Below are 57671 nucleotides of genomic sequence, written 5' to 3' on the forward strand. Positions count from 1 at the left end.
AACTATTAGTTTCATTCAAAAAGGTAATGCAAATATTTATATTAACAATACTTCATCTGCTAAACAATATTTAAGAAGAAGTGCTTCGTCTTCAAATGTAAATAAAGGTATTGTTATCGCGATAAAGAATGCTCTTGCCTTTAAACTTAGAGATGCAAACAATGAGCTACAAAGATTAGTTAAAATTCAACCAAAACATTCAATACTTCAATATAATCTTGCATTAACTTATGCTCAAATGGGAGATATAAATAAAGCTAATAAGCACTTTATACTCTCTTTTCATTTAGACTCAAAAAATTACTTGTCTGGTATTTTTGCTATTATGACAAGCCAGCTTATAAATAAAAATGCAACAAATTTAACAGTTATTCTAAAAGATTCAATCCTATTAGAAAAAGATAGTGAGCAGATATATATGTACAAAACACTTTTAAATATCAGTGATAATAACATTTTATCAAGTGCTGATTGGCTCGATAAAGATTATAAGCAAAAACCGCTATATTTAGCACTAGACACCATAATAGCTTTGGAATTGGGAAATAATAAACTAGCAAAAAAAGCTTCTCATAAACTAACTCTATTACTGCCAAATGAAATCCTTTCACATATAATGTACATTGATGCACATTTTAGAGACTTCAAACCTAAAATTTATGCAAAAAAAGTATTAAACTATTTAAAATTACAAAAATTATCTTTTGATGATTTGTATTATGGACCATATATTACTAGATATTTATATATTCAACAAAATCTTATTATTGGTAGATTATACTTTTTGAGACAGCAACTTAAAGATGTACTTGAGAGTACAGATTCAAATACACACGAGATAGCAAGTTCTCTTGCATTAGCTTCTCTTTACGATAAAGCTTTTGAAGAATCATATACACTATATAATCACTTGATAGATAATTTAAAAGTAAGGGATGCGTACACAATTTTTTTAGGAGCAGTAGCATCTACTGCAGCTTTACATCATGCAAATGCTATAGTTCTTTTAAAATTAGCAAAAATGAAAGACAACAACTTTCTTGAAAGTAGATACGCTCTTGGTTTGCTCTACTTAGAAGTAAAAAATAATAAAGGAGCTGTTATACAGTTCGCTAGAGTTGGAGACAATGGTTTTAATTCTAGTTATTTTGATTTTCAAATAGACTTAGAGGAGTTACTATTTGAAAAAGAACAAAAAGAGAAAAGTAAAAACTAAAAGCCTATTTCTTTACAAGTGTTTTTGGCATCAGTATTACAGTTCTTGCAATTCCATACAAGATATATATAACTGCCAATAAAGTAAAACCTTCAATAGGGTACATAAAAACAAGTAGTAGAGCAGAAAGTATAAAAACAAAAGATTTCATAGCGTGTTTAGGCGATAAATCTATCTTTTTAAAGCTAGGATATCGAATATTACTAACCATTAAAATTGACACTAAAATTGATAATAACATAATAACAATTCCATAATCAACATTAAGGTCATATTTATGAAATAACAGAACAAGCAAAGAGACAAAAACAGCTGCAGTAGGTATAGGAACACCAATAAACACACTAGGTTCACTACTAACAGTCATCACATTAAACCTAGCAAGTCTTATAGCACCAAAAATGACAAATAGTGCAGATGCAACCACGCCAAATCTACCAAATTCATGACCAACAAATAAGTACATTAAAAGTGCTGGAGCAACACCAAAAGCTACCATGTCTGCCAAAGAATCAAACTCTACTCCAAACTTTGAACAAGTATTTGTGAGTCTTGCAACTCTTCCATCTATACCATCTAAGATTAATGAAAGCATTATTAACCAAGAAGCTTTGTCATACTCACCGTTAACTGCACTAATGATGCTAAATACACCCGAAAAAATTGAAGCTGCTGTGAAAATATTTGGCAGTATGTATATTAAATTAGCTTGTTTGGTCTTCATCTTTTACATCTTTTTTTACCATTTTGGCATCTTCTTTTAACTCTTCTTTTATCTCATTAACTGATTCAATAACCTTAGATTTTAGATTGTTCTCTTTTTCAAAATTGACTATAATTTCTCTTACTTCATCGCCTGTAATATTTTCTTTTTCATATAAAAGTTCAACCATATTTTCAATGGCACCTTTATACTCTTCTAATCGCTTTATTACGCTACCGTAATGTTCCTCTAATGATGATTTAATGAAGTTATCCATCTCCTCAGCCATTTTATCACTATATTCACGAGTAGCTTGTTGACCACCACCTATAAAAGATTGTCTACTTTTTTCTAAAACCATCAGACCAGCTACATCTGTCATTCCATATGTTTGTACCATTGATTTAATAATATCTGTAGAACGCTCCAAATCATTTCCAGCACCAGTAGAAATCTCACCTATAAAAACTTCTTCGGCAGCTCTACCACCAAGTAAAACATCTACTTCTGCCCACATTTCAAAGCGTTGCATCATAAATCTATCTTCTTCTGGTTTGTTTAGAGTATAACCTAAAGCAGCAAGACCACGAGGCACTATAGAAACTTTAGAAACTTTTTTTGCTCCATCTGTAGTTTCAGCTAACAGGGCATGTCCACTCTCGTGATAAGCAACAATTTTTTTCTCTTTTGGATTTATACGACGAGATTTTTTAGCAAGTCCTGCTATTGCTCTCTCAACTGATTCAAATAAATCACTCTGCTTAACAGTTTTTTGACTTTTTCTACCAGCAAGTAATGCTGCTTCATTTATTATATTTGCTAAGTCTGCACCTGCAAGTCCTGCTGTAAGTCGAGCTATTTCATCTATCTCTACATCATCATCCATTTTTACGCTTTTCATGTGTACTTTTAAGATTTTAACACGACCTTCAAAATCTGGCTTATCCACTAATACTTGTCTATCAAAACGCCCTGGTCTTAAAAGTGCTGCATCTAGCACCTCTGGTCTATTTGTAGCAGCTAATATAATTACCGGTGTATCAGTACCAAAACCATCCATCTCTGCTAATAGTTGGTTTAAAGTTTGTTCTCTTTCATCATTCCCACCCATCATGCCACCAGCAGCACGACTTTTACCAATTGCATCTATTTCATCTATAAAAATTATACTTGGTGCATCTTTTTTTGCTTGCTCAAATAGGTCACGAACACGAGCCGCACCAACACCAACAAACATTTCTATAAAACTAGAACCGTTTACCGAGAAAAATGGAACATCTGCTTCACCCGCAACAGCTTTAGCTAAAAGTGTCTTACCAGTACCTGGAGAACCAACAAGTAAAACACCCTTTGGAATTTTAGCACCAATTTCAACATAACGAGCAGGATACTTTAAAAAATCAACAATTTCTTGAACTTCTTCTTTTGCTTCTTCAACACCTGCAACATCATCAAATTTTGTATCCGGTTTTTCTGAGTTAATCATTTTTTTAGAATTACCCATACCTAGAATTCCGCCACCCATGCTTTTTTGCATGCGTCCAGCGAAGAACATCCAAATACCTATAATAAGTAAAAATGGAAATAACCAACCAAACATTTCTGTAAACCAATTTGTTTCACTAAAACCAGAGTAATCAATACCTTTGCTATCTAGTAATGAAACAAGATTTACATCACCTGGTATCAGTCTAGTTGTATAAATCATCCCATCTGCAGATTTTGCTTTTATGTAGCTTTGCCCTATTTCTACTTTTGATAAACTCTTAGACTCTATTAAGCCTTTAAATTCTGAGTAGCTAACTTGTTTTGATCTGCTCGTTGAAGTGCCATTATTCGCATTAAATGCTGAGCCATCACCGACTAGTCCCTTGAACAACATAATTATTACAATTGAAAAAATTGCAAAAGTTATTAGTGGGTTTTTATTAAAAAAATTATTATTTTTATCATCATTTGAATTTTGTTTTGACATTTTTATCTCTTTTTTTATTTTCTTTTTAAAATAAGTGTTATCCACTCATCTTCTATTATTTTTTCTATTATTTCACAATCTTTGTAAAAATTCAAGACTTTCTCTTCATACTTGTCTAAAATACCTGATATTATTAAAATGCCATCTTTTTTTAAAGCATTTTTTAAATCTTTGGCAATGAAAGTAAGGACATCTGCAACTATATTTGCGACAACGACATCATACTTTAAAGAACTTAATGAACATGAACCTTCCCAAATATTTGCAAATTCTAAATTATTTAACTTTGCATTTTTTATACTATTTTCTACAGATATAATATCAGTGTCACATGCATCTACGATAGCTTGAAGTTTCATTGCTCCTATACCAAGAATTCCACTTCCACAGCCAACATCTAAAAGTGATTGACCTACACTAACATACTTAGATATTGCTCTAAGCACACTAGCAGTCGTTGGATGATGTCCTGTCCCAAAAGCTAAAGCTGGATCTATCTCGATATTTATAAGTTCTGGATTTGATTCATTCCAAGTTGGATGAATATAAAATTTACCTATACATAGGGGCGTAATACTTTTTTGATAAAGCTCAACCCAATCACTATTTTTAAGCTTCTGGTGATGACACTCTAGCTCTATGCTTTTACCTAATGCTTTTCCAAGTGCCTCGCAAAATTGTTCTAATCCCCAAGCAATGGTTTCAAGTTCTTCTTCGCTTCTCACAATGAAACCTGACTGGATTTCTTCAAAACCTACAGGGATTGTATCGGCTAAAAAATCTGCGAACAACTCCTTGTGAGATGAAATTTCAACTACTAACTCGTAGTAGTACTCCTGCATTACTGGGCGATACCCATAACTGCACCAAGTTTTTCTTTTAATACTTGAGGCGTAAATGGTTTAACTATATAATTGTTTACCCCTGCTTTTAGTGCCGTAATTACTTCAGACTTACCACCTTCTGTTGTTACCATTATGATTGGTGTATCAAGAAACCTTTCATCAGCACGAACTTTTTTAACAAGTTCTAGTCCGTTCATCTCAGGCATGTTCCAATCAGTAATTAGCATATCTATATCAGGATTTGCATCCATTTTAGCCCAACCTTCAAGACCATCAGCGCCCTCTAGTATATCTTTGTAACCTAAACGAGCTAAAGTATTTTTTATAATACGTCGCATTGTAGAGCTATCATCAACAACAAGTAATTTCAATTGAAATCCTTTTTAAATTTATTTGTAAAATTTATACTCTAATAATAGCAAAATTTTTATTATTTTTCAATTAATTCAATAGTTTAAACATCTTTTGTAAATCTAATCTACCTTCATAATAGGCTTTGCCAATTATAACACCATCAACTTCATTCGTAGCTATCAAAGCCTCTATATCAGACTCATCTTTCACCCCACCACTTGCTATTGTACTTATTCCACTTACTCGTGCTATATCTAAAGTAAACTCTACATTTACACCAGCTAAAGTTCCATCTTTACTCACATCGGTACATATTATAGCTTCAACACCAGCAGAGGCATACTCTTTAGCTAGGTCTATTGCTTTCATAGTGCTCACATCTGCCCAACCTTCTACTGCTACAAAACCATCTATGGCATCTATTCCTACTGCGATAGGATATTTACTAGCCATCTCTTTTACAAATTCTGGATTTGTTACAGCGATAGAACCTAAAACAATTCTATCTATTCCTATCTCAAGCATTTTTTTAATAGTTTTTTCATCCCGAATTCCACCACCAAGTTCCAACTTAACATTACAGTTTTGTCTAATTTTTATTATCTCCTTTAGGTTTCTTGGCTCACCTGCAAACGCTCCATTTAAATCAACTAAATGAACCCATTCTGCACCCATTTGTTCAAATTTTTGCACTAAAGACCAAGGCTTATCTGAGTAAATTTTTGCACTATCCATTAAACCTTTTGTAAGGCGAACCGCTTTTCCATCTTTTAAATCTATTGCTGGGTAAAGTGTCATTTTTTATAATCCTATAAAGTTTTTTAATATCTGAAGTCCATTTTCATGGCTTTTTTCTGGGTGAGGTTGAATTCCAAATATATTGTCATGAGCAACGCACGATGTAAACTCATAACCATAATTTGTTCTGCCTACAATATCTTCTTTATTTATACAATTCACATGGTATGTATGCACAAAATAAAGATAATGTTCTTCATCTAAGTTTTCAAAGAGTGGATGATTTTCAGTAAACATTCTGTTCCAACCCATGTGAGGTACTTTTAGTTTTTCTTCAAATTTAGATGTATCAAAAGCTTTGACATCACCTCTTATAAGACCTAAACCATCATGTTTTCCGAACTCTTCACTTGAGTCAAACAGAAGTTGCATCCCAAGACAGATACCAAGCATATATTTTCCACTATTAGCATACTCTTTTATAGCATCAATCATATTCCTTTGTCTTAAATGCTCCATAGCATCGCCATATGCACCAACACCAGGGAGAATTAATTTATCATAATCTTTAAACTTACTTGGGTCATTTTCAACAACCGTTTTTTCACCTAACAAAGTAAATGCATTTTGTACACTTGCTAAATTTCCCATGTTATAATCAACTATTGCTATCAATACTGTTTCTCACCTTCGTAAATTTAATATATACCGCTAAACTGACTAATAGAAGAGCAACCCCACCAATAATGTATGTTGCATATATGAGTTTTTCTGGATCTGTAATAGCAAACTTAAACACTAACATCAAAGCTTCAATAGAAAGAGCAATGATTATGGAACCCAAAAACTTAACCATTGTTTTATGCGGTCCTGAAATATTTTGTTCTTTATGTCTTCCTAAAATCTCTTCTTCTATAAGTGTCTTTGCTAAATCAAAGATGGCAAGAGAGAGAGTTAAAAGAATAGTAGCTTTAAACATATCATCTATTATAAGATCACTTCCTGCAATTTCCTCTATAAAAAAACTTTTTATACCATGAAAAAAAAGAAAAATTGCAACCGCTACTAATGCAAAGGCAAACATAGCATAAGAAAATTTAAAAAACTGAGAAAATAAAATATCTGATTTATTTAAACGAGCAATTTTAAGCACTTCTGCTAGTGGCATGTCTAAACATGCAACATATTTAATATTACCTTTTTCATCAAAAATTGGTTGAGAAGCTGTTACTGTGAGCTCTTGAGTAATGAGAGATGGATATGGGTCTGTAATGCTACATCGACCCTCTCTAACTGCTCGATAATAATAGGCCCTATCCGCTCTGATTTTACCTGCATCATCATCAACTTGTCTATTTGCAGTGTAAGTTGGTGTTATCTGAACACCTTTATAATCAAGCAGATATACACCTTCACAGTTTTCTAAATCTGCTTTTATCTTTAGTATACGCGGCACTATCATCTCTAAAGAAAGAGATGGAAGTCTATTTGGAATATTTTTAGAAAAAAGATAACAAAAGTAAGCTCTCGCCTTTGTTCTTCCTTGTGAAAAATCTTGAATATCTGATGCAACCATTTATTTAGTTAAATCCTTCCTTATTTGTTTGTATATCTACGACTTCTGGACGGTGTGTTATACTCGGACCAAATATTTTTTTTATTATTGATTTAAAACCTTTTTCATTTTCTTCATATTCACGCTCTGCTTCTTGAAGTGATACTTCCCATGCTGAAGAAAATCCCGGCGCTTTTAACATCATTTTTCTTAATGCTCCATCATAAATATTTAAAAGTCTAAGCTCTGCACGACCTGGTTTTTGACCTAAGGTTTTTACTGAAATTCTTAAATTTTCATTTTCTTTTTTAAACTTTTCTAAATCTTTTTCTAAGTTTTTATTTCCCAAATCTGTTATTTTCATCTGTCTATTTAAATGTTCTTTATATTCTTGAAGTTCTTTTTTATGAGATCTAATTTCAAATCTGGATTTTATATAACTCATAAAATAACCAATAACAAAACTTGCAAGTATTAATAGTATCCCTAAAGTACTCAATTCCATAAAATTCTCCTTTTGATAAATACGATTATACCTCTTATAATCATATTATTTTATTTAATTTAGCTTATTTTATTGTTTTTTCTCTTTATTTGTCTTAAAATATAATTTAAAGTAAAAAAATAGGCTAAAAATATTCTGTATTTAGATTTTATAGTTTTAATTAGATAATTTTTGGTGTTTGTCTTAGCCTAAGTGGAGTTTAGTTCTTCTTGTAATGTAGTCTAAATTACTTTTAATCTACTTTTAATGTCACTCTGATTTGTTTTGGCATATAATATTTAAACTGCTTAGGACTTATAAAAAAATCTATTTCACCCTGTTTATCTTCTAATTCACTCCACTCCTGGATATCAAATTTTATTGCCACTATTGCTAAAGAAGGCATTTTGGCAATATGCTCGCCACTAAGCATAAAAACAAGTTCACTTAACTGTGGATTATGCCCAACTATAAACATCTCTGAATGTTCATCATCTTGAGCTATTATTATCTCTTTTATCAATTCGGGAGGAGATAAATACAACTCTTGTAAAAAATATTTTGGTCCTGAAAAATTTATTTTCTCAGCTAAAATATTACTTGTTTCTTGAGCTCGTAGTGCACAACTAGAAAGAATCACATCCGGATTAACACCTCTCAAGGTGAGGTAAGAACCCATAGTATTGATATGCTTAAGACCTTTTTTTGTAATGTCTCTCTCCATATCACTTTCACCAGGAACACTCCAGTCAGACTTTGCATGTTTTATTAAATATAAAGTTTTCATTCTATTCCTGATTTTTTAATATTTCTATATATTAGATAACTCTTCAGCCATACTTTTTGATGATTTATCAATAATCATTTTAGCTAAAGCGATATTTCCATCATCTCTAAAAATACAAAAAATATTTATTTTAGAATAATCATCTTTTCCATGTTCCCCTGCACTTTTCATTAAAAAAACATGCCCATCTTGTGTTTTTGCTTCAATAGAAGAAGCTTCACTAAAACCTACATCTAAAGATGATTCACTAATCATACGAAAAGAGTCATTGAAGATTGCAGAAGAGTAACCTATATCAGTCCCAGTACTATCATTTTCTATATATAGAGTTTCCCCTGAGTAATTTAAAACAGCTGAACCTAGGTAACCATGTACACTACGAAGCTTTTCCATTTTTTTTGCAAAGTCTATCATTCATATTTCCTTTTATTATTTATTTATTTCAATCATTAGATTATTAAAAGAGTCACAATCAGTCACTCCCTTTTCAGCTAAAAAAGTATTTAACATATTTTCTGATGATTCAACTCCATCACTCTGCTGAATCGCTAGAAGATCTGCATACAAAGAGCTTATTGTCTTTTTTGCGGAATCTGTAATACATTTACGAGTTGACAGGTAGTTTCTAAATGAACCATCAGGATTTTTTGCCACTCTTACTGTAGCAAGCACCCAATAAAAACTTCCATTTTTGCATAAATTTTTAACATATGCCACTACATCTCTACCCTCTTTTAGGTTGTCCCATAGGTATTTAAAAATAACTTTAGGCATGTCTGGATGGCGTAGCATTGAATGTGGCTCTTCTATTAATTTACCTTGTGAATAACCTGATATTTTTATAAATATAGGATTTACATAAGTTATATTTCCCTCAGCATCTGACTTAGAAACGATAAGATCAGCACTTCCGACGATATTCTCTACACTAGTTGGTTCTGGTTTTGACATTTTGTTCTCCTTTAATTTTAATAAATTATCTAACTTGATTTATACAAGGCTTCTCTTATATCTTCTTTTTTAAATGGTTTAGTTGCAAACGCATCAAAAAGTTTTGTATCTTCTTCATCTTTTAATATATCTCCAGAAATTGAAACTGCATATATTGGTTTTATTTGTTTTTCATTCTCATACTGACGAAATTTTTTTATAACCTCAAGTCCACTCATACTAGGCATTTGATTATCTAAGTATACTAAAGAAAACCCATTTTCGCTCTTTTGAGCATTAATTAACAAATTTAATGCCTCTTCGCCATCTCCTGTAACACTAGTCTTACAAAACTCACCATCAAGCAAAGTCTTAATTAATGAAACATTAATTTTATCATCATCAACAATAAGCACTTTTGGTGCTTCTTTTATATTTATAAACGCATAAAGTTCATTTACGCAAGAGGTATACTGCGACATGATTTCACAGCTATGATAAAAATCATCTTTAGTACTTGAAAATAGTGACTCCTCTACTATCAAGCACTTAATATTATTAGCTACTGCATCTGTAACAACAGAAGCATTTGTTTTATTTTGAAATATGATTAAGTGAGTTATATCATCTTTATAGTCAGAAGGAGATGCCACAGCCATTATTTGTTTTTTATCTAAACCAATTCTAGTAAGATGTCTTGCTATATTATTTGCACTAAGCTTATTCGATGTATCCATTAAAATAGCAATTTTTATATCTTTATTGCTTATCAATTTAAACGAGGCTGTATCATCAACACTCTCTACTGGTATATTAAAAGAAAAATCACTACCTTTATCTATCTCACTCTCTAACCTAAAAAATCCACCTAGATCTTTTACATAACTAGAAGATATGGCTAAACCAAGACCTGTTCCCCCCATAGTTTAAAACTGTTGTGTCTTCAGCTTGCTTAAACGCTTCAAATATCTCTTTTTGTTTCTTTTTAGCGATACCTATCCCTGTATCTTTAATAGAGATACTCAGTTGTTTCTCTTTTTTCTTGTACTTCACGCTAAATTCCACAGAGTTACCAGTAATAGTAAACTTATATGCATTGTTAATGAGGTTCATTATGACGCGTTTTAGTTTTATGGGTTCTGTAATTATTTCTTTTGGCATCTGAGGATCAATGAAAACATTATAATCAAGTTTTTTAGAGTACATATTTGATGAAAACATTTCAGCAACACCAGAAAAAAATATAATTGAATCAACCTCTTCTTTTATAGACTCTTTCCTTTCCTTATGAGATGAAATTCTATCAAGCATAGAGCTTGTCAAGTCATTTATAAAGCTTGTGCTCTCTTTTGCATTTAAAAGATATTGCTTAAGTCGTGGGTCCTCAATCTGTTCTTCTAAAAGATCTAAAAAACCAAAAAGAGTATTTGCAGGTGTTCTTATATCATGAATAGTGTTAGCCATAAAAGCCAAAGTCTCATCAAAATTCTCTACATCTTCTTCCGACCCTTGTATCTTTGCATTAGGATGCATTTTGCAAATGGTATTAATAATATATGGCGATATAGCTTTTAATAATTCTAAATTATCTTCAGTGAAAATTTTTATCTTTTTTACTGAAGTATAGGCAGTAACCATACCTATTAATTTATCATTATTTATCAGAGGAAATATGATTTTTGACTTTATTTTAATTTCATCAGGATTATCAATTGATGCTACATAATTTTTTTCACTTGTAAGATAGTTATATATTCCTGGTTCTTTTGTCATAAAACACTTATACAATACACCGTGTTTTTTATTTATATAAAGTTCTTTAACACCGGAGTCTCTTTCTCTTAATAGCTGTGCATTCTTTTCATCATAAAACCATATGGAAGAAAATTCAGAGTCCATTAATGTAACCACTAGATTTTCAATAATTGCATTTATTTCTACATTATTACTAGCTATATCTATCTTTTTCGTAGCTTCAGATAACTGATTTTCAAGAACACTCATAGTTGAATAGTCTCATTATTATGAGAAAATTTTTCTAGGATATCACTTATTATATGTATATTCATATTTTTAATTACTCCCCAGGATGTAGTTGTCAGTTTCTTTTTGAACTCTTTTTTTCATTTAATTTAAATATTTATTATATCATATAGAACAACATACTGCCTAACAATATGCTTTAGTTCTTGAGCTGGTTTATATATCTTAAATTTCATTATTTTACATGACGTGCTTTCTTGTTGTAATTATAGCGTTATTTATATTTTTATCTATTAGTTATAAAACTTATTTACCTTACCGTTTATATCCGCACTTAGCATAGATGTCAAACAAAATAGATTTAAAGTACATCAATCAATATAACTTAAACTTCAAAAAATTTATATATATGGTTTAAATTAGTTTGTCTTATTATGTTATAATTTATATAATGATTCACTTATACAACAACACTATATCATCACAACAAATCAAAAAAGTTACTAGCTCATTAAAAGATTGTAGGACAATTAATATAAATAAATGCATGGGAGTTGAAGATGACTCTGTATATTTTGTAGAAATTGAAAAAATTGAAAAAACTCTTTTACTCAACATCAAAGAACTTCTCAAACATAAAAAGAAAAGCTTAATCTACTTTTTTATCAAGGATACTAATAGCTTAATGCTTTTTCAGTTAGCATCTTTACTTGAAGTTAAAAATATATTTACACCAAAAAATATTGCTTCACAAATATTAGTTAGTATTCAAAAAGATATAAAAGCACATCAAAGTATACAGCAAGAACATGAAATTGTTCAAACTATTATGCATGATTGTAATTTTATGATTTTTAATAATAAAAAACTTATTTTTGCTTCTTCCAAAATATATAATGATTTTAACTGTGTAGACTTAAAAGATGTTAACTCAAAAATTTGTTCACAATTTGACTTAGAAGCTCTACTAAAAAAAGATATTACTATTCAAAATATTTTTACTTTTGGAGTTAATCAAAAGATGTATAATGTAAAAAGCAGTACTTCAACTTTAAGTAAAAAAATATTTATCTATATAGAAAGTGTAGCTCAAGATACTTCTAACAAAATGATAGATATTGACTTTATAAAAAATCGAATCTTCTTCATTGAAACTTTAAAAGAAAAAGTTTTAGAGGTTAGCATCTCAGGTGTTAAGCTTGGTATTATAACTATTCATGTTGAAAATATTTCAAACTTAAAAAAAGATTGGAGTGAGTATGAGATAGAGATGGCTGTTCGGGACCTTCTCCTTCAAGTAGAATTGGAAAAAGAACCTCATACTATTTTAGCTCAATACGATAACGGGATTTATGTAACTATATTTGAAAATTTAGATTTTGAAGCACTAAAACAAAAAGCCTCAAAAATACAATCACATATAACAGAGTACACATATAAACAAAATATAAAACCACTTATTTGCTTGTATGCTTTTGATATTGCTAACTTAGAATTAAACAAAATATTACAAATTATTTCTGATATCTCAAAAGAAGAACTTTCACATAAAGATATAAAGACACAAAATATTCATAGAGTAATAAGTATAGATGAAACTATGGATGATAAAAAAATAATTGATATGCTTTTACAAACTACTTTTACAAATAAAACTACCATTAAATTAATGAATATTTACAAAGGATTATGCATAAATACTTCTTCTGTGATTGTGAAAAAAGTTAATCAAGAAATTTATGTCAAATACGAGCACCTACAAGGTACAGTTATGCATCTTGAAAAAGAAACTATCCTGCAATCATCAAATTTTCCAAAAGAAATAATCGCAGATGTAAAATATGTAGATTCTAAAAAGAGTATAGCTCAACTCAAAAATTTTAAATTTGTTCAAGGAAGTGCGAACTCTAGAGAATACTCTCGTGTTACATGTGCACTTAGAACGCCCATATCTATTACTCACGATAATGGTACTTTAAACGGAGAGATTTTAGATATATCTCTGAACTCTATAGCTATCAAAACAAGATTCAAAAAAAATATACACTCTTTAAAGATTAGTAAAATTATTTTAAACTTTACTCTTCCTATTAAAAATACAGAATTTGGTTCTATGCAACTATCATTAAAAGCGAAAGTAGTTTTTATTCTCTGTGATGATGAATTTTGTAAAATTGTCGTAAACCTATACGAAGACCTATCAAGTGAAGCTTTTTTAATGGAATATGTCTATGCAAGACAAAAAGAGATAATATTTGAGTTGAAAAAACATACAGCTATGCTAAAATAGCAACAATGAAAAAGTATAAAAAAATAGCGATTGTTCGCTTATCTGCACTTGGTGACATAATAAACAGTGCTGTTGTTTTACAATTTATACATAAAAAATTCCCAGACTCATATATAGAGTGGGTGACAGAAGAAGCTTTTGCACCTCTACTTAAAGAGCATCATCTTATCTCAAAAACTCATACGATTAATCTAAAAAAGATAAAAAAAGATAAAAACTTTTCACTTTTGAAAAAAAACATATCTTATCTTCGCTCTTTAGGAGAGTTTGATATTGTTATAGATATGCAAGGACTTTTAAAATCTGCCATAGTTTCAAGATTCATTAGTAAAAATACTCATGGTTTTGATAAAGAGTCCTCAAGAGAAGGTCTTAGTTCTCTGTTTTACAAAACAACTTCTAAAATTGCATACGAAGAAAACATCATAAAAAGAAACTGTTTTTTAACCTCAGATGCCTTAGGCTTTAAGCTTGATGATGAGATGATTTTAAATAAAGAAGCAATATTTAAAGTAGCAAAATCAAATTTTATAGATGTACAAAAAACAAATATTGTTTTTATTATTGGTGCATCTTGGGAATCAAAAAAATATCCTAAAGAAAAAATCATTGAACTTTGTAATGAGTTAAAAGAAAGTGCTATCATAGTTTGGGGAAATGAAAACGAAAAAAAAGATGCTGAGTTTATATGTAATCATTCATCTTACGCAACATTGGCTCCAAAATTATCATTGATAGAACTTTTATCCTTGATATCAAGCGTTAATCTTGTCATAGGAAATGATACAGGTCCAACTCACATGGCATGGGCACAAAATATTGCATCCATTACTCTTTTTGGTCCCACAACTACTAGAATGATTTATGAAACACAAATAAATATTGGGATAAAATCAAATTCCAAAGTTGATATTTTAAAAATAAACAAAAATGATTTTTCTATTAAAAGCATAGAAGTTGAAAAAATTGTTAAACGAGCTAAGGAGTTACTAAACTATGGGATTTAAAATTTTTTTACTATTAGAGAAATTTTTAATGATTTTACCGAAGAATTGGAGAAAAGGTTTTTTTACTTTTCTAGGATTTGTAGCTTACAAAGCATCTGCTAGATATAGAAAGGTCGCATATCAAAATCTTGATTTTGCATTTGATAACAAAAAAAGTGAAAAAGAAAAAGATGAGATAACTAAATATGCTTTTAAAAATTTAATATATAACTTTCTTCATGCTATGGAACTTCGACACATGAGTAAAGAAGATTTAAAAAAGAAAATCACTATACAAAATATTGGAGCAGTTGACAAAGTTCACAAAGAAGGACGAGCCGTTATCTATGTAACAACTCACTATAGTTCTTGGGAACTTGGAGGGGCTAGCATCGGAGCTTTTATAGAACCTCTAATTGCAGTTTATAAAAAAATGAAAAATCAAGAATATCAAGAGTGGTTGCTAGATGCTAGAGATTCTTTTGGTAATATATCAATGGAGAAAACAAATGTTGTTAAACCTCTTGTTAGAAACTTAAAAAAAGGGGTGGCTTGTGGTCTTTTAATAGATACAAACATAAACCCTAAAGAGGGTTTAATGGTAGAATTTATGGGAAAAAGCATTCGTCAAACTTCAACACCAGCTTATCTTGCAAGAAAATTTGATGCTGCTATTATTCCTGTAACCATAAGAACTGATGATGAGCAAAATTATACACTAATGCTTTTTGATGAAATACCTGTAGAAAAAACAGATGATATTCAAGTAGATATCCAAAAGGCTACACAACTTCAAGCTGATTGGTTAACAAATCTTATAAGTAATGAGCCAAAATTTTGGTTTTGGTTACATCGCAGATGGAAAAATGATCATCCAGAAATATATGAGAAATAGATAGTTTAACTCTATATTTCAAAATTATTATTTTCACACTCATGAGTTCTAGCCTCAAAAAGTTTTAAAATAGTCAAGAAAAATGCTGTAATTGCAGGTCCTAAAATCATGCCCCAAAAACCAAATGTTGCAAGTCCAGCGATAATAGCGAAGAAAATAATAATTTCATTTATTTTTGCATCATCTTCCTTTAGAAGTCTTTGATTAATACCTTTAATTATTAGAGGTTTTATAAAAGTATCTGCAATTATAGATATAACCACGATTGAGTAAGAAGCGATAAAAATCGCATTGCCATTGTTACCAACTGCAAACTCATAAATCATAAATGGTAACCACATCATAATACCGCCAATAACGGGAACAAGAGATGCAAAACCATACATAATTCCAAATAAAAGACCGTTGTAGCCTAGAAAAGATATAGCCACACCAAATAAAATTCCTTCAAACATCGCTGTTGCAATGATTGAGTAAAAAACAACACTCATTACAGATGCCAACTCTTTAGATAATAAGGTGGTTTCTTCTATAGACATATGGACAACACGTTTTAAAAATTTTACTATATTTTCACCATTATATTGAGCAAAAAAGTAAAAGATTATAATTAAAAAAGCATTCTTTAAAAAACCTGCACTAAAAGAACCTATTGTACCAGTTATTGAAAGAACATTTGTTGTGAAATTATTAATATCCATATCTTTTAAAGCATCTAGAGCATAAGGTTTTAAAAATAGTAAATACTCAGGAGGCGTTTCTATAAAAACCCTTACATAATCTTCCATTTTTAGATAAGTTTGCGTTTCAAGGGAGTTAAGGTGTAAAGTCAAAGTTGCTAAAAAATAACCCAAAGGAGCAAAAAATAAAACGGCTAACAATAAACTTGAAGCAAGTGCAGAAAAAAGTTTATTTTTAAAAATAGTCTCAAAATATGTTTGAATATTTGCCGTAGAAATTGCTAAAAGAGCAGCTATAGTAATAGCCAAAATAAAAGGAGCATAGAGTAAATACATCCAATAAAGCGAAGTGGCAAAAAGGATAGTTACAAAAAATTGTGGTTTCATTATTTTATCTCCTTTTCCAAGGAAGTATATTCCTTGAAAAATTCCTATCACTAAAGCTATGTCTATCGACAAGAGATGATTTTAAAATTAAAATTTTCAAATTAAGCTTCCTTGTAAGGTTGGAAATGGTTTATCTAAAATTTTATAAGTATTTTTTGTAGCCTTTCGCCCCTTTGCTGTTCGCTCTAGGTAACCGTTTGCTATCAAATAAGGTTCAAGTACATCTTCAACAGTGCCTTCATCTTCACTAAGAGCTGCTGCTATTGTGCTTAAACCCATTGCTTTTCCATCTGCTGATATTAAAAGATTTAAAAGTCTGATATCCATTTCATCAAAACCATGAGAGTTAATACCAAGTTCATCAAGAGCATATTTTGTTCGAGAATGATTAATATCTAACTCTTTAGCAACCTCAGCAAAATCTCTAACTCTACGCAAAAGACGAAGAGCAATACGAGGAGTACCACGACTTCTTTTCGCTATTTCAACAGATGCTTCATGGATTATTTCTCTCTCTAACTTTATTGAAGCCTGTACTATTATTTTTGATAACTCGTCAGAACTATAAAACTGCATCCTAAAACTCATGCCAAATCTATCTCTTAGTGGATTAGAAAGCATTCCTGCTCTTGTTGTCGCTCCAATAAGCGTAAAACGAGGTAGGTCTATTTTAACAGTTTGAGCCGCTGGTCCACTACCGATAATAATATCTATGCGAAAATCTTCCATAGAAGAGTATAAAATCTCTTCAACAGCAGGTGAAAGACGATGAATTTCATCTATAAAAAGTATATCACCCTCTTCCAAGTTTGTTAGTATAGCAGCTAAATCTCCACTTTTTTCAATCATTGGAGCAGCTGTAACTTTTATATTTGCATTCATTTCATTTGCAATAATAAGCGCTAAAGTAGTTTTTCCAAGTCCAGGAGGTCCATAAAAAAGGACATGGTCTAGTGCTTCGTCTCTTAGTTTACTTGCTTCTATAAAAACACCAAGATTTTTTTTAATCTGCTCTTGACCTATGTATTGGTTCCAAGCATCTGGTCTTAAAGTAGTCTCAGCACTCTCTTCCTCTGCACTAAAGGTTTCTATTTCTACTAATCTATCCATTAATAAGTATGTTCAACTTTTGGAAATTTTTTATTTTTAACTTCTGTTGAGTAATTTTCTACGGCTTCTCTAACTAAAGATGCACCATCTAAATATTTTTTTACAAACTTTGGAGTAAACTCTTCAAAAAGTCCAAGCATATCTGAAAAGACTAAAACTTGTCCATCTACATCAACACCAGCACCGATTCCAATAACAGGGATGCTTACACTAAGGGCAACTTCTTTTGCCACTTGGGCTTTAACACCTTCTATAACCATACAAAATGCACCTGCCGCTTCAACTGCTTTTGCATCTTTAATTAACTCAATTTTTTCTTCTTCTGTTTTACCTTTAACTTTGTAACCACCTTCACTTCTTACAGATTGAGGTAAAAGTCCGATATGCCCACAAACAGCGATGCCATTATCTACTAAATATTTTATTGTAGTAGCTCTATCTTGTCCACCTTCTATCTTTACACAGTCAGCATCTGTTTCTTGAAAAATACGCATAGAATTTTTTAGCGCGTCCTCTTTATTTGTGTAAGTTCCAAAAGGCATATCACATATCACAAAACTATTTTTAGCACCATTACAAACTGATTTAGTATGGTAAATCATCTGCTCCATTGTTGCACTAAGAGTATCTTTTCTTCCAGCAAAACTCATATTTAAGCTATCACCTACTAAAATCATGTCTGCACTAGATTCAAAAAGCTTTGCAAAAAGAGCATCATAAGCTGTTATCATCACTAAAGGTCTAACACCTTTACATTTTTGTATTGAATTTATAGTCATTTTTTTATTCATACAAGTATTTTAACTAAAAATTGCTATAATTTTAACAATATTGGAGAATTATTTAATGGGTATAAGAACTATTTTAGATGCTAATTTTGATTTTGAAATTGTTGATGAATTTTTCGATCATTATTCTATGATGATTGAAAGTATGGAAGTAATGATATTAGACCTCAATAAGCCGACTGAATATTCAAGAAGTATTGAAGAGCTTTTTCGTGTTTTTCATAATATAAAATCAGCTTCAGGCTATCTAAAAATGATACCTATTGCGAAACTAGCAGCCTTTGTAGAAGATGCTTTAGAAGAGCTTAGAACAACAGATGCTTTAGCAAATGATGACATTATCACTTGGCTACTTGAAATAAGCGATATGTTTGCTCAATGGCAAGATGATTTAAAACTTGATAACGATTTAACTCATATAAAATATTCTTTATTAAAGATACCAGAACTAACAAAATAACTTAAAAAGAAAAAACTTGAAAAAACTTGTAGCATATATAACTTCTGCTTACCCAGAAAAATCATTTAGCATAGACTTGGCTTTAGCACTTGGAGACAATGGCGTGGATACACTTGAACTTGGTGTTCCTTTCTCTGACCCTGTGGCAGATGGTCCACTTATAGAAAAAGCAAACCACAAAGCATTAGAACTTGGTTTTAAGTTTAAACATTTACTTGAAATTTCAGAAGTAGTAGCACCAAAAGTTGATACTCTTTGGATGGGATATTTTAACAGTTTTTATCAACAAGATATGGATAAACTTATTCCTCTTGCATCTAGACTTGGAGTAAATGGTCTCATAATTCCAGACTTACCACATGAAGAGGCACTCGCATACTCTAACTTATTTAAAAATAACAATATGAGTAACATTAGTTTTGTTGCTCCAACAGATAGTGAGCGCAGAATAAAAGAAGTTGTCAGTGACGCTCAAAAGTTCATTTATATGGTGGCATACACTGGTATAACTGGTTCAGGAAAAGCTGAAGATTTACAAGCATTTTTAAGCTCTATAAAAAAATATTCTAACACTCCTATTTATGTTGGCTTTGGTGTAAATGAAAAAACAGCAAAAGCAAAGGTAGCGGGAGCAGATGGAGTAATAGTTGGAAGTGCTTTTATAGATATTCTTTTAAAAAATTCTTTTAGTTACTCACAAAAAATCGTTAAATGTTGTGAATTATCTAAAATCATAAAAAGTGAGATTAATTAAAATCTTACTTTTTTGATTGCTCATAGGGAGATTTTAGCATCTGTGCTTCTTTTTTAAGATTGCTTAAAATTCCACTTAACCACTGGGCATAAGAATCTTTCATTAAGTTTTTCAATGTATTTTTTTGAGCATCTATCATCTTTTTTACACTAAGTTGAAAATCATCTTCGTTAAATGCTTGATCAACTTCTGTCATTGCTGCATCTACACCAACCCAAGTAACAGTTCCAGTGATAACTCCACAGACTAAAGCCCAAGGACCACTAGGAGAGCAGATGGTTAATCCACTAATGCTACCGCCTAAAAATGTTGTAGCTTTTGCAGCTCCTTTTGCTCCAAATTTTATAAGCATCTTAGACATTATACTTTTTGTGATTGCACCACTTATAAGTAGAGTACCTGTCGCACTTAAACCTTTTTTTGCTATATCTCTTGAAGATGCTTCAAAAATATTATTTAGATCTAGTTTAAGAGAATTCAATTCTGCTTTATGTTTTAGTTTTAAACTCTCTAAATCTTTATTTAGATTATTTTTAAAACTATTCATAGAGGCATTTATATTTTCATCTATAACCTTAGAAGCTTTTTTTAGCTTTGAAGAAAATGAATTTTGTTCAAACAAATAATGCTTTATTTTAGATGTAATTTCATCATTTAACATATTTTCATTACATCTTTTTAACTTCATCCCATTTGGCAAGTATGAGTTGTAAAAAGGTGCTAAATAACTATTTTTATATCCACAATATAAACTATAACCTTTTAAAACAATTCTACTATACTCTCCCTTTACAGAATAATAATAAGCTGATAAGCTTGGTATAGATGTGTAAACATCCTCAAAAACTCTATCTACTTCTTTATCAATAACTTCATTTATGTTATCTACTAAAACTTGCTCATTCTTGTTTAGATGCATATTTATTTTTGCTTCTACTTCTATATACATCTCTTTAACTTTGTTAATGTAGTGCTTTTCATAAAGATGATTTATACTCATGCTCATCACAAACAGAAAAAGTATAGTTACTATAAAACCGATAAGAAAGAAATTTTTATTTTTCTGTTTATCTTTTTTAATTACAGATGCAGGTATAGAAAAACTAAGTAATAGTTTTGAATAAGCCCAAACAAATAAACCTTGAGAAATAAAAAGATAAATAAGCCAAATAGCAATAGAAGATTTGTTTTCAAGCTCCTTTGTAGAGATGCTAATAAGTTTATACTCTATAAGTTCTTTATAGTGCAAAGATTGAGATAAGAAGTTAAGTATTTGACAACTAAATTCTTTTGTTTCATAAGTTGGAGTTGTAAAAAACTGATAAATAACAAATACTATAAGAAGAAAAAGAGCATTTATCCAAGTACTCCATCTTCTGGAAATACTATCTAAAAAATTTTCTTTTACTTTTAAGGAAAGAGTTTGTTTAACTCTAGCAAAGATAAACCAAACTACTAAAACATCTAAACCTAAAATCACTAACATAAAATCATCCATATATATGCTAACAACCAACAATACAACAGAAGAAAAAAATGCTATAAAAACTGATATGAAAAGTGTGAGCCATACGCTCTTAACAATGCTAAATAAGGAAGTGTCATGATGAAAAATAGTATCAGCGATAACATATTTTTTTATAATATGCATCTCTAAAAGTGCTAATGTCAAAAGTGTACTAAAACCTAAAATATAAAAAATGAAAACTAAACACGAAGAAGATGGACTAACAACTGTCCAAAGATATAAAAATAAAAATATAAATAGACTTTTTATCATTGCAAAGTTTAGCATAAATGACTACAAATTATGCTAGTATCCGAATTATATTTAAATTAGGATTTTTATGTCATTTACTTCACTTGGGCTATCAGCTCCACTACTTAAAGCTATTAAAGAACAAGGCTATGATAAACCAACACCAATTCAAGCTCAGTCAATACCAATTATTTTAAAAAGACAAGACATTTTAGCAGGTGCGCAAACTGGAACAGGTAAAACAGCTGGTTTTACTCTTCCTATGTTGGAGTTACTAAATCGTGCAAAACCTTCAAGAGATAAAAAAGCTCATCATGTTAAAGTGCTTATTTTAACTCCTACAAGAGAGTTAGCATCTCAAGTAGAAGAAAGCGTAAGAATTTATGGAAAACATCTTCCTTTTAAATCAACAGTAATATTTGGTGGTGTGAAAATAAATCCTCAAATTACTGCACTTCGTCGTGGAGTAGAAATAGTTGTTGCAACTCCTGGGCGTTTGCTTGATCATATATCTCAAAAAACTATTAACCTATCAAAAGTTGATTTTTTAATCCTTGATGAAGCAGACAGAATGTTAGACATGGGTTTTGTAAATGATATAAAAAAAGTCATAGCAGTTTTACCAAAAGAGCGACAAACTCTTCTTTTTTCTGCAACTTATTCAGATGAGATAAAAAAACTTTCTCAAAAATTCTTACGCTCCCCTGCACTTATAGAAGTAGCAAGAAGAAATACTTCAAGCGAAACAGTAAAACAAGCAGTTTATCCAGTAGATAAAGAACGCAAGCGTGAACTTTTAACGCATCTTATAAACAAAGGAAAATGGACACAAGTCTTAGTTTTTACTAGAACTAAACACGGTGCGAATCGTTTAAGTGGGCAGTTAGAAAAAGATTCAATTAGCTCAGTTGCAATTCATGGAAACAAAAGCCAAAATGCAAGAACAAAAGCTCTAGCAGACTTTAAAGCTGGCAAAATTAGAGTTCTTGTGGCAACAGATATAGCAGCAAGAGGAATAGATATAGACCAGCTTCCGCATGTTGTAAACTATGAACTCCCAAATGTAAGTGAAGACTATGTACATCGCATAGGACGAACTGGTCGTGCTGGTCATGAAGGTGAAGCGGTTTCACTTGTTTGTGTAGATGAAAATGAATTTTTAGAAAATATAGAAAAACTTATAAATAAAGACATTCCAAAAATCTGGGAAAAAGGTTTTAAGCCAGACCCTTCCATAAAAGCAGAACCTATTAACATGGGTGGAAATCGTGGAGCAAGAAATAAACCTCGCGGTGGAAATGGCGGAAATAGAAACGGCGGAAGAAACTCTAACTCTTCACGAAACTCAAATCGTTCAAGAAGTAGATAAATCTTTCCGACTCATAGAATTTAGCTATATATCCTTGACCCTTAACGGCTCTGCCTTTTACAACTACACCGTTTTGTTTTAAATGCGAGTAAAGGGTTCCATCATATTATCCTCATCGTACACTCATCCCCTCATCCAAATACTTTATCAAAGGATAAATGAAGAACTCAATAACACGCCGTTTTCCAACTTTGAGTTCTGCTGTTACACTCATTCCTGAATTTAAATATACTTTTTCGCCCTTAACTACAAGAAATTCTTTTTTTGGTTCTAAGTAAATTTCATATACTGGTCCTAGTTTTTCATCATCTATAGAATCATCTGAGACATGGCTAACTATGGCAGGAATAAGCCCATACTTTTGAAAGTTAAATGTATCCACCTTAATAGCGGCATCCATTCCTTTTTTTATAAACCCTATATCTTGATTAAGTACAGTTGCTTTAATCACTAAGGGGACATTACTTGGAACAATATAAATTAATTTTTCTGCTGGTGTAACTACACCACCAATAGTATGAACCATAAGTTTAGAAACATAACCATCAACAGGAGAAGTAATTCTTTGTTTTGCTTTTCTAAACTCTATTGAGTCTATTTCAACTTTAAGTAGGGTAGCCTCTTTGCGTTTTTGAGTAAGTTCTTCAAGTAGTTTGTTTTGGTAATCTTGAGTTATTAAAATTTTCTGTTCAGTCAATCCATTTAGTTTTTCATTAAGTTGAATAACATCATGGTCTTTCATTCTAACCTGTTTTTCGTATTCTATAACTTCTTTATGTATATCGTCATATTCACTTCTTGCAATAATATCTATCACTTCTTGTAAGCGTGCTTCTTGATTTTTAACATTTTCTAAATGCTGCATTAAACGACTTTTATCAGTATATACTGATTCTATTTGTTGCTGTATTTGTAAAATCTGTTTTTCAATCAACAAATGTTGTTGTTCATATCCTAGTTTACTTGTCTTATAAATAAGTACTTGAGTTGCAAGAACAGCTGAATCTTTACACATTAAAGGAGGAATAAATATTTTATTCTCAATAAGAGCCATTAATCGTGTTGTCTCTATTTCTAATAACTCTAGATTTTTTTCTTTAGACTTTAAATTTGTCTCAGCTACTGATGGGTCTATTTCAACTAAAACCTGTCCTTTATGAACTAACTCTCCCTCCTTTACCAAAAGCTTACTTATCACACCTGTTTCTATTGGCTGAAGTACTTTAATCTCGCCAAGAGGAATTATTTTTCCTCTAGCACTTACAACAACATCTATCTTGGCTAAAAAGAGCCATAAACTACTTAAAACCATAAAAACTATAATAGTCCAAAGCAATGTACGACCTAGTGGATTTAGTGGACGATCTTCTATCTCAACAAGTAATGGTTTAAACTCATGTTTATCTTTAGTGTGAAAAAGTCCCATATCTAATCCTGTTGTGTATAGAGCTTATGATAATAGCCCTTAAGATTTAGTAGTTCAAAGTGAGAACCCTGCTCAACTATCGTACCTTTGTCCATTACTACAATAACATCACAATCTTTTACAGTAGTAAGCCTATGTGCAACTATAAACATCGTTCTTCCATCTTTAATAGTGTTCATATTGTTTTGAATAATCTTTTCTGACTCATAATCAAGTGCTGAAGTTGCTTCATCAAATATCAAGATGCGAGGGTTAATAATAAGCGCTCTAGCAATAGAGACTCGTTGTCTCTGTCCACCTGAGAGGGAAGAACCTCTTTCCCCTACTTGAGTATCATAACCCTCTGGTAGTTCTGAAATAAACTCATGCGCTCCAGCCATATTAGCTACAGCTATTATCTGTTCCATTGGTGCATCTGGACGAGAAAGAGATATATTATCTTTGATAGTTCCACTAAAGAGGAAATTCTCTTGTAGCACTACCCCAATATTATTACGCAACCATTTAGGGTTCATATGTCTAATATCAACATTGTCTATATAGATAGTTCCGCTGTTTGGAATATATAGTCTTTGAATAAGTTTTGTAATAGTACTCTTACCACTACCACTTCTACCAACTAAACCAACACTCATGCCTTCTTTAAATTCAGCACTAACACCATTAATTACATTTGGCATCTCTGGAGAATATGAAAATCCAATATTATCAAATCTAACACTACCTTTAATATGAGGGAGAGTAATAGCTTTATCATTTTTTTGTTCTGTTGGAGTGTTAAGAATATCACCTATTCTATCAACTGAAAGTAATGTTTGTTGAAACTCATTCCAAAGATTTACTAAACGAAGGACAGGTCCACTAAACTGGTTAGCGAACATTTGAAAAGCTATTAGCTGTCCAACACTTAGTTTACCTTCAAGAACTAAGGATACACCAACATATAACATAGAGATGGTCATTAGTTTTTGTAGCATCCCTGAAAGTCCACCTAAGATATTAGACAGATTACTTAGATGGAAACTTGAGTTTACATACTTAGCTAAGTAGTCTTCCCATTTTCTCTGCATCGAACCTTCAAGTGCTAAAGACTTAACTGTTTGCACACCAGTAACGGACTCAACTAAATAAGCATTTGATTGAGCACCCATCTGAAACTTCTCTTCAAGACGCTTTCGAAGTTGTGGTGTAATAAAAAAGTAAATCAGTCCTATAACTGTTACAAAAGATACAACCAACATAGTTAACTTCACACTGTAAAGCAGCATTACCGCCACAAACACACCAGAAAACATTACATCTAAAATTACACTAATTGATTTATTTGCTATAAATTCTCTGATGGTATCTAACTCACGAACTCGAGCAATTATGTTTCCAACTTTTCGTTTTTCAAAGTAAGCGATTGGAAGAGCTAAAAGATGATGAAATAGTTTAGCACCAAGTTTAGCATCTATCTTTGATGTTGTGTGTACAAACATATAATTTCGGATAAGGTTAATAATAAAATCAAATATAGCAACTGCTACAAAAGCGATAGCAAGTACATTATACTACCCCAAGAAAATCAAACAACTATTTCTAAAGTTTAATTCTTAAAAGAGTAAAATTAAACAATAAAAATAGAAGGTAATCTTATGAGTCGAAAAAGAACAACATATACAGCAGAATTCAAGACAAAGTTAGTTTTAGAAGTTTTAAAAGAAGATAAGACACTAAATGAAATAGCAAGTGTAAATAATATCACACCAAAAAACTTACAAAATTGGAAGAAGATATTTTTGGAAAATGCAGAAGTTGCGATGGAACCTGCAAAAGTAATTAAAGAGTACAAAGAAGAGAATGTAAGATTACAAGCTAAACTTGATGAATATGCAAAGGTTGTAGGTCAACTAACAGTAGAGAAGGACTGGGCGGTGGGAAAGTTAAGCAGCTTGGACTCTAGCTATAAAAAGGAGTTGATTGATAGAGATGAAAATAAGGCATTATCAGTTGTAAAACAATGTAATCTTATTAACTATAACAGAAGTAATTTGTTCTATGCACCAATGGTAAATCTTGCTAAAAATGTAATTAAAAAACATATAGAAAAAGTATTTGAAGAGATACCAAGCTATGGCTATATGAAAGTGTATCATCAACTACTAGAGGATGGTTTTCGTGTCAGTCCCAACACAGTGCTGGCATACCGTAGAGAGTTAGGATTACAGGCTGTTTTAGCTGTAAGACCACTAAATACAAGCTGGGCGGACAAGCAACATCATAAATACTCTTACAAAATAAGAGGATTAGATATCGTAAGAGCAAACCAAGTATGGTCAACAGATATAACCTATATTAAAATTAAAGGTGGTATGGTCTATATGGCTGCCATAATTGATTGGTATTCTAAAGCAATATTATCTTGGCGAATATCCAACACAATGGATACAGATTTAGTCATGGGTGTACTAGATGAAGCACTCGCACTCTATGGTAAGCCTGAGATATTTAATACTGATCAAGGGTCACAATATACAAGCTGTATCCACACTCAAACATTAAAAGATAATGACATAATTATCTCTATGGATGGCAAAGGTAGAGCAACAGATAATATTTGTATTGAGAGGTTCTGGAGAAGTGCTAAAGTTGAAAAAATATACCTCAATGAATATGAGAGAGTATCAGTTCTCAAAAGTGATGTTAAGGATTATATAGAATTTTATAATCACAGAAGATTTCATGAGACATTGAAATATAAAAAACCTATGAATGTTTATTATGATAGTTTAAAAATCAATGATGAGAATTACACTAAATCTAGTGAAAATGTAGCATAGGGTAACAGGTATTTAGGGAATTAGATTTTTGAAAAAGTTGTCTTGACATATTGGGGTAGTATAGTCTTTATCTAAAGTATTATCTATACCTATTGTAAACTCTAATGCTCCACCTTCAGTTGCTGTTGCATCTCCTACATATATCTCTACATCTTTTTTAGTTGAGTCATCACTTCCATCATCAAAGTTCATACCCATACCATCACTGTTAAAGTTGAAGTTTTCAATAGTGATATATTCATGTGTAGCTTTTTCAGTTACTATCATATTTGAACCATCTAAAGCATAAAGAAAGTTAGCATCTTCATAGAGAGTATCACTACCTTCTACTTTAGTTTTTTTACCGCTTATAGATTTATCGTTAAACATTATGAGACCGTTTGAGTCTGCATCGTTTATGACATCTTTATCACTGACATGGTAAGTATCAAAGCCTGTTCCACCTAGAAGATAATCATGTGTTTTTTCACCATATAAGTTATCAGCATCTGAACCTGCCAATACATCATCACCTGCTTGACCTAAAAGAGTATCTGAACCACTACCGCCAAAGAGTGCATCATTATTCTCACCTCCTAGAAGTGTGTCATTACCGCTATTTCCATAAAGTATGTCATCTCCTGAACCACCCAGTAGAGTATCTATGTCTGCTCCGCCTGAGAGTGTGTCGTTTCCATTGCCCCCGTCTAGGTAGTCGTTGCCACCTGCTCCTAAAAGTGTGTCATGATCCTCTTCACCGTATAAAAAGTCGTTGTCTGCTCCTCCGTTTATGGTATCGTTGCCTGTTCCTCCGTAGATAACATCATTTCCGCCGTTACCATGTATGGTGTCATTTCCTCTTTCTCCGAAGATTAGGTCGTTTTTGGCTGTGCCCTGGAGGGTGTCATTTATATTTGCTTTACCGATACCTGATTTATATTCATCATTGACACTATTAACTCCAACAATCACTTCACCCTTTATAATAATACCTTCACCAAAATTATCAATAAGATAGTTTTTTGCATTTTCTATTTGAAGACCTATTTTATTTGTCCCATTATAGGCTGATGATTCTCCCTCTTCTTCTGCAATTTTTGCTTGATGAATCCTTGCCATTCTTATGATATCTTTAGAATTTTTTTCGTTAGATGTTGTATCATACAAGTTAAAAATATTTGATTCTTGTACTACTCTGTAATAATTTCCAGGTAATTCATCTCCATTTGAATAGTATCTTATTTGAAACCATGCTTCTGCACGATTCCCATCTTTTATAGCAGCTAATAAACTAGGTGCTCCTGCTGTTCCTAATCTATAGAGTTGAGACATAACAGCTGCTCTTTCTTTAGAATTTGGTAAAATAGATTTAGATATAGCTTTCTCTTCTTTATTATCTAATCTATATGACAATAAATCTTCAGCTTTTGTTTCAGTTTTTAGAGTTATTAAAGCGTATAATGCCCCTAAAAATCAAGACAACTTTCCTAAAGATTTAATTTCATAAGCAACTGTTACCTTACCCTACATTTTTTAGATATTCAAGATAAACATTCATCGGTTTTCTATAATCTAAACTTGAGTGAAATCTCTTAAAGTTGTATTTATAGATATAAGCTTTAACTCCTTCTTTTAAATTTCTAATAGTTTGATAATCATTTATGTAAATATTACCATGTTTAAGGGTTCTAAAAAATCTCTCAATTACTATATTGTGAATACTTCTAGCTTTCCCATTCATTGATATTTGAATATTATATCTTTTAAGTATCTGAGTATGCTCATTGCTTGTATATTGACTTCCTTGATCACTATTAAATATCTTAGGCTTAGGATACTTTGCAAGTGCCTTTTCTAGCACATCGGTTGCAAGTGTTGCATCCATAGAATTAGTACCACAAGGGCATGATAATATTTTATAGGAGAGTATAGCTTTAGAATGCCAGTCTATAACTGCTGCCAGATACATAAAACCTCCGTTAATACGAATATAGGTAATGTCACCACTCCATACTTCGTTTGGAGTAGGCACATAGACAGTATTTTTCTTACCAACTCTAGTCCAATACTTCTTGAGGAGGTACTCATATATTTTATGTTCTTTATTTTTAATACTTGTTAGTTTCTTTTTAGTTGGGTATATTGCTTGTATGCCAAGTATTGCCATATATTTCAAGACTCTATTTCTGCCAATGGCATAGCCATCTTCTTTGAGTTGCTCGTAGATAAACCTATAACCATACTCTGAGTTCTCTGTAGCTATCTCATCAATTTTATGAAGTAGTTTGATGTTTTTTTGACTCATTGGTACTGGTTGATAGTAATAGTGGCTTCTACTAATACCAAATATCTCACATTGCTCTGAAATTGATAATTTTTTATGCTTGGACTCGATCAAAGCTTTTTTATTACATAAGTCCAAGCTCTTTAGCTTTTTTTCAACGAAACCTGCTCTTACAGTTGCTTTTCCTAGTGCCTTAGCTAAGCCATCATTCTCAGTTTTTAACTCTTCTATTTCATCTCTATAAGCTTTCGTCGCTCCACCCAAGTCAAATGCTAAAGATGCATTTTCTAAAAATTGAGTCTTCCATTTTCCTAATGATTGAGAAGTGATTTTATACTTAGTTGCTAACTGACTTATTGTCATATCTTCTTTTAACATTTCTAAGACTATTTTAGTCTTCTGTTTTGCCGTATAAGTTTGCCCTTGTTTTCTACTCATAATTTATCTCCATAATTCTTACTTATTTTAGCTTTTTTGAAAATAAATCCTACTGAATTGGTGTCTTAGATTTTAGGGGCATTATAATCTACAGTTTTTGTAGTGTCACCATCTTTTCTAATTACAAATTTCTTTAATGTACTTTTTATACTCTCTACATTTTGAAAAAGGTCATAGCCGTAGCCCATTGCCATAGAATCATCTCCATCATCATGGGCATCTAACTTTTTTAGGTTAGTATCATTTCTACTTTTATATAATTTATCATTTTCACTAGGTTTTATCAAATTATTTCTATCTTTCTTATAAGAACCATTTGTATAGTTTGTATGTGTAGTTAAGAGTGCCATTAGTTATCCTTTGTGCTGTGTTTTTTATTTGTGAAGATTTTTATTAAGTAACAAGTGTCTGTTGGTTTGTTTGTTGCATCATATTTACTAATTGACACAAAGTTTTGGTAGTTTATATCACTCCATAGTATTCTGTAGTAATCATATGCCCCAGATATTCCAATCGAAGAAACTTTTTGACCTCTTTTGCTACTCTCATCATAATCTTTTTGACCAAAAGTGCTAAAAAAAGTTGAGATGTAATAAGTGTTATCTATTTTAAATGGTCGAAGTGTGGTAGTGTTACCAGTTGACATATATACAGTATCTGTGTGCTTTGAACCAAAAAGAGATGACACTTGTTTTGGTAGTTCTTTATAATAGTGTTCGCTACCAATATCAACTGTACCTTTTGAAATATCAAATTTAAAAAATTCATTAGTTTCTTTTGGCAAATAAAGAATTTCATTGTATCCAGCATCACCACTTCGTGTCGATTTTAAGAGTTCTTCTCTAAATGCAACTAACTCATCTTTACCATCATTATTTATGTCAAATATTGCATTCTTACATCCTGTCGATCTTGAACAATAGTCTTTATAAGGTTTATTTTTACCCGTACCCGTAAGATAGAAGATAAACTCTTTATCCCACTTAATAACATTAAACTCTTTATGAGTTTGAAGTTTAAGTTCTTTATACTCTTTTAAATCATCATTTAAAATCTTACTTACTCTGTGACATACCTTATCATCTTTACTCATTATCAACAAGTATCTATCTGCTTGTAAAAGTGTTGATACTACTATTAATCCTAATATCATTTTCTTAATTGTATTTCTTTTCATTTATGCTACCTCTATTTTATTTATATTAAATTTCAAATTATTTACTAAATCATCTTTACCTGCTAAGATTGTAGAGTTTGAAGAGTTTACTTCTATAATTTCATCTGTATCATTGCCAACTATCAGCGTGTCATCTAGTTGGTCTTTCTTTCTTGTGATTGTATAAGTTGCTTGTTCCTCAGCAACCAGTATTACTGTTTTTATAATCTTTTTCATTTGTATTACCTCTTTTTATATCTATATTAAAATTTAAACTACTAAGTATTTTTAAATATTTATTTATATTATCTTTTTTAATCTTTTAAGTAATTGATTTCTTATAAAAAGAGACACATTGTATAAAAATGTGTCTTTTAGTGTCTTTATGTAGTTTTGTTGGTTTTTTAAGTATTCCAAGCGGAGCTAACTATATTCATAAGGTCGGTATTATTCTGAATATCGTTGTTTGTAAGGTAGTTTCCATCTGAGAGTTCTATAAGTTCTATTTGGTTTTTTGTGCTGTATTGTTTGTTTACTTTTATGACTTAATCTTATATGTGCTTTGGTGAATTTTTATAGAGATTTCGCTGTGAAATTAGTCGTATCGAGCAACATCTAAAATCTAAATGTGCTCTTTTTTCCTGCTTGTTCAATTTGAATAGATGATTTAAGAATATATAAGTAAACACCATTTTTTTTGTACAGAATCTTTTGATAAATATCTTTTGAGTTTAAAGAGTCATATCCAATAGCCTCAACATCATCTCTTTTACTAACTATTACACAGTCATTTGAAATAGCATACATATTAAGGTTAATATAATTGTCTGCTGTATTAAGTGGTGCCTTTTGTAATTGTAAAACAGTAGGACATGCTAATGTTTTTTTCTTTATTTTATCTGCATAGGAGATGCTAAAGAGAAGTAAAACAGCTATGATTAATCTCACTAATTAATCCATTTGATATTTAAAAATTATACTTGTATAACCAGTTACAATATGATCTAAATTATAAGTTGCACCAGCATCTGTTTTTGAAGTATTTAAACGCATAAATCTAGCACCTATTTCCCAGTCAACTTGTTTACCTAAGTGAACATTAAAACCTACATCTCCACCTAAATAAGTATCATCTATTGTTACAGTATTGTTATGTCCATTTTTTGTATCAACAAATTTCATATCTGCTTTACCAAAGTTTACACCCAAATACATGTTTGCAAAGTTGGAAAAATTAAATAGATATTGCAGTTCAACTCCATAAGTTCTTGCATACTCAAACTCACCTGCGTCATACATTCTTGCTGATAGAAAAAATCTATAGTTATTTGACTCTGCACCAATTTTCAATCCACCACCCTTTAATGATACCTTTTCTCTTACTGTAGCATCGCCTATTTTAACACGCTCATAGTCAAAATTACTATATGTACCCTCAAGACCTATTAATGAATTTGTATTAAATCTATATTTTGAATTATCAGCAGGTGCTGCACTTAATGATGAAGCTACCAATATCGTTGCTACTGCTAATTTACTTAATGTTTTTGCCATTTTATTCCCTTTTTATTTGAACCTATTATACCTTGTCACTTTTAAGGCTTACTTTAAAGTACAGAGTTTATCTCTCTTGCACAAATAACCCCACTGCTAAATGCCCACTGAAAGTTATACCCACCTAATTCTCCTGTTACATCGACAACTTCACCAATAAAGTGTAAATTTTTTATACTTTTGGATTCTAAAGAGTGATTATGTAACTCTTTTGCACAAACCCCTCCTCTACTTACTTCTGCTTTAGTAAAACCAAAGTTACCAGCAGGAGCAAACTCATAGTTATGTATATCTAAGAGTTTCTCGACTTCTTTGCTACTAAGCTTTTTACACTCTTTGTCTTGGACATCAATCGCCTTTAATATTGCTATAGAAAGTCTTTTTGGTAAAGGAATAGCAGAACTTACTAGTTTTTTACTATTTCTTATCAAATCTTTTATCTTGTTTTTAGGTAAAAAATTAATTGCCATTTTTGCCTTTTTCCAGTACAAAGACGCACTCAAAACAGCAGGACCACTTATACCTCTGTGTGCAAAAAGTAAATCTTCTTTTAAAGTTTTTTCATCTACTTTTATATGTACGAAACAACTAAGTCCACTAAGTTCTTTCATCCAAAACTGATCTTTTTGAAGTGTCATTCCAACTAAAGCAGGAGTAAATTCTTTCACACTGATGTCAAAGTTTTTTGCTATTTTTAAACCAATATCACTTGCACCAAGAGTTTGAAAGCTTTTTCCACCTGTTGCAACTATCACTTTTTTAGCTTTTAAAATTTTTCTATCAGTTACAATTTCAAATATTTTATTTACTTTTTTAACTTCACTTACTTTTGTATTTAAAATTAGCTCATGCTTATTACTCAGTTTTTTAAGGATGTTAATTATTTCATCTGAAGAATTTTTACAAAAATAATAACGATTTTTTCGTATCACAGGAAAGAGGCTGTTGATTTTTAAAAATTCTAATAAATTTTCTTTTGAATATTCACTTAAAATATTTGAAATAAATTCTTCATCACCATCGAAATTATTTGAACTTACACTTGTGCTTGTGATGTTACATTTACCACCGCCAGATATTTTTAATTTTTGAGCAACTTTTGAATTAATATCTATAATAGATACATTTAACTTTTCACTTAGATGCGAAGCACACATCAAACCACTTGCTCCAGCACCTAAAATAATAACATCATATATTTTCATAACGACATTATAGTATAATGTCAAAAAAATATATAAGTGGTAAAAATGGCAAATAAACTTCACATAGTTTCTCTTGGATGTACTAAAAATCTTGTTGATACAGAAGTAATGATGGGAAAACTTCAAAACTTTGAACTTACAGATGCCCAAGATGAAGCAGATGTTATTATTGTAAATACTTGTGGATTTATAGATGCGGCAAAAGAAGAGTCTATAAATACTGTTCTTTCTTTACACGATACTAGAAAAGAAGACTCAGTTTTAGTCATGGCTGGATGTCTTAGTGAAAGATATAAAGAAGACTTGGCAAACCAGATGCCAGAGGTTGATATATTTACAGGAGTGGGTGATTACGACCGTATCGATGAACTTCTTCAGGAGAAAAAAAGTCGTTTTTCTGATAAAGTATTTTTAATAGATGGAAGTGAGCGTGTAGTAACAGGCTCATCTTATCATGCATATATAAAACTTTCAGAAGGCTGTAATCAAGCTTGTAGTTTTTGTGCTATTCCATCTTTTAAAGGTAAACTAAACTCTCGTAATTTAGACTCTATAGCTAAAGAAATTGAAGGTTTGGTAAAAAAAGGTTACTATGATTTTTCTTTTGTTTCACAAGATAGTTCTTCATATCTTCGTGATCAAAATATTAAAGATGGACTAAGCCTTCTTATACAAAGGGTAGAGCTTATAGATGAAGTCAAAAGTGCAAGAATTTTATATCTTTATCCTTCTACAACTACAATCTTACTTCTTAAAAACATAGCAAAAAGTAAAATATTTCATAACTATTTTGATATGCCTATTCAACATATTAATGATGAAATGCTTAGTATGATGAAAAGAGGTTTTGGCAAAGATAAAACTACTCAACTTTTAGACTTTATGAGAAGTCTTCCCAACTCTTTTGTTCGTACAAGTTTTATAGTAGGACATCCAAATGAAACAGAAGAAATGTTTGAAGAGATGTGTGAATTTGCATCTTCATTTGGCTTCGACCGTATTAATGTTTTTTCATACTCTGATGAAGAAACTACTCCTGCTTTTGATATGAGTAAAAAGATATCTAATGAGCTTATAGCATCTCGCGCTCAAAAACTTGGTGATATTGCATCTGAGGCTACAAAGAAATCACTTCAAAATGAAATTGGTAGAAAAATCGAACTTATTATTAATGGTGAGAGCGACGAGCATGAATATCTGCTAAGTGCAAGAGAGAGCATCTGGGCACCTGAAATTGATGGTGAAATTTATGTAAACGATAGAGTAAAAGATGAAGATTTAGAGTTTGGAAAAATATATAAAGCAAAAGTCACAGAGCTTGTCGGAGATATCTTAACCGCAACAGTAGATAATGCTTGAAATTTCATCACTAAAAACACTTGAAAATAAAAAAAATCTCCTAGCTTTCTCAGCAGGAGTAGATTCAACCGCTCTATTTTTTTTACTATTAAATGACTCTATTAAATTTGATATAGCTATTGTAAATTACGGACAAAGAAATCAAGCAGTTGAAGAAGTAGCTTATGCAAAAGAGTTAGCATCTACATATAACTTGAAATGTCATACTTTTATAGCCAAAAAAATTGATAAAAATTTTGAATCAACTGCAAGAAATATAAGATATAATTTTTTTGAAGAGCTAATTACTACATATAATTATGATAATCTTTTAACAGCCCACCATCTAGGAGATAGATTTGAGTGGATGCTAATGCAGTTTTGCAAAGGTGCGGGATGTGCAGAACTAGCAGGAATGAGAGAAAAAGAACAAAGAGAATTTTACACACTTATTCGCCCTCTTTTAAGGCTTGACAAGCAAGAACTATATTCTTATTTAAAAGCAAATAATATCAAATATTTTGAAGATAACAGTAACCTTGATGAAGATATAACAAGAAACTCTTTTAGACACAATCATGCTTCTCCTCTTTTAGATAAATACTTGGATGGCATTAAAAAAAGTTTTGCTTATTTAGATGAAGATAAAGCTATGCTGACTCCTGAAGTTATTATAAAAAATATTGATGAATTTTCATATTTTGCAAAACAAAAAACTAAAAGAGCTGATATTTTTACGATAGACAAACTTTTAAAGTCCAAAAAATATATGTTGAGTTTTAAAGAAAGAGAGCTTCTAAAAAATAAAAATACTCTAATAGTTGGAAGAAAGTTTATTGTAAATATAAATGAATACTTTATTTTTATAGTTCCATACTTAGACGCAAATTTAAAGATGAATCATAAGTTTAAAGAGGAGTGTAGAGTTTTAAAAATCGAACCAAAACTTCGCCCTTTTCTTTATGCTAATGAAATAGTATTTGAAAAAGTAAAAGAGTTATTCTAGCTCTGGCATAGATTTTGATATTTTTTGAGTATTGTAAACCTTCATAGTAAAAGATGATCGTATCATTTTAGTTTCTCTTTTAAAATTTATAGGAAAGTTTATCCCAATTATCCAATCACCTTTATTTACAGCATCTAAGAACTCATAAAAACTTTGTGGTGAATCTACAAAAGATGTTGTATTTACTTCATAAACAGTAAACTCATCTTCATCTTGCACTTTTTTTTGCTTTGACAATTCTAAAGATGTAAAATATGTAGAATGTTGTTTTTGAAATTTCAAAGGACTAAAATATGTATCAAATGCTGTTATCGTATGAGAATTGTCTGATTGAAGTTGTTTTAACTTTTGTAAAACAACATCATTAAAATTTTCATATTTCCTTAACTCTAGTTTTAATTTGTTCAGTTTGCCTCTTTGTAGCCTATACTCTTTTCCCTCTGGGATTAAAACAAGAAATGAAAAAAGAAGAACAAATATTAGTAAACATACACTAAAGACTAATAGATATATACTTTGTCTTGAAATATTACTCTTCATTGTCAAAGCCTTTTTCATCATTTTCTTCATCATCTATGTAGTTCGTAGATACAAATCTGAACCAACCATTTTTCATAGGATAGAAGTTACTATATGTTCTGCTAAAAATAGAGCGAAGTGGTGCTTGAAGCATAAAGTTGTATATATCTTTATTTGGGGTCACACCGTAAAGAATGAGTCCATTTCTGAGTAAAGAAGCTTGTGAAAGTGTAATTCTTTGTGGTACTAAATCAAATAAGTTTGCAATAGAATCTTTTAAAACTGTATTTTTTGTGTTGATTCTTTCACAAAGTAAAACTTCTTTTTCAATAAAAGTAATTTGAGCTTGCATATCTGTAATATTTTGTTTTACTTCAATTTGCGAAGTAGATACTTCTTGTAAGTTCTGAGTAAATCTATAATCTTTAAATAGCAAAAATAGATATGTCAAAAAAAGCATGAAAATTGTTATACTAAAAAAACTAAAAAGCAGTTGCATTTCTGATGATAAAAATCTTTTTTTTCTAGGGCTTATATAGCTATATTTCATTTAGCTCTGCCTTTGTTAGTTGGACTAGTTCAGAGCACAAGTCTAAATGTCTAACAAAAACATTCAAAAACATCTCTTCTTCTAAGTATCGTTTTAAATCACCACTAACACCAATAGCATCTGCAATATATATATCTTGCACAAACTCACTTTTATATTTTTCATCTTTATAAAAACGATTTATCGAGCTTTGTATAAGGGAATATCTTTGATAATCTTCATTGAAGCCTGTCGCTTCTTCTTCAATAGTTGCAGTAACTTCTTCTTCTATCTCTTCTTCTATTTCTTCTTCAGCAAATTCATCAATTTCACCAATACTATCTAAATCTTCAATATCTCCAAAATCATCTGTTAATTCTACATCATCATGCACATCTATCTCTTCTAAATTTATAGATGTATCTAGTTCTAAATCAACTTCATCATTTTGATTTTCCATCATGAGTACATCACTCTCATTATTATGTTCCATATTGATATGATGTGAATAAAGTAACTCTGAATTATTAAAAACTGCTAGACTTAAGTAATTATCTTCTACTAATAAAAATATTGCTAAACTTGAGTCTATTTTATCTTTAAAAAAGTTTGCTAATAAGACAAAAGGAGAAAAAATAAAATCAATTCCAATCTCCGGATAAGACCTTTCAAGTCTATTTAAATCTACTTTAGAACTATAATATGCCCAGTTTTTTTTATAACACATATGTTTTGAAAATTCTAAGTCAAAAAATTTCGACATATCTCTGGAAATACATGTAGGTAAAGCCCCTTGTGATTCTGAAGTGTCCAATACCGAGATATAATAAAAAGGGGATTCTGAAGTAAAAGAGTTTATAAACTCTTTCATTTTAGCATTTATAGTCGTTGTTTTAAAAGTTTGTGATTCACTTACAACTAAGCCTTCAGTTGAACACTCTTGAACATATACAATAGTTTGAGAGCGTTCGACAACAATATTGACATATACTTTATGATACAAAAGTTCAAAAAGCTTACTTAACACTATTCATCTCCACAAAGTGGATGTGCTTTGTTATAATTTTGTTGTTTCAATGCACTACCTAATTTTGTATATATTTGTGTCGTTGCCATAGTTGAATGACCAAGCAATTCACTTACATCTGCAATAGGAGCACCTGCATTTAAAAGTGCTGTTGCATAAGAATGTCGTAATTGATGCGGAGTAACTTTTAACCCAACTTTTTTAAAAACTTTATTAACTGTATATCTTAGACTGTTTTCGCTTAATCTTTCATCATTTAACTCAAAAAGAAATATTTTGGGATAATTATTTGAGAAATATTCATCTATCAACTCTTTAGTTGAGTGCAAAAGTGGTATATCTCTATGTTTATTTCCCTTTCCTAAAACTCTAACCCACGCATCTGATATATCTTCAACTTTCAAAGATGACAGTTCAGAAATTCTCAAACCTAAAGTGTAAAGCATTGTAACTATGAGTTTTTCTTTTAAGTGTGCAACTTCTAAGGCTTGAACAATATATTTATGAGAGATTGGCTTGGGTAATGTTGAAGCAACTTTTACGCTTTCATCAGATAAAAGTATGACATTCATTTTATTATCATTAAGAAAAGAGGCAAAACTTCTAATAGCACTAAGCTTTTTACTTATTGTTTTTGCATTGAGATTAGATATTTTAATTCTATATGGCATTAAATTTACAGTTATTATTTTAGCATCTACGCTTATTTCAGCGATACTCATTGCTTCTTTTAAAGACTCATCATAACTTTTGATTGTTAAATCAGAATAGCCTCTAAAATTTTCTAAAAAATTTAAAAAATCAACTCTTTTTTTATCTAGTAACTTTTTCAAGAAGTTTCTCAAAACTATCGTAATATTTTGCAGCGTCATCAACTAAATCACTATCAGTAATAACACTTGGTGCTAGTTTTATATATGAGTCAATCATAATATTACAGATTGTTCGTATCTTTGCTTTATCAGCATCTGAAATAACATCATGCTTAGCAATTTCATTTATACTATACATATATTTTTTCGCATCATTATTATATGTAACATATTTTAAAGAAGTTATAGACTGAGCCATAACAGTAGATGCCATCCTATTATAAACATCCATACTAAAAGCTTCTTTTGCTAAAACTAAAGCTTCTTTATAATCGCCAGTTTCAAAATAATACTTTGCTTTTAAAGACTTTTCATAAGATGGGTTTATCAAAAAATACGCACCCATTGCAAAAAGTATAAAAAATGCTACACTTGGAATCAATATTTTAGACTTCATACTTCTCCAATTCTTTTTTTATTAAAGCTTTAGCTTCTTCTAGTTTCATCCCATCAACATCTACGGGCGAAGATGCATAATAATTTAACATACCAAAAGGTTTTGGTATAAGAAATTTATCCCAACTATTTAACTGCCAAAACTTTGTTGCCACTATTTTAACTAAAACTACTTTTGTTTTAGTTTTTTGTGCCATGACAATTATACCATCTGCCACTTCATGTCTTGGTCCTTTTGGACCATCTGGTGTTATTCCTATATCAAAACCATTTTTTAAACTCTTCATAGCTTGAATTAGAACTCTTGTAGCATTTCTATTTGAAGACCCTGCAATAGTATCAAGCCCAAAATATTTTACAGTTTTTGAAATCAATTTTCCATCAAAATGAGGAGAAATTAAAACTTTTGCATGAGGTTTTTTTCTACAATAAAGATATACATATGGCAACATCAAAAGTTCCCCATGCCAACAGGCGAAAATAATTGGCTCATTACCTATGGTTTTTGGAACATGAAATACTTTTTTGTTAGTTAAATAAATAAGTCTGATAAGCAAAGAGGCTATAAATGGAAGGATAAGAAGTGCCAAAGCACGACTTATATTTTTAAGCAACGATTTCTCCTGTTAAAATTGTTCTTCCAATAGAAGTTATCTTAACATCTCGAAACTCTCCTAAAAGTTCATCTGAACCTTTTACTTTTATGACAATATTGTCATCACTTCTACCACTTACAAAATAATCTTGTATCAGGTCTTGGAAATAAACACGATAAGTTTTACCTAAAGATGTAGCATTTATTTCATCTAAAATATCGGTATGTATATTTTGTAATTTTGTAAGTCTTGCAGATGCAATATCTGCATCTACTGTATTTGTAAAATGCTCTGCTTCAGTTTGGGGTCTAGCAGAATACTTAAAAGAAAAGATTTGGTTAAATCTAACTTGATTCATAACATCTAAAGTATCTTCAAAATCTTCATCACTCTCCCCTGGGAAAGCTACTATAATATCAGTAGATATACTAACCTCTGGACACTCTGAGCGAAGTTTTTTTACACGATTTAAAAACCACTCTTTAGAGTAACCTCTTTTCATATCTTTTAAAACCTTTGTACTTCCGCTTTGAAGAGGCATGTGCATTGATTTACAAATTTTAGGGTTAGATGCGAACTCCTCAATAAACTCATCATCCATGTGAAAAGGGTGTGGAGATGTAAAGCGAATTCTTTGTAAATTTTGGATTTCACTAAGCTCTTGAAGAAGTTTTGTAAAGTTTGATTTTTCATGTCCACCAGAAAAACGGCGACCATAATTGTTAACATTTTGTCCCAAAAGAAAAATCTCTTTAGCACCGTTATTTACAGCTCTTCTTGATTCATCAATGATTAAATTCATAGGAATAGAGATCTCATCGCCACGAGTTTTTGGAACGATACAATAAGTGCAAGACTTATCACAGCCCATAGAAATATTTATAAAAGCTTTATATGGAGATGTTCTAAAATCATCAAAAGCAAACTCACTTTCATCATAATTTATATCTATTTCAACAGCTTTATCTTTATGTAAAACTTCACTGATTTTAGAAACATTTCTAGCACCTAAAACAAAGTTTACATAAGGTGCTCTTTTGATTATTTCTTCACCTAAATGTGACGCAGTACAACCACAAACACCTATTTTAGCATCTGCTTTTTTCTTTTTGTTAAATATCCCTAACTCTGAAAAAAGTTTAGAAACAGGTTTCTCTCTAACTGAGCAGGTATTTATCAAAATAAGGTCAGCTTCTTTAAAGTCGCTTGTAGTTTCATAGCCATCTTTTTCTCGTAACTGAGCAATCATATGCTCACTATCTCGAGAGTTCATAGCACAACCTAAAGTTTCAACAAAGAGTTTTTTCACTATTTAATATTCCTAGTTAATGATATGAACTTGGTACATATATTCATTATCAGATAGACCAAATTTAACTTCATTCATATAAAAACTTTTACCTTTTTCTTCAAAATGATCTTGAAGTGAAAGTAAATCTTTATGAGAGTTTTCTCTATCAAAATAAAAAATCTTACTCCCGTCTTTTTCAACACTAGCTTCGATTTTTTCTAACTCAGCCTTTTTTGGTTTTGCATCAATATCTGTTCTTGCGAATTTTAAATCCATTTTTATTTTCCTTAATTTTATTGCATAAAATGAAGGGAACCCTTCATTTATTTGTAACGATGACGGAAGTAATTCCGCCACCTACGCTAACACTTGGTTTTCTTCGGCAGAAAGCCCATAGCACTAGTGCTTTAACTTTTATTGTTTATAATTTTTGCATTATATATAAAACCTACTAAAAGTCTGATTAAGACTAGTTTTGATATAATTTCATACTTCATAAGAAATCCCCCAAAAACCATTACATTTATTTTTTGTGAAATATAAGGAATTTAATCATGGAAAAAATATTAGACATAGTAGATGCAATCGCACATGAGAAAGGTCTTCAACCTGAAAAAGTTATAGAGGCTTTAAAAACAGCATTTGTTCAAACTGCAAAAAGAGTTATCGATAGAAATTTTGCTTTTGTAGCTGAGATAAATGATGAAACAAAAAGTATAGAAATAATTCAAACAATTACAGTTATCGCAGACGATGATGAAAAATTATTAGATGAAGAAATAGCACCGGCATATATCTCAATCACAGATGCCAGAGAGTATGATGATCAAGTAGAACTTGAAGACCAATTGCAAGTCCCTCACTCACTTGAAGAATATGGAAGGACAGGTGCTTCTCAGCTTCATCGTGAAATCGAGTTTCATATACAAAGACTAGTAGAAGATGAACTATTTAACAAATATAAATCAAAAATAGGCACTTTAGTAACTGGTCGAGTTACAAGTGTTGACCCGCATAATGCAACATATATAGAAGTAGATGAAGTGCGTGCTGTTCTTCCTATGAAAAGCCGTATAAAAGGTGAAATTTTTGTAAAAGGTGATCACTTAAAAGCTGTTGTTCGTCGTGTAAATATGGACAAAGAAAATGGTATTCAAATCGAGCTTTCTCGTACTAGTCCAAAGTTTTTAGAAGAGCTTTTAGCACTTGAAGTTCCTGAAATTGCAGATGGCACAGTTATCGTAGAAAAATCAGCTCGTATCCCTGGAGAAAGAGCAAAAATCGCACTTCTTAGTACTCATCCCCAAGTAGATGCTGTCGGTGCTACAGTAGGTGTTAAGGGTGTTCGTATAAATGCTGTTAGCCAAGAGTTAATCGGTGAAAATATTGATTGTGTTGAGTTTACAAGTATTCAAGAACTTTTCATCTCAAGAGTAATGAGTCCTGCAATAATTTCTCATGTTGAACTTGTTAAAAATGAGGAAGGTGAAGCCCAAAAAGCAATTATAACTTTGCCAGCTGACCAAAAATCAAAAGCAATCGGGAAAAGTGGTATAAATATTCGTTTAGCATCTATGCTAACAGGTTTAAACATTGAACTAGTTGAAAATGATCAAGTAACAAATGAAGACGGAGAACTACAAGAAGCTAAAGATGGTGTAGATGCATTAGAAGCATTATTTAATTAATACATATTTTAAGTTTTTCATCCTCTTTTCATATACGGATTTAACTTTAGTAAAATTAAATCCGCAATCATATTCCCCAAAAGCGTTAAAAACGATGTTATCATCAAAGTTCCCATTATAATAGGATAATCACGACTTAAAGCGGACGTGAAAAAAAGTTGTCCCATCCCTTCAATACCAAAAATAGATTCTAAAATTACACTACCTCCAATAAGTCCTGGTAAAGACAATCCTAAAAGTGTAATAATTGGAGGTAATAGATTTGGAAGTATATAAAATTTTAGTAGCTTCTTTTGACTAAGACCACGAGAAAGAGCAAAATAGTAATAATCACTTTTTAAAATCTCTAAAGTCAGAGAACGAACATAAATTATCATACTTCCCAAACCTACAAATATCATAACTCCAATGGGAAGCACTAGATGCCAAGCCATATCTGTATAGTATGCAAAGCCTGTTTTTTCTTCTATAGAGTGAAGTCCTGCTATTGGAAAAAGCTCTAAATTTAAAGATAAGAAGATTATAAAAAGTAAAGCTAAATAAAATGACGGCATAGAAAAAGAGATAAGAGAAATTTGACGGATAATATAATCTGCTTTCTTTTCATATTGCAAGGCTGCTTTTACTCCTAAATACAAAGATAGTGTAAAAACTGCAATAAGAGCAATTAAATTCATAGTTAGCGTTATTGGTAGTCGTTTTAATATTTCAGCACTTACATCTTGCCCACTTACAAAAGAGATGCCAAAGTTAAGAGTAAGCATATTTTTCACCCAATCAACATACTGCATAAAAAGTGATTTATCTAAACCATAAACTGCTTTTAACTGCTCTATAGCTTCTTTTGTCATGTTAGGATTAAGTTCTCCTGCTGCAAAAAAACTATTTGGTGCAGAGTGAATCGCTAAAAAAGATATGATTGAGATGAGCAGTAACATAAAAAGTAAATAAAATAGTTTTTTGATTAGTTCTAACATAATGAAATTATATCTAAATGTAAATATATATTCATTTTCCATTTTCCTAAAACAGGAAAGGAAAATGAATATTAAGAGAATTAAAGAATATTAAAAATTATATGTTAAGTAAACTTGCACAGTGTTATATGCTTCACCTTTATCTGTCGCTGATTTTTGATTGTCATTGTCAGATTTTATATATATATAATAAAGACCTGTATCAAGTGGACCAAAAGATTTTGCTACTTCAAAAGTTACTTCAACAAATGTTGCATCTGCACCACCAGAGTTAAAACCATCTTTAGTTATTGCTTGAGTATAGTAAAGACCTAAATCATATCCAGCTAATGGAGCAGTTACAGTTACATTAAAAGCACTCGTATCATTTTGAGTGATTTTTCCATAGTACCACCATACTTCAGTATAAAGTTTAGACTGACTACCAGCTAAGTTGGCTCCAGCACCTTTAGAGTTTACACTATCTTTTCCAATTTGAGAATAAGAACCTTTCACAGTAACTACATCTTTTTTATCGTAACCTAACATAACTGCAAAAGCGTTGTTGTCAGATTTATTTGTATAATCATAATTCGTAGCAGTATACTGAACACCTGCTAAAATGCCTTTCATATTCAAGTCAGCTTGAAGCCAATATGATTGAAGTCCAGATATGTTTTGAGTTGCAGTTGCATTTGCATCTATGTTTGCACTATAGTACCAAGCTTGAACTTCAAGAGGTTCGTATGAATTATTTTGAATACCCACAGTGTAAGCACCCTTATAAAAACTTTGAAAAACATTGTTTCTAGCATCTGTACCATTATCACCATAACCACCGCCTAAAACAGCATTATTATTTGATTTACCAACAAAAGCAGCTACGATAGTAGTATCTGGAATATCTTGATTTATTAAAACAGCAGCCTCAAAAGTAGATGGAAGAACAGACCAAGTTTCACTAAATACTAAAGGAGTATCTAGTTGCATACGACCAACTTTACCAGTTGTTTTTCCTGTTGTTCCAGCAAGCCAGGCTTCATTAAACCATGAATTTGACTGAAGGTTACCTGTAAATGTGCCACCAACTACATTGTTTTGTAAACCTAAAGTAGTGATTCCAGAAAGAGTTGCCCCTGCGCTTATACCTTTAGTTAAATCAGCAGTTACTCCAACACTAAGGGATGCTTCCCCTATAGAAGTTGACTGATCAAATAGACCTGTTCTTTCATTTTTAGTATATGAACTGTCATATGTATTGTCTTGTGTGCTATAAAAAAACTTAGTATCTCCGCTAACTTTTACATTTTCAATTGCGAATGCACTTGAACCTACTAGTAGCATTGCTACTAAACTTAATTTTGTAAATTTCATAAATTCTCCTTGATGTATTATAAAATTTTATCATAAAGAATTTTAAGCTAAGTAGAAATACTGTTTAATTTTTAATCACAACTTTTATTATTTTGACTTTTAATGCTTGTAGTCAAAAAAAGAATCTATGCCTGTTATAGGGAAACAGTAGAACTTACTTTCTCATATCCCATGCAAGAACAGTTTTACCTTCTTCATTTATATCAGCAGCTGCCATGCCCATTACATTGTAACCACTATCAACATAATGAACTTCACCAGTAACTCCAGATGCTAAATCACTTAAAAGATACATTGCTGAGTTACCAACCTGTGTAGTTGTAACGTTTTGCTTTAGTGGTGAATTGGTTTCATTCCAATTAAGAATCTGTTTAAAATCACCTATCCCAGCAGCGGCAAGTGTTCTAATTGGCCCAGCTGAAATAGCATTTACTCTTTGACCTTTTTTACCTAAATCAACAGCCATGTATCTTACAGTTGATTCAAGTGCTGCTTTTGCAACTCCCATAACATTGTAGTTAACAATGTATTTTGGTCCACCAAGATATGAAAGAGTAAGGATAGATGCGTCATCGGTTAAGACTGATTCTAAACGATTTGTTAAGTCTATGAGTGAAAAAACTGAAATATCCATAGCAATTTGAAAAGCTTCTTTTGTAGTTTTGATAAAAGGTTGAGAGAGTGCTTCTTTTGGTGCAAACGCAACAGAGTGTACTAAAAAGTCAATCTTACCAAAATCTTTTTCTATTAACTGGGCAATTCCTGCCATATGCTCTTCGTTTGATACATCTAATTCATAAACCTTATCACTTCCAAACTCTTTAGCAATTGGTACAACTCTTTTTTTAAGTGCATCATTTAAATATGTAAATGCCATCTCTGCACCTTGTTCTGCACAAGACTTTGCTATACCGTAAGCTATTGATTTATTATTTGCAAGACCTACGATTAGACCTCTTTTACCTTTCATTATCATTATTATTTATTCCTTATTTTCTATTTCTTGTGCTATTTCACACATCTTTGCAAAATCTTGCGCTATAAGTGAAGCTCCACCAACAAGTACACCATCAACATTTTCTATACTGAGGACTTCTTCAACATTTGCTACTTTTACACTGCCACCATAAAGAAGCGGTGCTTTACTTTTAGCTTTTAATGCTTGATGAACAGTTTGTATGTCATCTAATGTTGGAGTTAATCCTGTGCCTATTGCCCAAACTGGTTCATAAGCTATAGTAAGATTTTCATACTCTGTATCTATACCTTCGTATTGTGCAGAAATATATTTCATCATTATTTCATTTCCAGATTCTCGTATCTCTAAAGGCTCTCCCACACAATAAACTATCTTAAACCCCAACTCTTTATAAAAGTTAAATTTTGTTACAAGTTCTTCTTGTGTTTCACCTAAAACATGTCGGCGTTCACTATGTCCGATAAGAATAGTTTTAATACCAAACTCATCTAATTGCTCTTGCCCTATTTCACCTGTAAAAGCTCCATTAAAAGTGGCGTAAGCATTTTGAGCACCAACAGTAACTAGTCCTTCATGCTCATCAAGAGAAGATGTCGCAGGAAATACTAAAACTTCTTGAGAAATATTTTTTTCTTTTAATATGCTTTCTAAAGCACCTAAATAGTTTAGTGTTTTTTTACGAGTTAGGTTTGTTTTAAAATTTGCTGCTACTATCATCTTTTAACCTTCTGAAATAATTAATGGTGCTACACCTGGTAAAATCTTACCCTCTAAAAGTTCTAAAGAGGCTCCACCACCGGTAGATATAAAACTTATCTCATCATCAACACCTATGCGTTGAACAAGGTCAGCGGTATCTCCACCACCAACAACTGTTGTAGCATAACTATCAGCTACAAAATGAGCTATTTTTGATGAACCTCTTGCAAATTTATCCATTTCGTAAACGCCCATAGGTCCATTCCAAAGAACAGTTTGAACATCATTTAAACCTTCACGATAAAGTCTAACTGTTGCAGGTCCAATATCTAAACCCATCCATCCCTTTGGAATTTCTTGTGCTGTAACTATTTTACTTACTGCATCTTCAGCAAACTTATCAGCGGCAATAACATCAACAGGAAGATAAAATTTAACACCAAGTTTTTTAGCTTCTTCCATAACATGCCCAGCATCTTGGAGTAAATCATCTTCGACTAAAGAAGCTCCGATATCATAACCCATCTGCTTTAAGAATGTAAAAGCCATTCCTCCACCAATAAATATTTTATCAACTTTTGGAAGTAGATTTATAAGTGCCTCTAGTTTTCCTGAAACTTTACTTCCACCAACAATAGCAGCAAAAGGACGAACAGGATTGGAAATAAGTTTACCAAAAAATTCTATCTCTCGTTGAAGTAAAAAACCAGCAGCTTTATGTTCTTCATCAAAAAACTTTGTGATGCCTTCAACCGAAGAGTGAGCACGATGGCATACACCAAAAGCATCATTTATGTAAAAGTCTGCCATAGATGCTAACTTTTTAGATAACTCTTCATCATTCTCAGTTTCACCCATCTCAAAACGAAGATTTTCTAAAAGAAGGACATCCCCTTTTTTAAGATTAGACACTTTTTCCATGGCATCTGAACCAACAACATCAGTAGCTATAACTACATCTCTTTTTAAAAGATGTTGTATTCTTCTAGCTACTGGAATAAGTGAATACTTTTCGACTACTTCACCTTTTGGACGACCAAGATGTGAAGCTAAAATAACTGAACAATTTTGATCAAGACAAAAATTAATAGTTGAAATTGCTGAACGAATTCTTCTATCATCAGAGATATTTCCAAATTCATCCATTGGTACATTAAAATCACATCTGATGAAAACTTTTTTACCTTCTAAATCAAGTTTTTTTATATTATATAGTTCCATTTAATTACTTAGTTATGTGAAGCGCCATGTCTATTAAACGCATTGAATAACCCCATTCATTATCATACCAAGCCATAACTTTAATCATATCTCCACCGATAACTTGAGTTAAATCCTCCGCAACAATTGAGCTATAAGGTGAACCAACAAAGTCTTGAGAAACTCTCATTTCTTTATCCATAAGCAACAGACCTTTTAATTTTGTATCTGCCATTTGGTTAAACACAGCTGTAACTTCTTCTAGTGAAGTTTGTTTTTTTACTACAACATTTAAATCAACCATAGAAACATTTGGAGTTGGAACACGAACACTTTGCCCATGAAGTCTTCCTGTTAGTTGTGGCATAACTAAAGAAATTGCTTTTGCAGCACCAGTTGTAGTTGGAATCATATTTAATGCTCCAGCTCTTGCTCTACGCTTATCTTTTGAATGTTTAACATCTAAAATATTTTGATCATTTGTATATGAGTGAATAGTTGTCATAAGACCTTTTTCAATTCCAAAAGCATCATCTAAAACTTTCGCAACAGGAGCTAAACAGTTTGTTGTACAAGAAGCATTTGAAACTATTGCTTGCCCATCATACAGACCTTCATTGACACCTAGAACAAATGTAGCTGTGTTTTTATCTTTTGCTGGAGCGGAAAATAAAACTTTAGAAACACCATTATCAATATGAACCTGAGCAGATTCTTGAGTTAAAAATACGCCTGTACACTCTAAAACTATATCTGCACCAGAATCTGCAAATTTTAATTTTTTAGGGTCACGATCATTAAAAATTTTAATACTTTGCCCATCTATGCTTATATGATCAGCGTCTACATCTTCTATATTGCTAGCAAAAGTACCATGAACAGAATCATTTTTAAGTAGATATAAAAGCATTTCTCTACTTGCCGTATCGTTTATTGCTACTATTTCAACATCATTTCTTGTTGCTGCTATGCGTGCTACACAACGACCAATTCTACCAAAACCGTTAATTGCTATCTTTAATGCCATTATATTTCCTATATATTAAAAAAATTGAATTATTTTATCCAAAATTAGCTATAATTCGCTTTAAATTTTGGAAAGACTATGAAAACAATCGCTCTTTTTGGAGGCTCTTTTGACCCTCCACACATTGGACATATTGCTATAATAAAAGCCTTAATCAATCTTAAAGAGATTGACAAGGTCATTGTTTTGCCTACTTTTTTGAGTCCTTTTAAAGAAAAATCTTTTCTAAAAGCCTCAAAAAGGTTTGAGTTATTAAAAGAAATTTTTAATAATGAAAAAAATGTAGAAATTTCAAATTATGAAGTAAACCAGAGACAAAAAAATCCATCTATAAAAAGTGTAAAACATTTTTTAAAAGAGTATAAAACAATTTACTTTGTCATAGGTGCGGACAATCTCGCAACTCTTGACAAATGGGAAAAATATGAAGAACTTAAAACATTAGTCACTTTTATAGTTGCTTCAAGAGATAAAATTAAAATACCCAAAGAGTATATGACTCTTAACATAGATGAAAACATTTCATCTACAAAATTAAGAAAAAAAAGGAATAACTTGAACAAAAGAATAGAACAAATCACATCTTCACTAGATAAGAATAAAGCCGAAGGCATAGAAGTTTTTAATTTAAAAGATAAAAACTACTTTGTCGATTATGCAATAATTGCTTCTTCACTTGGTACGAGACATACAGTAGCTTTACTTAACCACTTAAAAGATGATTTAAAACCAGCAGAGACTTTTAACAATGTTGATGAAAGTGGAGATTGGATAGTTATTGATTTAGGAGATATTCTTATTCATATTATGACTCCAGAATATAGAGTTAAGTATGATATGGAAAGTTTTTTAAGTTCTCTTAGAGATGGCAAAGAGGGTGATGACCTTTAGTGTGAGTCATTAATATTTTGTAAAATATTTCTAAAGTCATAAATAGAATCAACATACTTTACAGGTTCACTTCCTCTTGCATATCCATATTTTAATGTTTTATAGTAACTTTTTTGCGAGAGAAGTGGTAAAGCCTTTTTTAAATCACTCCATACATTTTGATTTAAACCCATCTTTTTAGCTAATCTTTGAGCATCTTTAATGTGACCCATGCCTATATTATAAGCAGCAAGAGCAAATTTCAAACGGTCATCACCTTCAACTTCTTTTGGAGTGTTTTTAATCATTTGGTTTAGATGCCTCGTTCCACCATGTATACTTTGATCTGGGTCTAAACGATTTTTTACACCTAAAATTTTTGCTGTTTTTCGTGTTAGCATCATTAAACCTCTTACCCCTGTAAAACTTTTTGCTCTTGGATTCCAATAAGATTCTTGATACGATTGTGCTGCTAAAAGAGTCCATGGAATATTGTATTTTTCAGAATATTTTACAAAATATTTTTTATATTTTGGTAACCTTGATTTTACTCTTTTGTAAAACATTTTAGTATTGTAGTAATTAAAAAACATAACATAACTATAATAATGGTCTTTTAATCGAGTTAATTTTCCACTTTGGTTAAAACTATTAAACCAAGAGTACATATCTGCTTCTAACTCTTTTGAACCTTTTGCCAAAACCCATGCTAACTGTTCCCTTTCACTTATAATAAAAGCCAACGCTATTTTAGGAAAGTATCTCTGATTTAGTGCGTAAATATTTGAATCTGCAACAGTACAATCTATCTTATGAGAAGCAACTTGCCCTAAGAGTTCTTCGGTTGATAATGTTGAGTCAAGTGTGGCATTTATATCATAGCCATCTTTTTGTAAGGCTCTAATCCTTTCACTATAGCTAGTATCTGCTCCAACTGTGATGCTTAGTCCTGCAAGGTCTTCTATGTCTCGTGGAAACTTACCACTCCCCAACATCCCCCTATTACATATAACTTGTTCTTGCACCTCAAAATATGAAGGTCCAAAATTAAATGTTTCTTGTCGTTTTTTTGTTTTAGTAAGAGATGCTGAAGTAATATGAATATGTTCTAGTTTACTTAACTCTATCGCATCTTTAATGGTGTTTGCTTTAGTGATACTCAATGCAACACCTAGATGCTTAGCATAAGAGTTTAGTAAATCATACTCAAAACCTTGAACTCCATCTGAACCGATATAATATGTTGAAGGTGCATTAAGTAAAACTACATTTAATATTTTTGTTTTTTTGATTTTATCTAATATTGATGGTTTTTTTATTCTATTTCCAGGAGTGTAAGCTGAATGACTAAGCCAGCCAAAAGAAAAAAAAGAAAATGCAAGGAACATTACAAAAAGAATTTTAAAATTTATATTTATATTTATATAATTCATATCTATTAGTTTACAACTTAAAACTTAAATCTTTTGCAAAAATAAAACGATTTTGTCCATTTACATATTCATGTGCTAATACTTTACCATGTGCTTTTAAAATAGAATCAACAAGGTATAAGCCCAAACCAAAACTGTTTTTAGATGGATTGTTTTTTGTAAAAGGTTCTATATAATACTGTAATGGTTCAGATATACACTTTCCTTTACTTTCAAAACAAAGTTCATTATTTATACTTATTATTTTTACATGTGAATCTATTGAATATTTAAGACCATTATCTATCATGTTTTTTATGGCAGTCGTGTAAAGTCTATAATTCACTAAAAGTTTGGCACTTTCATCTATTTCTATACTTATACCACTTTTATCTAACATAGCCATATCAATAGCTCCATCTACTATATCTACCAGCCTACACTCTTTAAAATCATCTTTATTAGCAATACTTGTAACTTCTTCAATAAGAGCAAATTCTGCAACAAGTGACTCTAATCTTCCAAAAATCGAACAGAACCTATCTCTTTCTTTTGTAGTTTTTAGCATCTGAGTAGCTATTGTACCTTTAGCAATTGGTGTTTTTAACTCATGCATAATATTTCTTAAAAAAAGTGTTCTTGATTCTAAAATAGTATTAATTTTTTCTCTAGTTGATTCAAGTTCATTCGATACAAGTGCTATTTCATCACTTCCAGAAGTTTTAAAAGATATATCTAAGTCTCCATCTCCAAAGCGTGCAATCTTTCTTCTTAGTCTAATTAATGGTCTTAATCTTTGCAGTATTAATAAAAAAGAAATTGAAATTATAAGTACAATGGTTAAATATGTGTATGCTAAAGAAAAATAACTGTAAGGCTTTAATGCTTCATCTTCAATTAGTACAGAACCAATAGGAGATTTGATATAAAAATATATTTTTTTATGCCATTCAAGCATCGATATTCTAAAGTCTCGCACAATTTTTTGAGTATAAAGACCTTTTTTATTTAACATAACTGCTTCATCAACTCTTTGAAAATCTTTTTGTTTTAACACTTTTGCTCTTTTCAAAACTATCAGTTGTTGATGTTTTTCTTTTTTAACTATAAATTTGTAAACAGCTAAATTTGCTTCTAGCAAAATATTTGAAGTTTGTTTTTGCTGATGCTCACGATAAATTTGAGTAATTGTTTCATGTTTTGAGAAAATATTATCTATATACCTGTGTTTATTAAGTTTATAAAACTCCCAAAAAACTGCACTTACACTTACTATCGTTACAATATAAGCAAAAAGCACAGTTAAAAAAACAGCATGTTTTTTCATTATTTTAATAGTTTATACCCTACACCACGAACTGATTCTATAAGAGTTTTATCACCTAGTTTATTTCTAATTCTTCCAACCATAACATCTATGCTTTTGTTTGAAGAATCTTCATTAATAGCATTTACATTATGAATCAAATCTTCTCTTGAAACAACTAAACCTTGTTTTGAAATCATGTATGCCAAAATTCCAAACTCTGCATTTGTTAAGTCTATATTTCTACTTTTATAAGTAATAATCATAGATGCCATATCTGCTTTAAAATCACTTTTTGACTCTTGCTTAGCTTCACTTTTTGCTTCATATCTTCTAAGAACTGAGTGAATTCTTGCTTCTAGTTCTCTTGGGTCATAAGGCTTTGGCATATAATCATCAGCACCAAGTTCAAAGGCTTTAACTTTATCTGTCACATCACTTCTAGCTGAAGATATTATTATAGGAATATCTTGGCGTTCACGAATAGCTTCACAAACCTCTAAACCATCCATCCCTGGGAGAGTTAAATCTAAAATTACTAAATCAAAATGTTTTAATTTTAATATACTTACTGCTTTAAAGGGGTCATCTTCTGTTACAACTTCAAACTCAAACTGCTCAAGATACTCTGTTAATATCTCCGCTAGTTCTAAGTCATCTTCAATCATTAATATTTTTATCATAATTATAGTCTAACAAATATCACCTAATAAGAAGTTAATATCTTAACTTTCAAGTAAATCTAGAGTAATGGAGAAAGTAAATATCTGACCCTCTTTATTTCATACCATTTACATGCAAGGAAAATCCTTACATGTAAAAGACTCTATCATTTAATCGAAAATGAAACATCTATGATTTGTAAACCACTATTCTCATCTGCCACAAACGCTACAGTTCCATCTTTTGAGAGGGTTACACCGATAGCATAACCAGGAGTATCGTAACTACCTAAGAGTGAAGGAGCAGTTGGGTTTGAAACATCTATGATTTGTAAACCACTACCATAATCTGCCACAAACGCTACAGTTCCATCTTTCGAGAGGGTTACACTTAGAGCAGCACCAGGAGTATCGTAACTACCTAAGAGTAAAGGAGAACTTGGGTTTGAAACATCTATGATTTGTAAACCACTATTATAATCTGTCACAAACGCTACAGTTCCATCTTTTGAGAGGCTTACCTCTCTAGCCAAACCAGGAGTATCGTAACTACCTAAGAGTAAAGGAGAACTTGGGTTTGAAACATCTATGATTTGTAAACCACTATAGCTATCTCCCACAAAGGCTATAGTTCCATCTTTTGAGATGGTTACATCGTAAGCATAACCAGGAGTATTGTAACTACCTAAGAGTGAAGGAGACCTTGGGTTTGAAACATTTATGATTTGTAAACCACTATAGCCATCTGCCACAAACGCTACAGTTCCATCTTTTGAGAGGGTTACGCCTCCAGCATGACCAGAAGTATTGTAACTACCTAAAAGTAAAGGAGAACTTGGGTTTGAAACATCTATGATTTGTAAACCACTACCATAATCTGCCACAAACGCTACAGTTCCATCTTTTGAGAGGGTTACACTTAAAGCAGTATCCGGAGTATCGTAACTACCTAAGAGTGAAGGAGAACTTGGGTTTGAAACATCTATGATTTGTAAACCACTATTCCAATCTGCCACAAACGCTACAGTTCCATCTTTTGAGAGGGTTACACCTCCAGCAACACCAGGAGTATTGTAACTACCAAGTAAAAAAGGTTTATTAAGTACTGGTTTTATAGATACACTAACACTTTCACTACTTCCATAAGCATTTGTTGCAACAGCTTGTAAAGCATAGTTGCTTTTTGTTGAGTAATTTAATGCTTTGGCTACGCTAATAGTACCATTTAGATCTACACTAAAGTCTTCATTGCCATCTCCACTTAAACTTATGGACTCTATATTTCCATCACTAGTTATGCTTAAAGTTCCAATTTGTCTACCTATTGGGCTATTTTCTTTTACTCTTAAACTTATGGGTTTAATTGTTGGTGGTTCAGGTAGGTTATTTATATCTATGGTTACATTGTTACTTAAACTACTTCCATAAGCATTTTTAGCAACCACTTTTAGAGCATATTTTCTTTTAGTTTCATAATCAAGTACAGCTCCAGTGTTTAGTGTTATGACTCCTTCATTATTTACTTTAAAGTTACTGTTTCCTTCTTCACTTAATATTACAGAAGTTACTTCATTGCCATTATCATTTATGTTAATAGTGTCTACCACTACACCTTCTATTGAATTTTCATCTATATTTGTATGAAGTGCTTGAACTGTAGGTGGTGTTTCAGGAACATCTTCAATCTTAACAGTAAGATTTGCAATATTGCTTATGCCGTATCCATTGGTAGCGCTCATTGCTAAATTGTAAACTTTTTTAGTTTCATAATCTAACAGATTATCTCCAACTACTCTTAAAACTCCATTTTTATCAATTTTAAATATATTGCTACCGTCTCCACTAATACTAAAACTCTCTATAGGATTTACACCAGAATCTTTAACATTTATTATGCCCAAAGAGATTCCACTTTTCGCATCTTCTTTAACCGATATAGTATTATGAAATAAAACAGGCTCACCATCAGATATATTGATAAGATTAATTTTTACAATCACTTGATTACTTGTGTCATAGGCATTAGTAGCTTTTAGAGTTAATTCATATTTAGGTTTTGTTTCATAATCTAAAACTGCCCCTGAAGCGACTCTAATGTAACCTTTAGTGTCTATTTCAAAAGAACCTGCACTTGCTCCTCCTAACTCAAACGATATAATCCTACTTTTACCATGACTAGCTATGTTTACTATGCCAACTATTTCATTAAGTCCAGAGTTTTCCAATATGGACATAGTTGTACTTCTTAGTACAGGGGCATCATCTATTATAGAGATATTTACAGATGCTGATGACCTTCTTTGTATAGTGTTTACTCCTGTAACTGTTAAAGCATATGATGACTGACGACTATAAGTAAGACTTACCCCATCAGCTACATAGATATATCCAGAGTTACTGATGGTAAAATCACTTGCACCATCTCCAGATAAGCTAAATGATTTTATAGGATTCATGCCATAAGAGTATCCGACTTTACCAATAGCATTAGTGTAAGTTCCTTCCATAATACTTGTTGAAAAGTTTGAGATACTAGGTACATCATCTATTATACTAATTCTAACTGTAGCTTCACTTCCACTTATGTAGTCGTTTGAAGCGATGACTTTAAACACAAATGTATTTCCAATTTTATCTCTAAGTAGAGATGCATCCGATACTATCATATTCCCTGAATTATCAATACTAAAAGGAGTGCTTTGTTCTCCTTCAAGTTTAAAAGAATTTGGAGGATTTAGATTATACCTATATCCTATCTTTCCTACACTCTTACCATTTGCAACACTAAAGTATAAAGAATTAGAGAAATTACTAACATGAATTCCTTCAGAAGGTGAAGCAGGTGGTTCAACAACCCTTATTGTTACTGCTACAGCACTACTTGTACCTGAGCTGTTTGTTGCTGTAGCTTGTAGGTAGTATGGTGCATTTTTTAAGCTAATCTTTGCAGCTTCTGCTATAGTAATCACTCCAATAGAAGATATATCAAAGTTTTCTGAGCCAATACCAGTTAAACCAAATGAAGTAATTGAAGAAAGTCCTTGATAATAACCAAGCTTACCAATAGAGGTTCCTGTTGGAGTGTTTTTATATATTTTACTAATTAATCCACTTAAAACAGGTAAATCATCATAGATTTTAAAAGTAACTGATATAGGTGCACTATCTCCAATAGCATTTGTGGCAATAGCTTTTAAATAATAAGTACCATTTGATTTATCGATTGTGGCATTTGAAGCAACTGATATACTTCCCTTTAAACTTATGTCAAAGTTTTTTGCACCATTTCCTACTAACTTAACTTTGGTAATAGGACTACCTCTATTATCTATACTAATACTTCCTCTTATTGTTCCTGCACTCATTTTTTCAATTACAAAAGTAGATACAGAACCTCCTAGTATTGGTGAACCATCAGCTGCTATCTCTATATAAACCTGTACAGATTGGGTACTACCAAAAGCATTTTTCCCACTTACATGTAAATCATATATCTGTTTGTTTTCATAAACGAAACTTGCAAGAGAAGATACTCTCATAGTTCCCTTACTATCTACTTCAAAGTTCTGCGCTCCAGTACCTGAGATAGTATACTCACTAATAGGACTTTCACTAGTACAATAGCTTTTAATCTGACCTACAATAGCCCCTGCTTTACTATCTTCTCTAATAGTTGCATTAAAACCTTCTATCATTGGTTTTGCAAAAAGATTGTATGCTTCTTCATATATTGGCTGTGCATTATGAATTTTACTTATTATAGGAGTAAAGTTACTATTGTAGTCTCTTATAACAGTATTTTTGTCTTTGTATGGCATCCAAAGAAGACCATCTATATGATTTACTTTTCCATCCATATTAAAGTCTTTTTTTATCAGACATTTAGAAGCTTCATCACTTCTTTGCATAACTGTGCTTGTATCAGAGTGCAATCTGTCTTTAGATATTTGGTATGCAAGTTCAGTGATGATATTGACTTTTAGTCCTATATTTTTAAGCTCATACCCTGTTG

56 protein-coding genes and 1 pseudogene (2 of these 57 cut by a window edge) are annotated in these 57671 nt (G+C 31.3%); 12 read left to right on the forward strand and 45 right to left on the reverse strand.

Features of this window, described 5'->3' with window-relative positions; translation table 11 throughout:
* Positions 1-1216, forward strand: the 3' portion of a protein-coding gene (locus MOV42_RS11180; protein ID WP_324171260.1) for a hypothetical protein. It extends 1136 nt beyond the left edge of the window; the window shows 1216 of its 2352 coding nt (coding positions 1137-2352); its start codon lies off the left edge, out of view; it ends in the stop codon at positions 1214-1216.
* Between the two features lie 4 nt (positions 1217-1220).
* Here MOV42_RS11180 and pssA read toward each other — a convergent pair whose 3' ends face one another.
* The 13 genes from pssA to MOV42_RS11245 all read right to left on the reverse strand — a co-directional run bounded on the left by pssA (position 1221) and on the right by MOV42_RS11245 (position 11591).
* The gene (gene pssA, locus MOV42_RS11185; RefSeq protein ID WP_324171261.1) at positions 1221-1940 is read right to left on the reverse strand and encodes a CDP-diacylglycerol--serine O-phosphatidyltransferase; all 720 of its coding nucleotides are present in this window, start codon (positions 1938-1940) and stop codon (positions 1221-1223) included.
* Positions 1921-3894 (reverse strand): ATP-dependent zinc metalloprotease FtsH, encoded by a 1974-nt coding sequence (gene ftsH / locus MOV42_RS11190; protein WP_324171262.1) that lies wholly within the window; start codon positions 3892-3894, stop codon positions 1921-1923. Before ftsH ends, pssA begins: the two co-directional genes overlap by 20 nt.
* Before the next feature lie 14 nt (positions 3895-3908).
* Positions 3909-4736, reverse strand: coding sequence for a 50S ribosomal protein L11 methyltransferase (locus MOV42_RS11195; protein WP_324171263.1), 828 nt, complete (start codon positions 4734-4736; stop codon positions 3909-3911).
* On the reverse strand, positions 4736-5110 hold the full coding sequence (locus MOV42_RS11200) for a chemotaxis response regulator CheY (protein WP_324171264.1): 375 nt from the start codon (positions 5108-5110) through the stop codon (positions 4736-4738). Before MOV42_RS11200 ends, MOV42_RS11195 begins: the two co-directional genes overlap by 1 nt.
* 70 nt (positions 5111-5180) lie before the next feature.
* A complete protein-coding gene (gene hisA / locus MOV42_RS11205; RefSeq protein WP_324171265.1) occupies positions 5181-5891 on the reverse strand; it encodes a 1-(5-phosphoribosyl)-5-[(5-phosphoribosylamino)methylideneamino]imidazole-4-carboxamide isomerase in 711 nt (236 codons plus the stop codon).
* A 3-nt stretch (positions 5892-5894) separates the two neighbouring features.
* Positions 5895-6506, reverse strand: a complete 612-nt coding sequence (gene hisH, locus MOV42_RS11210; RefSeq protein WP_324171266.1) for an imidazole glycerol phosphate synthase subunit HisH — start codon at positions 6504-6506, stop codon at positions 5895-5897.
* Entirely contained in the window at positions 6490-7407 is a 918-nt protein-coding gene (locus tag MOV42_RS11215; RefSeq protein WP_324171267.1) for a PDC sensor domain-containing protein, read from the reverse strand. The genes hisH and MOV42_RS11215 overlap by 17 nt, the downstream gene beginning before the upstream one ends.
* A 4-nt stretch (positions 7408-7411) precedes the next feature.
* Positions 7412-7891, reverse strand: coding sequence for a hypothetical protein (locus MOV42_RS11220; protein ID WP_324171268.1), 480 nt, complete (start codon positions 7889-7891; stop codon positions 7412-7414).
* A gap of 232 nt (positions 7892-8123) precedes the next feature.
* Positions 8124-8657: a SixA phosphatase family protein gene (locus MOV42_RS11225; RefSeq protein WP_324171269.1), complete on the reverse strand. Its 534-nt coding sequence runs from the start codon at positions 8655-8657 to the stop codon at positions 8124-8126.
* Between the two features lie 24 nt (positions 8658-8681).
* A complete protein-coding gene (locus MOV42_RS11230) occupies positions 8682-9071 on the reverse strand; it encodes a hypothetical protein (RefSeq protein ID WP_324171270.1) in 390 nt (129 codons plus the stop codon).
* Positions 9072-9086: 15 nt separating this feature from the next.
* Positions 9087-9608, reverse strand: a complete 522-nt coding sequence (locus tag MOV42_RS11235) for a PAS domain-containing protein (protein WP_324171271.1) — start codon at positions 9606-9608, stop codon at positions 9087-9089.
* A gap of 29 nt (positions 9609-9637) precedes the next feature.
* Entirely contained in the window at positions 9638-10510 is an 873-nt protein-coding gene (locus MOV42_RS11240; protein WP_324171272.1) for a response regulator, read from the reverse strand.
* Positions 10473-11591, reverse strand: coding sequence for a GAF domain-containing sensor histidine kinase (locus tag MOV42_RS11245; RefSeq protein ID WP_324171273.1), 1119 nt, complete (start codon positions 11589-11591; stop codon positions 10473-10475). The genes MOV42_RS11240 and MOV42_RS11245 overlap by 38 nt, the downstream gene beginning before the upstream one ends.
* A gap of 430 nt (positions 11592-12021) precedes the next feature.
* Here MOV42_RS11245 and MOV42_RS11250 point away from each other — a divergent pair, with 430 nt between their 5' ends.
* From MOV42_RS11250 to MOV42_RS11260, 3 genes are read left to right on the forward strand one after another with little or no spacing between them, the layout of a single operon-like run.
* Positions 12022-13860, forward strand: coding sequence for a PilZ domain-containing protein (locus MOV42_RS11250; protein ID WP_324171274.1), 1839 nt, complete (start codon positions 12022-12024; stop codon positions 13858-13860).
* Between the two features lie 5 nt (positions 13861-13865).
* On the forward strand, positions 13866-14867 hold the full coding sequence (waaC, locus tag MOV42_RS11255; RefSeq protein ID WP_324171275.1) for a lipopolysaccharide heptosyltransferase I: 1002 nt from the start codon (positions 13866-13868) through the stop codon (positions 14865-14867).
* Positions 14857-15741 carry a lipid A biosynthesis lauroyl acyltransferase gene (locus MOV42_RS11260; RefSeq protein ID WP_324171276.1) on the forward strand — a complete coding sequence of 295 codons (885 nt, stop codon included), beginning with the start codon at positions 14857-14859 and terminating at the stop codon, positions 15739-15741. Before waaC ends, MOV42_RS11260 begins: the two co-directional genes overlap by 11 nt.
* Before the next feature lie 11 nt (positions 15742-15752).
* On the opposite strand, the gene MOV42_RS11265 is transcribed toward MOV42_RS11260, so the two are convergent.
* From MOV42_RS11265 to panB, 3 genes are all read right to left on the reverse strand, one after another.
* On the reverse strand, positions 15753-16808 hold the full coding sequence (locus MOV42_RS11265) for an AI-2E family transporter (RefSeq protein ID WP_324171277.1): 1056 nt from the start codon (positions 16806-16808) through the stop codon (positions 15753-15755).
* A gap of 96 nt (positions 16809-16904) precedes the next feature.
* Positions 16905-17918 (reverse strand): Holliday junction branch migration DNA helicase RuvB, encoded by a 1014-nt coding sequence (gene ruvB, locus MOV42_RS11270; RefSeq protein WP_324171278.1) that lies wholly within the window; start codon positions 17916-17918, stop codon positions 16905-16907.
* Positions 17918-18709, reverse strand: coding sequence for a 3-methyl-2-oxobutanoate hydroxymethyltransferase (gene panB / locus MOV42_RS11275; protein WP_324171279.1), 792 nt, complete (start codon positions 18707-18709; stop codon positions 17918-17920). Before panB ends, ruvB begins: the two co-directional genes overlap by 1 nt.
* Before the next feature lie 55 nt (positions 18710-18764).
* Between panB and MOV42_RS11280 the strand changes: the two genes are divergently transcribed.
* Together MOV42_RS11280 and trpA are read left to right on the forward strand one after the other, a co-directional pair.
* The gene (locus MOV42_RS11280; RefSeq protein ID WP_324171280.1) at positions 18765-19166 is read left to right on the forward strand and encodes an Hpt domain-containing protein; all 402 of its coding nucleotides are present in this window, start codon (positions 18765-18767) and stop codon (positions 19164-19166) included.
* A gap of 10 nt (positions 19167-19176) precedes the next feature.
* Positions 19177-19920: pseudogene (gene trpA / locus MOV42_RS11285) on the forward strand (tryptophan synthase subunit alpha); the annotation flags it as partial.
* 4 nt (positions 19921-19924) lie between these two features.
* On the opposite strand, the gene MOV42_RS11290 reads toward trpA, so the two are convergent.
* Entirely contained in the window at positions 19925-21592 is a 1668-nt protein-coding gene (locus MOV42_RS11290) for a hypothetical protein (protein ID WP_324171281.1), read from the reverse strand.
* A gap of 175 nt (positions 21593-21767) precedes the next feature.
* Here MOV42_RS11290 and MOV42_RS11295 point away from each other — a divergent pair, with 175 nt between their 5' ends.
* Positions 21768-23048 (forward strand): DEAD/DEAH box helicase, encoded by a 1281-nt coding sequence (locus MOV42_RS11295; RefSeq protein WP_324171282.1) that lies wholly within the window; start codon positions 21768-21770, stop codon positions 23046-23048.
* 112 nt (positions 23049-23160) lie between these two features.
* Here MOV42_RS11295 and MOV42_RS11300 read toward each other — a convergent pair whose 3' ends face one another.
* Positions 23161-24474, reverse strand: a complete 1314-nt coding sequence (locus tag MOV42_RS11300) for an HlyD family type I secretion periplasmic adaptor subunit (protein ID WP_324171283.1) — start codon at positions 24472-24474, stop codon at positions 23161-23163.
* Positions 24475-24476: 2 nt separating this feature from the next.
* Positions 24477-26012, reverse strand: coding sequence for a type I secretion system permease/ATPase (locus tag MOV42_RS11305; protein ID WP_324173026.1), 1536 nt, complete (start codon positions 26010-26012; stop codon positions 24477-24479).
* A 99-nt stretch (positions 26013-26111) separates the two neighbouring features.
* Here MOV42_RS11305 and MOV42_RS11310 point away from each other — a divergent pair, with 99 nt between their 5' ends.
* The gene (locus MOV42_RS11310) at positions 26112-27296 is read left to right on the forward strand and encodes an IS3 family transposase (RefSeq protein ID WP_324171284.1); all 1185 of its coding nucleotides are present in this window, start codon (positions 26112-26114) and stop codon (positions 27294-27296) included.
* A 12-nt stretch (positions 27297-27308) separates the two neighbouring features.
* On the opposite strand, the gene MOV42_RS11315 is transcribed toward MOV42_RS11310, so the two are convergent.
* From MOV42_RS11315 to MOV42_RS11350, 8 genes are all read right to left on the reverse strand, one after another.
* Complete coding sequence (locus MOV42_RS11315; RefSeq protein ID WP_324171285.1) at positions 27309-28688, reverse strand: calcium-binding protein; 1380 nt, start codon at positions 28686-28688, stop codon at positions 27309-27311.
* 106 nt (positions 28689-28794) lie between these two features.
* The gene (locus tag MOV42_RS11320) at positions 28795-29997 is read right to left on the reverse strand and encodes an IS3 family transposase (protein ID WP_324170767.1); all 1203 of its coding nucleotides are present in this window, start codon (positions 29995-29997) and stop codon (positions 28795-28797) included.
* Between the two features lie 65 nt (positions 29998-30062).
* Positions 30063-30347, reverse strand: a complete 285-nt coding sequence (locus MOV42_RS11325; RefSeq protein ID WP_324171286.1) for a hypothetical protein — start codon at positions 30345-30347, stop codon at positions 30063-30065.
* A complete protein-coding gene (locus MOV42_RS11330; protein ID WP_324171287.1) occupies positions 30347-31174 on the reverse strand; it encodes a hypothetical protein in 828 nt (275 codons plus the stop codon). Before MOV42_RS11330 ends, MOV42_RS11325 begins: the two co-directional genes overlap by 1 nt.
* Positions 31175-31390: a hypothetical protein gene (locus tag MOV42_RS11335; RefSeq protein WP_324171288.1), complete on the reverse strand. Its 216-nt coding sequence runs from the start codon at positions 31388-31390 to the stop codon at positions 31175-31177.
* Positions 31391-31768: 378 nt separating this feature from the next.
* The gene (locus tag MOV42_RS11340; RefSeq protein ID WP_324171289.1) at positions 31769-32101 is read right to left on the reverse strand and encodes a hypothetical protein; all 333 of its coding nucleotides are present in this window, start codon (positions 32099-32101) and stop codon (positions 31769-31771) included.
* Between the two features lie 3 nt (positions 32102-32104).
* Positions 32105-32707, reverse strand: a complete 603-nt coding sequence (locus MOV42_RS11345) for an outer membrane beta-barrel protein (RefSeq protein WP_324171290.1) — start codon at positions 32705-32707, stop codon at positions 32105-32107.
* Between the two features lie 53 nt (positions 32708-32760).
* A complete protein-coding gene (locus tag MOV42_RS11350) occupies positions 32761-33912 on the reverse strand; it encodes an aminoacetone oxidase family FAD-binding enzyme (protein WP_324171291.1) in 1152 nt (383 codons plus the stop codon).
* Between the two features lie 45 nt (positions 33913-33957).
* On the opposite strand from MOV42_RS11350, the gene rimO reads away from it, so the two are divergent.
* Positions 33958-35271 (forward strand): 30S ribosomal protein S12 methylthiotransferase RimO, encoded by a 1314-nt coding sequence (gene rimO, locus MOV42_RS11355; RefSeq protein ID WP_324171292.1) that lies wholly within the window; start codon positions 33958-33960, stop codon positions 35269-35271.
* Positions 35264-36256 (forward strand): tRNA lysidine(34) synthetase TilS, encoded by a 993-nt coding sequence (gene tilS / locus MOV42_RS11360; RefSeq protein WP_324171293.1) that lies wholly within the window; start codon positions 35264-35266, stop codon positions 36254-36256. The genes rimO and tilS overlap by 8 nt, the downstream gene beginning before the upstream one ends.
* Here the strand turns inward: tilS and MOV42_RS11365 are convergent.
* Genes MOV42_RS11365 through MOV42_RS11400 form a run of 8 tightly spaced genes read right to left on the reverse strand, consistent with a single transcriptional unit; the run spans position 36248 to position 41762 of the window.
* On the reverse strand, positions 36248-36796 hold the full coding sequence (locus MOV42_RS11365; RefSeq protein ID WP_324171294.1) for a hypothetical protein: 549 nt from the start codon (positions 36794-36796) through the stop codon (positions 36248-36250). The two genes, tilS and MOV42_RS11365, sit on opposite strands and share 9 nt — an antisense overlap.
* Positions 36786-37325 carry a hypothetical protein gene (locus MOV42_RS11370; RefSeq protein ID WP_324171295.1) on the reverse strand — a complete coding sequence of 180 codons (540 nt, stop codon included), beginning with the start codon at positions 37323-37325 and terminating at the stop codon, positions 36786-36788. The genes MOV42_RS11365 and MOV42_RS11370 overlap by 11 nt, the downstream gene beginning before the upstream one ends.
* Positions 37315-38331 (reverse strand): hypothetical protein, encoded by a 1017-nt coding sequence (locus MOV42_RS11375; RefSeq protein ID WP_324171296.1) that lies wholly within the window; start codon positions 38329-38331, stop codon positions 37315-37317. The genes MOV42_RS11370 and MOV42_RS11375 overlap by 11 nt, the downstream gene beginning before the upstream one ends.
* Positions 38331-39164, reverse strand: coding sequence for a tyrosine-type recombinase/integrase (locus tag MOV42_RS11380; RefSeq protein WP_324171297.1), 834 nt, complete (start codon positions 39162-39164; stop codon positions 38331-38333). The genes MOV42_RS11375 and MOV42_RS11380 overlap by 1 nt, the downstream gene beginning before the upstream one ends.
* Positions 39145-39600 carry a hypothetical protein gene (locus MOV42_RS11385; RefSeq protein WP_324171298.1) on the reverse strand — a complete coding sequence of 152 codons (456 nt, stop codon included), beginning with the start codon at positions 39598-39600 and terminating at the stop codon, positions 39145-39147. Before MOV42_RS11385 ends, MOV42_RS11380 begins: the two co-directional genes overlap by 20 nt.
* Entirely contained in the window at positions 39590-40213 is a 624-nt protein-coding gene (locus tag MOV42_RS11390; RefSeq protein ID WP_324171299.1) for a lysophospholipid acyltransferase family protein, read from the reverse strand. The genes MOV42_RS11385 and MOV42_RS11390 overlap by 11 nt, the downstream gene beginning before the upstream one ends.
* Positions 40206-41507: a tRNA (N6-isopentenyl adenosine(37)-C2)-methylthiotransferase MiaB gene (miaB, locus tag MOV42_RS11395; protein ID WP_324173027.1), complete on the reverse strand. Its 1302-nt coding sequence runs from the start codon at positions 41505-41507 to the stop codon at positions 40206-40208. The genes MOV42_RS11390 and miaB overlap by 8 nt, the downstream gene beginning before the upstream one ends.
* Positions 41508-41516: 9 nt before the next feature.
* The gene (locus MOV42_RS11400; protein WP_324171300.1) at positions 41517-41762 is read right to left on the reverse strand and encodes an HP0268 family nuclease; all 246 of its coding nucleotides are present in this window, start codon (positions 41760-41762) and stop codon (positions 41517-41519) included.
* Between the two features lie 278 nt (positions 41763-42040).
* Here MOV42_RS11400 and nusA point away from each other — a divergent pair, with 278 nt between their 5' ends.
* Positions 42041-43174, forward strand: coding sequence for a transcription termination factor NusA (gene nusA, locus MOV42_RS11405; RefSeq protein ID WP_324171301.1), 1134 nt, complete (start codon positions 42041-42043; stop codon positions 43172-43174).
* A 17-nt stretch (positions 43175-43191) separates the two neighbouring features.
* On the opposite strand, the gene MOV42_RS11410 is transcribed toward nusA, so the two are convergent.
* From MOV42_RS11410 to gap, 6 genes are all read right to left on the reverse strand, one after another.
* Complete coding sequence (locus MOV42_RS11410; RefSeq protein ID WP_324171302.1) at positions 43192-44151, reverse strand: ABC transporter permease; 960 nt, start codon at positions 44149-44151, stop codon at positions 43192-43194.
* A 90-nt stretch (positions 44152-44241) separates the two neighbouring features.
* Positions 44242-45504 (reverse strand): hypothetical protein, encoded by a 1263-nt coding sequence (locus MOV42_RS11415; RefSeq protein ID WP_324171303.1) that lies wholly within the window; start codon positions 45502-45504, stop codon positions 44242-44244.
* 154 nt (positions 45505-45658) lie between these two features.
* A complete protein-coding gene (gene fabI / locus MOV42_RS11420) occupies positions 45659-46480 on the reverse strand; it encodes an enoyl-ACP reductase FabI (protein ID WP_324171304.1) in 822 nt (273 codons plus the stop codon).
* A gap of 6 nt (positions 46481-46486) precedes the next feature.
* Positions 46487-47200, reverse strand: coding sequence for a triose-phosphate isomerase (locus MOV42_RS11425; protein ID WP_324171305.1), 714 nt, complete (start codon positions 47198-47200; stop codon positions 46487-46489).
* A gap of 3 nt (positions 47201-47203) precedes the next feature.
* On the reverse strand, positions 47204-48403 hold the full coding sequence (locus tag MOV42_RS11430) for a phosphoglycerate kinase (RefSeq protein WP_324171306.1): 1200 nt from the start codon (positions 48401-48403) through the stop codon (positions 47204-47206).
* A 4-nt stretch (positions 48404-48407) separates the two neighbouring features.
* The gene (gene gap, locus MOV42_RS11435) at positions 48408-49409 is read right to left on the reverse strand and encodes a type I glyceraldehyde-3-phosphate dehydrogenase (protein ID WP_324171307.1); all 1002 of its coding nucleotides are present in this window, start codon (positions 49407-49409) and stop codon (positions 48408-48410) included.
* Between the two features lie 78 nt (positions 49410-49487).
* Between gap and nadD the strand changes: the two genes are divergently transcribed.
* On the forward strand, positions 49488-50300 hold the full coding sequence (gene nadD, locus MOV42_RS11440; protein WP_324171308.1) for a nicotinate (nicotinamide) nucleotide adenylyltransferase: 813 nt from the start codon (positions 49488-49490) through the stop codon (positions 50298-50300).
* Here the strand turns inward: nadD and mltF are convergent.
* From mltF to MOV42_RS11460, 4 genes are all read right to left on the reverse strand, one after another.
* The gene (gene mltF / locus MOV42_RS11445) at positions 50297-51712 is read right to left on the reverse strand and encodes a membrane-bound lytic murein transglycosylase MltF (protein WP_324171309.1); all 1416 of its coding nucleotides are present in this window, start codon (positions 51710-51712) and stop codon (positions 50297-50299) included. The genes nadD and mltF overlap by 4 nt on opposite strands.
* A gap of 10 nt (positions 51713-51722) precedes the next feature.
* A complete protein-coding gene (locus tag MOV42_RS11450; RefSeq protein WP_324171310.1) occupies positions 51723-53018 on the reverse strand; it encodes an ArsS family sensor histidine kinase in 1296 nt (431 codons plus the stop codon).
* On the reverse strand, positions 53018-53680 hold the full coding sequence (locus MOV42_RS11455) for a response regulator transcription factor (protein WP_324171311.1): 663 nt from the start codon (positions 53678-53680) through the stop codon (positions 53018-53020). The genes MOV42_RS11450 and MOV42_RS11455 overlap by 1 nt, the downstream gene beginning before the upstream one ends.
* A gap of 146 nt (positions 53681-53826) precedes the next feature.
* Positions 53827-57671 carry the 3' portion of a cadherin domain-containing protein gene (locus MOV42_RS11460; RefSeq protein WP_324171312.1) on the reverse strand. Its footprint extends 2059 nt past the window's final position, so the window shows 3845 of its 5904 coding nt (coding positions 2060-5904); its start codon lies beyond the right edge, outside the window — the gene reads right to left on this strand; its stop codon occupies positions 53827-53829.

Source organism: Sulfurimonas sp., assembly GCF_029027405.1.
Taxonomy (GTDB): domain Bacteria; phylum Campylobacterota; class Campylobacteria; order Campylobacterales; family Sulfurimonadaceae; genus Sulfurimonas.

What these genes read in the sequence shown, in the direction of transcription:
- pssA (WP_324171261.1), bottom strand. Translation starts at nt 1,940, where the DNA reads ATGAAGACCAAACAAGCTAATTTAATATACATACTGCCAAATATTTTC.
- ftsH (WP_324171262.1), bottom strand. Translation starts at nt 3,894, where the DNA reads ATGTCAAAACAAAATTCAAATGATGATAAAAATAATAATTTTTTTAAT.
- MOV42_RS11195 (WP_324171263.1), bottom strand. Translation starts at nt 4,736, where the DNA reads ATGCAGGAGTACTACTACGAGTTAGTAGTTGAAATTTCATCTCACAAG.
- hisA (WP_324171265.1), bottom strand. Translation starts at nt 5,891, where the DNA reads ATGACACTTTACCCAGCAATAGATTTAAAAGATGGAAAAGCGGTTCGC.
- MOV42_RS11215 (WP_324171267.1), bottom strand. Translation starts at nt 7,407, where the DNA reads ATGGTTGCATCAGATATTCAAGATTTTTCACAAGGAAGAACAAAGGCG.
- MOV42_RS11220 (WP_324171268.1), bottom strand. Translation starts at nt 7,891, where the DNA reads ATGGAATTGAGTACTTTAGGGATACTATTAATACTTGCAAGTTTTGTT.
- MOV42_RS11225 (WP_324171269.1), bottom strand. Translation starts at nt 8,657, where the DNA reads ATGAAAACTTTATATTTAATAAAACATGCAAAGTCTGACTGGAGTGTT.
- MOV42_RS11230 (WP_324171270.1), bottom strand. Translation starts at nt 9,071, where the DNA reads ATGATAGACTTTGCAAAAAAAATGGAAAAGCTTCGTAGTGTACATGGT.
- MOV42_RS11235 (WP_324171271.1), bottom strand. Translation starts at nt 9,608, where the DNA reads ATGTCAAAACCAGAACCAACTAGTGTAGAGAATATCGTCGGAAGTGCT.
- MOV42_RS11240 (WP_324171272.1), bottom strand. Translation starts at nt 10,510, where the DNA reads ATGGGGGGAACAGGTCTTGGTTTAGCCATATCTTCTAGTTATGTAAAA.
- MOV42_RS11245 (WP_324171273.1), bottom strand. Translation starts at nt 11,591, where the DNA reads ATGAGTGTTCTTGAAAATCAGTTATCTGAAGCTACGAAAAAGATAGAT.
- MOV42_RS11250 (WP_324171274.1), top strand. Translation starts at nt 12,022, where the DNA reads ATGATTCACTTATACAACAACACTATATCATCACAACAAATCAAAAAA.
- waaC (WP_324171275.1), top strand. Translation starts at nt 13,866, where the DNA reads ATGAAAAAGTATAAAAAAATAGCGATTGTTCGCTTATCTGCACTTGGT.
- MOV42_RS11260 (WP_324171276.1), top strand. Translation starts at nt 14,857, where the DNA reads ATGGGATTTAAAATTTTTTTACTATTAGAGAAATTTTTAATGATTTTA.
- MOV42_RS11265 (WP_324171277.1), bottom strand. Translation starts at nt 16,808, where the DNA reads ATGAAACCACAATTTTTTGTAACTATCCTTTTTGCCACTTCGCTTTAT.
- ruvB (WP_324171278.1), bottom strand. Translation starts at nt 17,918, where the DNA reads ATGGATAGATTAGTAGAAATAGAAACCTTTAGTGCAGAGGAAGAGAGT.
- panB (WP_324171279.1), bottom strand. Translation starts at nt 18,709, where the DNA reads ATGAATAAAAAAATGACTATAAATTCAATACAAAAATGTAAAGGTGTT.
- MOV42_RS11280 (WP_324171280.1), top strand. Translation starts at nt 18,765, where the DNA reads ATGGGTATAAGAACTATTTTAGATGCTAATTTTGATTTTGAAATTGTT.
- MOV42_RS11295 (WP_324171282.1), top strand. Translation starts at nt 21,768, where the DNA reads ATGTCATTTACTTCACTTGGGCTATCAGCTCCACTACTTAAAGCTATT.
- MOV42_RS11300 (WP_324171283.1), bottom strand. Translation starts at nt 24,474, where the DNA reads ATGGGACTTTTTCACACTAAAGATAAACATGAGTTTAAACCATTACTT.
- MOV42_RS11310 (WP_324171284.1), top strand. Translation starts at nt 26,112, where the DNA reads ATGAGTCGAAAAAGAACAACATATACAGCAGAATTCAAGACAAAGTTA.
- MOV42_RS11320 (WP_324170767.1), bottom strand. Translation starts at nt 29,997, where the DNA reads ATGAGTAGAAAACAAGGGCAAACTTATACGGCAAAACAGAAGACTAAA.
- MOV42_RS11325 (WP_324171286.1), bottom strand. Translation starts at nt 30,347, where the DNA reads ATGGCACTCTTAACTACACATACAAACTATACAAATGGTTCTTATAAG.
- MOV42_RS11330 (WP_324171287.1), bottom strand. Translation starts at nt 31,174, where the DNA reads ATGAAAAGAAATACAATTAAGAAAATGATATTAGGATTAATAGTAGTA.
- MOV42_RS11335 (WP_324171288.1), bottom strand. Translation starts at nt 31,390, where the DNA reads ATGAAAAAGATTATAAAAACAGTAATACTGGTTGCTGAGGAACAAGCA.
- MOV42_RS11345 (WP_324171290.1), bottom strand. Translation starts at nt 32,707, where the DNA reads ATGGCAAAAACATTAAGTAAATTAGCAGTAGCAACGATATTGGTAGCT.
- MOV42_RS11350 (WP_324171291.1), bottom strand. Translation starts at nt 33,912, where the DNA reads ATGAAAATATATGATGTTATTATTTTAGGTGCTGGAGCAAGTGGTTTG.
- rimO (WP_324171292.1), top strand. Translation starts at nt 33,958, where the DNA reads ATGGCAAATAAACTTCACATAGTTTCTCTTGGATGTACTAAAAATCTT.
- tilS (WP_324171293.1), top strand. Translation starts at nt 35,264, where the DNA reads ATGCTTGAAATTTCATCACTAAAAACACTTGAAAATAAAAAAAATCTC.
- MOV42_RS11365 (WP_324171294.1), bottom strand. Translation starts at nt 36,796, where the DNA reads ATGAAGAGTAATATTTCAAGACAAAGTATATATCTATTAGTCTTTAGT.
- MOV42_RS11370 (WP_324171295.1), bottom strand. Translation starts at nt 37,325, where the DNA reads ATGAAATATAGCTATATAAGCCCTAGAAAAAAAAGATTTTTATCATCA.
- MOV42_RS11385 (WP_324171298.1), bottom strand. Translation starts at nt 39,600, where the DNA reads ATGAAGTCTAAAATATTGATTCCAAGTGTAGCATTTTTTATACTTTTT.
- MOV42_RS11400 (WP_324171300.1), bottom strand. Translation starts at nt 41,762, where the DNA reads ATGGATTTAAAATTCGCAAGAACAGATATTGATGCAAAACCAAAAAAG.
- nusA (WP_324171301.1), top strand. Translation starts at nt 42,041, where the DNA reads ATGGAAAAAATATTAGACATAGTAGATGCAATCGCACATGAGAAAGGT.
- MOV42_RS11410 (WP_324171302.1), bottom strand. Translation starts at nt 44,151, where the DNA reads ATGTTAGAACTAATCAAAAAACTATTTTATTTACTTTTTATGTTACTG.
- MOV42_RS11415 (WP_324171303.1), bottom strand. Translation starts at nt 45,504, where the DNA reads ATGAAATTTACAAAATTAAGTTTAGTAGCAATGCTACTAGTAGGTTCA.
- fabI (WP_324171304.1), bottom strand. Translation starts at nt 46,480, where the DNA reads ATGATAATGAAAGGTAAAAGAGGTCTAATCGTAGGTCTTGCAAATAAT.
- MOV42_RS11425 (WP_324171305.1), bottom strand. Translation starts at nt 47,200, where the DNA reads ATGATAGTAGCAGCAAATTTTAAAACAAACCTAACTCGTAAAAAAACA.
- MOV42_RS11430 (WP_324171306.1), bottom strand. Translation starts at nt 48,403, where the DNA reads ATGGAACTATATAATATAAAAAAACTTGATTTAGAAGGTAAAAAAGTT.
- gap (WP_324171307.1), bottom strand. Translation starts at nt 49,409, where the DNA reads ATGGCATTAAAGATAGCAATTAACGGTTTTGGTAGAATTGGTCGTTGT.
- nadD (WP_324171308.1), top strand. Translation starts at nt 49,488, where the DNA reads ATGAAAACAATCGCTCTTTTTGGAGGCTCTTTTGACCCTCCACACATT.
- mltF (WP_324171309.1), bottom strand. Translation starts at nt 51,712, where the DNA reads ATGAATTATATAAATATAAATATAAATTTTAAAATTCTTTTTGTAATG.
- MOV42_RS11450 (WP_324171310.1), bottom strand. Translation starts at nt 53,018, where the DNA reads ATGAAAAAACATGCTGTTTTTTTAACTGTGCTTTTTGCTTATATTGTA.
- MOV42_RS11455 (WP_324171311.1), bottom strand. Translation starts at nt 53,680, where the DNA reads ATGATAAAAATATTAATGATTGAAGATGACTTAGAACTAGCGGAGATA.